The 57,671-nt window shown below is 47.8% G+C and carries 51 protein-coding genes and 1 tRNA gene (2 of these 52 cut by a window edge); 15 read left to right on the forward strand and 37 right to left on the reverse strand.

Annotated features, from left to right (window positions below; genetic code table 11):
- The 9 genes from accC to J3999_RS04810 form a co-directional block, all read left to right on the forward strand.
- A protein-coding gene (gene accC, locus J3999_RS04770; protein WP_173284182.1) for an acetyl-CoA carboxylase biotin carboxylase subunit crosses the window boundary here: on the forward strand, positions 1-365 show its 3' portion. It extends 985 nt beyond the left edge of the window; only the last 365 of its 1,350 coding nucleotides appear in the window; its start codon lies off the left edge, out of view; its stop codon occupies positions 363-365.
- 127 nt (positions 366-492) lie between these two features.
- Positions 493-1,371, forward strand: coding sequence for a 50S ribosomal protein L11 methyltransferase (gene prmA / locus J3999_RS04775; RefSeq protein ID WP_208126817.1), 879 nt, complete (start codon positions 493-495; stop codon positions 1,369-1,371).
- 6 nt (positions 1,372-1,377) lie between these two features.
- A complete protein-coding gene (gene dusB, locus J3999_RS04780) occupies positions 1,378-2,367 on the forward strand; it encodes a tRNA dihydrouridine synthase DusB (RefSeq protein ID WP_305791380.1) in 990 nt (329 codons plus the stop codon).
- 56 nt (positions 2,368-2,423) lie between these two features.
- Positions 2,424-2,681, forward strand: coding sequence for a helix-turn-helix domain-containing protein (locus tag J3999_RS04785; RefSeq protein WP_173284179.1), 258 nt, complete (start codon positions 2,424-2,426; stop codon positions 2,679-2,681).
- Between the two features lie 29 nt (positions 2,682-2,710).
- Positions 2,711-4,273 carry a bifunctional phosphoribosylaminoimidazolecarboxamide formyltransferase/IMP cyclohydrolase gene (gene purH / locus J3999_RS04790; protein WP_208126818.1) on the forward strand — a complete coding sequence of 521 codons (1,563 nt, stop codon included), beginning with the start codon at positions 2,711-2,713 and terminating at the stop codon, positions 4,271-4,273.
- A gap of 317 nt (positions 4,274-4,590) precedes the next feature.
- Positions 4,591-5,880 carry a phosphoribosylamine--glycine ligase gene (gene purD / locus J3999_RS04795; protein ID WP_208126819.1) on the forward strand — a complete coding sequence of 430 codons (1,290 nt, stop codon included), beginning with the start codon at positions 4,591-4,593 and terminating at the stop codon, positions 5,878-5,880.
- 141 nt (positions 5,881-6,021) lie between these two features.
- Entirely contained in the window at positions 6,022-6,309 is a 288-nt protein-coding gene (locus J3999_RS04800; RefSeq protein WP_208126820.1) for a late competence development ComFB family protein, read from the forward strand.
- 443 nt (positions 6,310-6,752) lie between these two features.
- A complete protein-coding gene (locus tag J3999_RS04805) occupies positions 6,753-7,073 on the forward strand; it encodes a c-type cytochrome (RefSeq protein ID WP_173284175.1) in 321 nt (106 codons plus the stop codon).
- Between the two features lie 22 nt (positions 7,074-7,095).
- On the forward strand, positions 7,096-8,394 hold the full coding sequence (locus J3999_RS04810) for an NAD(P)/FAD-dependent oxidoreductase (protein ID WP_208126821.1): 1,299 nt from the start codon (positions 7,096-7,098) through the stop codon (positions 8,392-8,394).
- Between the two features lie 95 nt (positions 8,395-8,489).
- Here J3999_RS04810 and clpB read toward each other — a convergent pair whose 3' ends face one another.
- Positions 8,490-11,057, reverse strand: coding sequence for an ATP-dependent chaperone ClpB (clpB, locus tag J3999_RS04815; protein WP_208126822.1), 2,568 nt, complete (start codon positions 11,055-11,057; stop codon positions 8,490-8,492).
- Between the two features lie 162 nt (positions 11,058-11,219).
- Between clpB and J3999_RS04820 the strand changes: the two genes are divergently transcribed.
- Positions 11,220-12,119 (forward strand): YdcF family protein, encoded by a 900-nt coding sequence (locus J3999_RS04820; protein ID WP_208126823.1) that lies wholly within the window; start codon positions 11,220-11,222, stop codon positions 12,117-12,119.
- 88 nt (positions 12,120-12,207) lie between these two features.
- Here J3999_RS04820 and hemN read toward each other — a convergent pair whose 3' ends face one another.
- Together hemN and rlmKL are read right to left on the reverse strand one after the other, a co-directional pair.
- Entirely contained in the window at positions 12,208-13,590 is a 1,383-nt protein-coding gene (gene hemN / locus J3999_RS04825) for an oxygen-independent coproporphyrinogen III oxidase (protein ID WP_208126824.1), read from the reverse strand.
- A gap of 152 nt (positions 13,591-13,742) precedes the next feature.
- Positions 13,743-15,971: a bifunctional 23S rRNA (guanine(2069)-N(7))-methyltransferase RlmK/23S rRNA (guanine(2445)-N(2))-methyltransferase RlmL gene (rlmKL, locus tag J3999_RS04830; RefSeq protein ID WP_243755315.1), complete on the reverse strand. Its 2,229-nt coding sequence runs from the start codon at positions 15,969-15,971 to the stop codon at positions 13,743-13,745.
- Positions 15,972-16,099: 128 nt separating this feature from the next.
- On the opposite strand from rlmKL, the gene J3999_RS04835 reads away from it, so the two are divergent.
- The gene (locus J3999_RS04835) at positions 16,100-17,359 is read left to right on the forward strand and encodes a lytic murein transglycosylase (RefSeq protein ID WP_208126825.1); all 1,260 of its coding nucleotides are present in this window, start codon (positions 16,100-16,102) and stop codon (positions 17,357-17,359) included.
- Positions 17,360-17,396: 37 nt separating this feature from the next.
- Here J3999_RS04835 and J3999_RS04840 read toward each other — a convergent pair whose 3' ends face one another.
- The 6 genes from J3999_RS04840 to murJ all read right to left on the reverse strand — a co-directional run bounded on the left by J3999_RS04840 (position 17,397) and on the right by murJ (position 26,087).
- Entirely contained in the window at positions 17,397-18,179 is a 783-nt protein-coding gene (locus J3999_RS04840) for a hypothetical protein (protein WP_208126826.1), read from the reverse strand.
- A 229-nt stretch (positions 18,180-18,408) separates the two neighbouring features.
- A complete protein-coding gene (locus J3999_RS04845; protein ID WP_208126827.1) occupies positions 18,409-19,380 on the reverse strand; it encodes a hypothetical protein in 972 nt (323 codons plus the stop codon).
- Positions 19,381-19,928: 548 nt separating this feature from the next.
- Positions 19,929-20,411 (reverse strand): signal peptidase II, encoded by a 483-nt coding sequence (lspA, locus tag J3999_RS04850; protein WP_208126828.1) that lies wholly within the window; start codon positions 20,409-20,411, stop codon positions 19,929-19,931.
- Positions 20,412-20,598: 187 nt separating this feature from the next.
- Positions 20,599-23,454, reverse strand: coding sequence for an isoleucine--tRNA ligase (ileS, locus tag J3999_RS04855; RefSeq protein ID WP_208126829.1), 2,856 nt, complete (start codon positions 23,452-23,454; stop codon positions 20,599-20,601).
- Positions 23,451-24,434 carry a bifunctional riboflavin kinase/FAD synthetase gene (ribF, locus tag J3999_RS04860; protein ID WP_208126830.1) on the reverse strand — a complete coding sequence of 328 codons (984 nt, stop codon included), beginning with the start codon at positions 24,432-24,434 and terminating at the stop codon, positions 23,451-23,453. The genes ileS and ribF overlap by 4 nt, the downstream gene beginning before the upstream one ends.
- A 123-nt stretch (positions 24,435-24,557) precedes the next feature.
- The gene (gene murJ / locus J3999_RS04865) at positions 24,558-26,087 is read right to left on the reverse strand and encodes a murein biosynthesis integral membrane protein MurJ (protein WP_208126831.1); all 1,530 of its coding nucleotides are present in this window, start codon (positions 26,085-26,087) and stop codon (positions 24,558-24,560) included.
- A 187-nt stretch (positions 26,088-26,274) separates the two neighbouring features.
- On the opposite strand from murJ, the gene J3999_RS04870 reads away from it, so the two are divergent.
- Positions 26,275-27,906 (forward strand): acetolactate synthase large subunit, encoded by a 1,632-nt coding sequence (locus J3999_RS04870; protein WP_208126832.1) that lies wholly within the window; start codon positions 26,275-26,277, stop codon positions 27,904-27,906.
- Between the two features lie 88 nt (positions 27,907-27,994).
- Here J3999_RS04870 and rpsT read toward each other — a convergent pair whose 3' ends face one another.
- On the reverse strand, positions 27,995-28,258 hold the full coding sequence (rpsT, locus tag J3999_RS04875) for a 30S ribosomal protein S20 (protein WP_173284163.1): 264 nt from the start codon (positions 28,256-28,258) through the stop codon (positions 27,995-27,997).
- 335 nt (positions 28,259-28,593) lie between these two features.
- Between rpsT and J3999_RS04880 the strand changes: the two genes are divergently transcribed.
- Together J3999_RS04880 and J3999_RS04885 are read left to right on the forward strand one after the other, a co-directional pair.
- Positions 28,594-29,388 carry a motility protein A gene (locus J3999_RS04880; RefSeq protein ID WP_173284162.1) on the forward strand — a complete coding sequence of 265 codons (795 nt, stop codon included), beginning with the start codon at positions 28,594-28,596 and terminating at the stop codon, positions 29,386-29,388.
- 18 nt (positions 29,389-29,406) lie between these two features.
- Complete coding sequence (locus J3999_RS04885; RefSeq protein WP_208126833.1) at positions 29,407-30,108, forward strand: flagellar motor protein MotB; 702 nt, start codon at positions 29,407-29,409, stop codon at positions 30,106-30,108.
- 328 nt (positions 30,109-30,436) lie between these two features.
- Here J3999_RS04885 and rlmH read toward each other — a convergent pair whose 3' ends face one another.
- The 7 genes from rlmH to leuS are packed head-to-tail and all read right to left on the reverse strand — an operon-like array spanning position 30,437 to position 37,498.
- A complete protein-coding gene (gene rlmH / locus J3999_RS04890; protein ID WP_208126834.1) occupies positions 30,437-30,907 on the reverse strand; it encodes a 23S rRNA (pseudouridine(1915)-N(3))-methyltransferase RlmH in 471 nt (156 codons plus the stop codon).
- A 12-nt stretch (positions 30,908-30,919) separates the two neighbouring features.
- On the reverse strand, positions 30,920-31,288 hold the full coding sequence (gene rsfS, locus J3999_RS04895) for a ribosome silencing factor (RefSeq protein WP_371811857.1): 369 nt from the start codon (positions 31,286-31,288) through the stop codon (positions 30,920-30,922).
- A gap of 51 nt (positions 31,289-31,339) precedes the next feature.
- Complete coding sequence (gene nadD / locus J3999_RS04900) at positions 31,340-31,966, reverse strand: nicotinate-nucleotide adenylyltransferase (protein ID WP_208126835.1); 627 nt, start codon at positions 31,964-31,966, stop codon at positions 31,340-31,342.
- A gap of 9 nt (positions 31,967-31,975) precedes the next feature.
- Positions 31,976-33,229 (reverse strand): glutamate-5-semialdehyde dehydrogenase, encoded by a 1,254-nt coding sequence (locus tag J3999_RS04905; RefSeq protein WP_208126836.1) that lies wholly within the window; start codon positions 33,227-33,229, stop codon positions 31,976-31,978.
- A 32-nt stretch (positions 33,230-33,261) separates the two neighbouring features.
- Positions 33,262-34,293: a DNA polymerase III subunit delta gene (gene holA, locus J3999_RS04910; RefSeq protein ID WP_208126837.1), complete on the reverse strand. Its 1,032-nt coding sequence runs from the start codon at positions 34,291-34,293 to the stop codon at positions 33,262-33,264.
- 12 nt (positions 34,294-34,305) lie between these two features.
- Entirely contained in the window at positions 34,306-34,857 is a 552-nt protein-coding gene (locus J3999_RS04915; protein ID WP_208126838.1) for a hypothetical protein, read from the reverse strand.
- A gap of 40 nt (positions 34,858-34,897) precedes the next feature.
- A complete protein-coding gene (gene leuS / locus J3999_RS04920) occupies positions 34,898-37,498 on the reverse strand; it encodes a leucine--tRNA ligase (RefSeq protein WP_208126839.1) in 2,601 nt (866 codons plus the stop codon).
- 230 nt (positions 37,499-37,728) lie between these two features.
- On the opposite strand from leuS, the gene J3999_RS04925 reads away from it, so the two are divergent.
- Positions 37,729-38,118: a hypothetical protein gene (locus J3999_RS04925; RefSeq protein ID WP_208126840.1), complete on the forward strand. Its 390-nt coding sequence runs from the start codon at positions 37,729-37,731 to the stop codon at positions 38,116-38,118.
- 30 nt (positions 38,119-38,148) lie between these two features.
- Here J3999_RS04925 and lnt read toward each other — a convergent pair whose 3' ends face one another.
- The 20 genes from lnt to rpoD form a co-directional block, all read right to left on the reverse strand.
- Entirely contained in the window at positions 38,149-39,663 is a 1,515-nt protein-coding gene (gene lnt / locus J3999_RS04930; RefSeq protein WP_371811858.1) for an apolipoprotein N-acyltransferase, read from the reverse strand.
- A gap of 125 nt (positions 39,664-39,788) precedes the next feature.
- On the reverse strand, positions 39,789-40,649 hold the full coding sequence (locus J3999_RS04935) for an HlyC/CorC family transporter (protein ID WP_208126841.1): 861 nt from the start codon (positions 40,647-40,649) through the stop codon (positions 39,789-39,791).
- A gap of 45 nt (positions 40,650-40,694) precedes the next feature.
- Positions 40,695-41,174, reverse strand: a complete 480-nt coding sequence (gene ybeY, locus J3999_RS04940) for an rRNA maturation RNase YbeY (protein WP_208126842.1) — start codon at positions 41,172-41,174, stop codon at positions 40,695-40,697.
- Between the two features lie 55 nt (positions 41,175-41,229).
- Positions 41,230-42,234 (reverse strand): PhoH family protein, encoded by a 1,005-nt coding sequence (locus J3999_RS04945; protein WP_208126843.1) that lies wholly within the window; start codon positions 42,232-42,234, stop codon positions 41,230-41,232.
- A gap of 118 nt (positions 42,235-42,352) precedes the next feature.
- Positions 42,353-43,780, reverse strand: coding sequence for a tRNA (N6-isopentenyl adenosine(37)-C2)-methylthiotransferase MiaB (gene miaB, locus J3999_RS04950; RefSeq protein ID WP_208126844.1), 1,428 nt, complete (start codon positions 43,778-43,780; stop codon positions 42,353-42,355).
- A gap of 197 nt (positions 43,781-43,977) precedes the next feature.
- On the reverse strand, positions 43,978-44,604 hold the full coding sequence (locus J3999_RS04955) for a prepilin-type N-terminal cleavage/methylation domain-containing protein (protein WP_208126845.1): 627 nt from the start codon (positions 44,602-44,604) through the stop codon (positions 43,978-43,980).
- A gap of 313 nt (positions 44,605-44,917) precedes the next feature.
- Positions 44,918-45,574 carry a prepilin-type N-terminal cleavage/methylation domain-containing protein gene (locus tag J3999_RS04960; protein WP_208126846.1) on the reverse strand — a complete coding sequence of 219 codons (657 nt, stop codon included), beginning with the start codon at positions 45,572-45,574 and terminating at the stop codon, positions 44,918-44,920.
- 226 nt (positions 45,575-45,800) lie between these two features.
- A complete protein-coding gene (locus J3999_RS12030) occupies positions 45,801-46,880 on the reverse strand; it encodes an ATP-binding protein (RefSeq protein WP_208126847.1) in 1,080 nt (359 codons plus the stop codon).
- 36 nt (positions 46,881-46,916) lie between these two features.
- Entirely contained in the window at positions 46,917-47,534 is a 618-nt protein-coding gene (locus J3999_RS04970) for a response regulator (protein ID WP_208126848.1), read from the reverse strand.
- A gap of 73 nt (positions 47,535-47,607) precedes the next feature.
- Positions 47,608-49,206: a type II secretion system protein gene (locus J3999_RS04975; protein ID WP_208126849.1), complete on the reverse strand. Its 1,599-nt coding sequence runs from the start codon at positions 49,204-49,206 to the stop codon at positions 47,608-47,610.
- Positions 49,203-50,045 carry a type II secretion system protein gene (locus J3999_RS04980; RefSeq protein WP_208126850.1) on the reverse strand — a complete coding sequence of 281 codons (843 nt, stop codon included), beginning with the start codon at positions 50,043-50,045 and terminating at the stop codon, positions 49,203-49,205. Before J3999_RS04980 ends, J3999_RS04975 begins: the two co-directional genes overlap by 4 nt.
- Positions 50,042-51,010 carry a hypothetical protein gene (locus tag J3999_RS04985; RefSeq protein ID WP_208126851.1) on the reverse strand — a complete coding sequence of 323 codons (969 nt, stop codon included), beginning with the start codon at positions 51,008-51,010 and terminating at the stop codon, positions 50,042-50,044. The genes J3999_RS04980 and J3999_RS04985 overlap by 4 nt, the downstream gene beginning before the upstream one ends.
- A 167-nt stretch (positions 51,011-51,177) precedes the next feature.
- Positions 51,178-52,059, reverse strand: coding sequence for a type II secretion system protein (locus J3999_RS04990; protein ID WP_208126852.1), 882 nt, complete (start codon positions 52,057-52,059; stop codon positions 51,178-51,180).
- On the reverse strand, positions 52,052-52,810 hold the full coding sequence (locus tag J3999_RS04995) for a hypothetical protein (RefSeq protein ID WP_208126853.1): 759 nt from the start codon (positions 52,808-52,810) through the stop codon (positions 52,052-52,054). Before J3999_RS04995 ends, J3999_RS04990 begins: the two co-directional genes overlap by 8 nt.
- A 589-nt stretch (positions 52,811-53,399) precedes the next feature.
- Positions 53,400-54,398, reverse strand: a complete 999-nt coding sequence (locus J3999_RS05000; RefSeq protein ID WP_208126854.1) for a porin — start codon at positions 54,396-54,398, stop codon at positions 53,400-53,402.
- Positions 54,399-54,648: 250 nt separating this feature from the next.
- Entirely contained in the window at positions 54,649-55,041 is a 393-nt protein-coding gene (gene rpsI, locus J3999_RS05005; protein WP_173284141.1) for a 30S ribosomal protein S9, read from the reverse strand.
- An 11-nt stretch (positions 55,042-55,052) separates the two neighbouring features.
- Complete coding sequence (gene rplM, locus J3999_RS05010; protein WP_173284140.1) at positions 55,053-55,481, reverse strand: 50S ribosomal protein L13; 429 nt, start codon at positions 55,479-55,481, stop codon at positions 55,053-55,055.
- A gap of 289 nt (positions 55,482-55,770) precedes the next feature.
- Positions 55,771-56,124: a hypothetical protein gene (locus tag J3999_RS05015; protein ID WP_208126855.1), complete on the reverse strand. Its 354-nt coding sequence runs from the start codon at positions 56,122-56,124 to the stop codon at positions 55,771-55,773.
- A 185-nt stretch (positions 56,125-56,309) separates the two neighbouring features.
- Positions 56,310-56,386, reverse strand: a tRNA-Ile gene (locus tag J3999_RS05020).
- A gap of 218 nt (positions 56,387-56,604) precedes the next feature.
- Positions 56,605-57,671, reverse strand: the 3' portion of a protein-coding gene (gene rpoD, locus J3999_RS05025; protein ID WP_208126856.1) for an RNA polymerase sigma factor RpoD. 718 nt of this gene lie beyond the right edge of the window; 1,067 of the gene's 1,785 nt are visible here — the last part of the coding sequence; the start codon falls outside the window, past its right edge; its stop codon occupies positions 56,605-56,607.

Raw genomic sequence — 57,671 nt, forward strand, 5'->3', positions numbered from 1 at the left:
AGCTGAACGGCCATGCCATCGAGTGTCGTGTTAATGCGGAAAACCCGGCGAGAAACTTTATGCCTTCTCCGGGTAAAATCGAGCGCTTACACCTTCCGGGCGGTCTTGGAGTACGTTGGGATTCGCACATCTATACCGGCTACACGATTCCTCCGCATTATGATTCCATGATCGGCAAGCTGATCTGTTACGGTACCGACCGCAACACCGCGATTGCCCGTATGGACAGCGCACTGAGTGAAATGGTCATCAAAGGTATCGATACCAATATTCACATGCAGCGTGAAATCATGAACGACGGTGGTTTCCAAGAAGGTGGACAAAATATTCACTACCTGGAAGAACGCCTCGAACACCTAGTGTAACGATCGACGCTAACGCGTCGCGTCAATCCAAACCACTCGCCGAGCGGCAGTTATTTTATGCCGCCACAGCGTGTGGTTTTTTGCGTTTTTGAACGCCAAGAAAAAATGACTTTGGAGAGAGAACAGTATGGCCTGGATTCAGATCAACGTAACGGTTGAAGAAGCGCTTGCCGAGCCTTTATCAGACGCATTCATGGAATGCGAATCAGCTTCGGTAACCTTTGAAGATGCCGAGGATCAACCGATTTTCGAACCTGAAATCGGCACCACCCCAATCTGGCAAAACACCAAGGTCACCGCACTCTTCGATGCAGAAGTCAATGGCAAAGCCATTATCGAACAGGTCAAAAGCATGCTGCCGGCCGTCGCTGAACACCATTTCAGAATCGAAGCTCTGGAGGACAAGGACTGGATCCGCGAATGGATGGATCAGTTCAAACCGATGCTTTTTGGCGAAAGACTGTGGATTGTCCCCAGCTGGTCAGAAAAACCCGACCCGACCGCCGTCAACTTGATGCTGGACCCCGGACTGGCCTTCGGCACCGGGACACATCCGACAACGGCTATGTGCCTGACCTGGCTGGATCAAAATCCGCCCCAGGGCAAAACTGTAATTGATTATGGCTGTGGTTCCGGCGTGCTGGCTCTGGCCGCACAGAAACTCGGGGCCGCTGAAGTCAAAGGCACCGATATCGATCCGCAGGCTATTCAGGCGTCTGAACAAAACGCGCAGCGCAACGACGAGCAGATTCACTTTGCCCTAGTTAAGGATTTTGATTCCGAGCCGGTTGATTTACTGGTCGCCAATATTCTATCCGGGCCGTTAAAAGAGCTGGCGGAAGAATTCCAGCGCCTCGTCAAGAACGGTGGCCAGCTTGTGCTTTCAGGGCTACTGCAGACGCAGGCACAAGAGCTTCAGGAACACTATAAAACCTTCGGGTTCGACCTTGATCAGCTGGAAACTCTGGACGAATGGGCCTGTTTAAGCGGGCGCAAAAACGGATAGACTTCAATGCTGAAAATCGGCCCCTATCAATTTGACAATCCTCTGGTTCTGGCGCCGATGGCCGGTGTTACCGATGCCATTTACCGCCAGCTGTGCCGAGACAACGGCGCGGCTTATACTTTGGCGGAAATGGTCGCGTCCAAAAAAGACCTCTGGGAATCGAAGAAATCATCGACTCGGCACGTCAATCCGGACGATCCGGAACCCCGGGCGGTTCAGCTTATCGGTACAGATCCGCAGGAGCTGGCTGAAGCAGCGGCCTGGCAGGAAAGCCAGGGCGCGCAGATTATCGACCTGAATATGGGATGCCCTGCCAAGAAGGTCTGCAGTGTTGCCGCGGGCTCTGCACTTATGGCTTATCCGGATAAAGTAAGCGAAATCTTCCTTGCCGTCGTTGCGGCGGTCTCGTCTCCGGTCACGGTCAAAATCCGCACCGGCACCGACCAAGAGCACAAGAATGCACTGCAGATTGCGCAGATAGCCGAAGCATGCGGACTCTCAGCAATTACCATTCATGGCCGAACCCGCGCCGATAAATTCCAGGGTCAGGCCGAGTACGACACCATAAAAAAGGTCAAGCAATCGGTCTCGCTGCCCGTGATTGCAAATGGCGATATTTGCACCCCCGAGCAAGCCCGTTTTGTATTAGAATACACCGGTGCTGACGGGATCATGATCGGTCGCGCTTCCCAGGGCTATCCATGGATATTTCGTGAGATAAATCATTATCTTAAAAACGCCCGAAAAGCGGCTCCAGTAGAAGTCATCGAGTTCCATCAGACTATCCGGAGACACCTCGAAGGACTGTACCGGCTTTACGGCCCGGAACACGGCGCACGCATCGCTCGCAAGCATATTGGCTGGTATACGCAACACCTTGGCGACTTATTGGAACCCGCTGCATGCATAGCGCTTCGCCGCCAGTTCAATCAACTAAGTGATGCCGACGCGCAACAGAGCCTGATTGAACAATTTTTCGGACAATTTCTAAAATAAGTCGCTCTTAAAGCGACGATACCAACAACCATAGCAAATTATCTTTAAGACTAAAAATGACGAACATAAAAACGACTAGCCAACTTTCTCTACGCGATCAGGTTACCCGCACCCTAGAGATCTACTTTGATAACCTGCAGGAAGAATCAACCTGCGACCTGTATGAAATGGTCATTCAACAGGTCGAAAAACCGCTAATCGAATTTGTGTTGCAAAAAACCGATTTCAACCAGACACAGTCCGCGCAGATGCTTGGTATCAACCGCAATACCCTGCGCAAGAAAATGCTCAAATACAAATTAATTGAATCTTAATATTGAATCCTAAATTTTGGAGATTAACCATGAAACCAGTTCGTCGTGCTTTAATCAGCGTGTCAGACAAAAACGGCATTTTAGAATTTGCCCAGTCGCTTAACAACATGGGCGTTGCCATTCTTTCAACCGGCGGGACTTACAAAGTATTGTCTGAAGCCGGGCTTCCGGTAACAGAAGTATCTGAATACACCGGCTTCCCTGAAATGATGGACGGTCGCGTAAAAACGCTACACCCGAAAATCCACGGTGGACTACTGGGTCGCCGCGGCACGGACGACGCAATTATGCAAGAGCACGGCATCGACCCGATCGACATGGTCGTGGTTAATCTGTACCCATTCGAAGCAACGGTTGCCAAGGAAAACTGTTCGCTGGAAGACGCGATCGAGAACATCGACATCGGCGGACCAACCATGTTGCGTTCTGCGGCAAAGAACCACAACGACGTAGCCGTTGTAACCGATCCGGCCGACTACTCACGTATTCTTGAAGAGATGCAGGCAAATAACGGTCAGCTATCGCACGCAACCCGTTTCGACCTGGCGATTAAAACCTTTGAACAGACGGCTCGTTACGATGGTGCTATCTCGAACTACTTCGGCAAGATGTTCAACACCGAGGAAGGCGACACCTTCCCGCGTACTTACAACACTCAGTTTGTTAAGAAGCAGTCCATGCGCTATGGCGAAAACCCGCATCAGGCAGCGGCCTTCTATACCGAACGCAACGCCAGCGAAGCGTCTATCTCCACCGCAACGCAGATTCAAGGTAAAGAGCTGTCATTCAACAATATCGCCGATACCGATGCAGCACTTGAACTGGTGAAAACTTTTGAAGAAACGGCCTGTGTAATCGTTAAACACGCGAACCCTTGCGGCGTGTCGATCGGCGCCACGCAATTCGAAGCTTACGACCGCGCCTATAAAACCGACCCGACTTCGGCGTTCGGTGGCATTATCGCCTTCAACACCGAACTGGACGGCGAAACTGCTCAAGCCATTGTTGATCGTCAGTTCGTTGAAGTCATTATCGCGCCAAAGGTGTCCGATGAAGCCAAGGCAGCGGTTGCGGCCAAGCAGAACGTTCGTCTTCTGGAATGCGGTGAATTCACCGATCAGCAAGCGGCTTACGACTATAAACGCGTGACTGGCGGCCTACTGGTTCAAGATCGCGACTTGGGCGCTGTTGCTCAGGAAGACCTGAAAGTGGTCACTAAACGCGCTCCGAGCGACAAAGAGATGCAAGATCTGATGTTCGCCTGGAAAGTAGCGAAATTCGTAAAATCGAATGCGATCGTGTATGTCAAAGACGGTATGACCATCGGTGTTGGCGCCGGGCAAATGAGCCGTGTTTACTCTGCGAAAATTGCCGGCATTAAAGCGTCGGATGAAGGGCTTGAGGTTCCAGGTTCGGTCATGGCATCCGATGCCTTCTTCCCTTTCCGCGACGGTATTGATGCCGCGGCTGCGGCAGGAATTACAGCGGTAATCCACCCAGGCGGGTCTATGCGTGATCAGGAAGTTATCGACGCCGCGGACGAACATGGAATTGCCATGGTGTTCACTGGAATGCGCCACTTCAGACACTAATTTTTCTGGAAGGAAGGGCTTATTTGCTTAAAATCAAGGCACTCCTTCCTTTGTAAATACGAAATATGAATACCCTCCTCACGCTTTGGCGTGAGAGACAGGAGAGAATTAACCTGAATTTTGCATTAACAGCAGCTGTTCGAAGCTCGCAATACGAACAAGTTACAGCTGCGCAAAATTAAGCTTAACCTCTCTTCACAAATGCAACAGGAGTCCCTTCTTCGATTCGTTACTTGGACGCCCAAGAGACGGACATAACAATTACGGAGAAGGGAGCTTACGCATTGTGTGTTATTCAACGAATAGGAATAAATTAAATGAATATTTTAGTAATTGGTAGTGGCGGGCGCGAGCACGCTCTGGCGTGGAAAGCAGCGCAATCGCCATTGGCTGAACAAGTCTTTGTCGCTCCGGGTAATACCGGTACTGCACTAGAAGCGAACCTTGAAAACGTCGACATCAAAGTCGAAGACCTAGACGGACTTGTTAAATTCGCACAAGAAAACGATATCGGCCTGGCGATTGTCGGCCCTGAAGTTCCGCTGGTTTTAGGTGTGGTTGACGCTTTCCAAGCAGCAGGTCTGAAATGTTTCGGCCCAACCAAAGACGCGGCTCAATTGGAAGGATCAAAGGCTTTCTCGAAAGACTTCCTTGCCAAGCACAATATTCCGACAGCGGCTTATCAGGTTTTCACTGAAATCCCTCCAGCGGTTGAATACATCAAAGAAATGGGCGCACCTATTGTTATCAAGGCCGACGGCCTTGCGGCCGGTAAAGGGGTAATCCTTGCCGATACGGTTGATGAGGCAATTGCCGCCGTTGAAGATATGCTTGAAGGCAACAAGTTCGGTGATGCCGGTGCTCGCGTGGTTGTTGAAGAATTCTTAGTCGGTGAAGAAGCCAGCTTTATCGTTATGGCGGACGGTAAGAATGTTCTGCCAATGGCCACTTCGCAAGACCATAAAGCCCGCGACAATGGTGACACAGGTCCAAATACCGGCGGTATGGGTGCCTATACACCCGCCCCAGTAGTCACGCGAGAAATTCATGATCGCGCGATGCAGGAAGTCATTATGCCGACCATTGAAGGCATGGCTAAAGACGGTTTGCCTTATATCGGATTCCTGTATGCCGGCTTGATGATCGATGCTCAAGGTGCACCGAAAGTATTGGAATTCAACTGCCGTTTCGGCGACCCGGAAACGCAACCGATTATGATGCGTCTGCAATCGGATCTGGTTCAGCACTGCCTGGATGCTCTAGATGGCAAACTGGATCAAGCAACCGCTGAATGGGACTCCCGCGCTGCACTTGGTGTTGTTATGGCTGCCGGCGGCTATCCTGACGACTACCCTAAAGGCGATGTTATTACCGGTATCGACGAAGCCAATGCCGCAGATCTAAAAGTCTTCCACGCAGGTACATCAACTAACGAAAATGGCGAAACCGTTACTGCCGGCGGACGAGTTCTGTGCGTGACGGCATTGGGCGAAAATGTTACCGCTGCACAGAAGCGCGCCTATGAAGGCGTGGCGAAAATCAGCTGGGACAAGGCTTATTTCCGTACCGATATCGGTCATCGAGCCGTCAGTCGCGAAGCGGATTAAAAGCATGCCGAATTCAAGACGGCGTTAATAACTTGATATTACTTAAGCGCGTAATCAATTCCCTGATTTCGCGCTTTTTTTATGCGCTTAAAACCGGTAAAGTTGTCTCATCAATCTGCACAATCTTATGGAGCCAAGGGCATGATGGACAGTATTCACAACTACTATGAACGTCTCGTAATCGAAGAAGTCCAAACCCATTATTCCGATCGGCTTGAGGACGAGTTGCTTGCCGATATGGCTTGCATTGCACTCAACTTAATTCCGCCGCGCTACATCCGCTATGACATTGATATGTCGTTCTTCCTAACGCCCAAAGAACGCATCAAAATAGAAGAGAAAGTGCATAAAGCCTGCCGTAAAGCCTATAAGAAGATTCTCGAACTGCCGAAGAAAAGCTCGTCAGAACCGCCACAACCAGTGGTGTAATTTTTCTATAGTGAAAGCACAAATCGTCCGTTTGATGATTTTACTTGCGAGCCCTCACCAGAAACTTTCGTATTTCCAACGCTCACTGCCTTCTCAACCCTCGCAAAACCCTGCTTTTTTAAACACATTACCATTTCATTAAATATATTGTTTTTATTGCCGGATAAACCAGGCCCAAACAAAATCCACTCATACTTCACTAAATTGAATTAATACGACGAGATTTCGGTATTTTTATACCCTATTTTAACAATATTATTCACTCTCAGTTTTAAGGACTCAGTAAACAACCTTAATAATAGAAATTACTTATCATAGCAACACAGAATTTATTAGAAATAAAACACATTCCTTGGAGAATAGCTGTTGGTTAACAGTTAAAGAAATTTACTAAGCTGTTTAACTTATATATAAAAAATAAAACTACTCAATAGAGGTTGTTTATGCAAAAAACACTATCACGTCTGGCGAAAATTATGGCGATAGCTGCGATCGCCCCCCTTTCGTCGGCAGCTCAAGCTGGGGAGATCTCCAACGCAGAACTTTCAGCAACGACATGCTTTCAGTGCCACGGTGCAGAAGGTAAAGCCTCCGGAGGCTCAATTCCTCCTTTGGCTGGCTACCCTGAAAAAGTGATGGTTCAGCAGCTGCTGGACATGAAATCGGGTAAACGCGCCTCAACGGTTATGGGACGTCACGCACTGGGTTACAGTGATGACGAAATTCGCGCCATTGCCAAGTATCTTGGCAGCCTAAAACCCTAACTAAACGAGTGGAGCTTCAAGCATGTTAAAACGTAGATCTTTAATTAAAGCGATGGCGGCCACCGGTTTCGGTGGATCACTAATGGCGACTCTTCCTGGCTGTTCTTTGAATGGTACAAAAGGCTCATCGGATGCGGCACGCGTCGTAGTAATCGGTGGTGGTTTCGGTGGTGCTTCGGTAGCCAAGTATCTCAAGCGATTTGACAGCTCAATTGATGTCACTTTAATTGAGCCTAAAAAAAGCTATATGACCTGTCCTGGTTCAAACTGGTATCTGGCCGGCTTGGTGGACGCTAAAACCATCACTCATTCCTATGAATCGCTACGCGATAAACACGGCGTCAATATTATCCATTCAACCGTATCGATGGTCAGCCCGGCTGCCAAACAGGTTACATTGAATGACGGACGCGTTCTGGATTACGACAAACTGGTGGTATCTCCCGGGATTGAATTTAAATACGATGCGATCGAAGGTTATTCGGAAGATGTCATCGAACAAATTCCACACGCATATAAAGCCGGCCCGCAAACCGAACTTCTATATAAGCAGATTCGTGAAATGCCTCAAGGCGGTACTTTTATCATGTGCCCTCCAGGCAACCCGTTCCGCTGTCCTCCTGGTCCGTACGAACGTGTATCGATGATTGCCGATTACTTCAAGCGAAATAATCCGACTGCAAAAATCATTATTCTTGATGCCAAAGACAAGTTCTCTAAACAGGGACTTTTCCAGGAAGGTTGGAAAGCGCTGTACGGCGACATGATTCAATGGATCAGTGCCTCTTCCGGCGGGAAAGTCTCACATATTGATGCAAAAACCAAAACGGTTTATACCGACTTTGGTCAATATAAAGCTGACGTGTTGAATATCATTCCGCCGCAAAAAGCTGGAAATATCGCATTTGCCGCCGGTTTGACCAACGATTCCGGTTGGTGCCCGGTAGACCAGCAGACCTTCGAATCGACCATTCACCCTGACATTCATGTCGTGGGAGACTCTTCGATTGCCGGTAAGATGCCTAAATCCGGGCACTCTGCGGCAAGCCAAGGTAAGATGTGTGCGGCATCGATTGTCGCTAAATTGAACGGTTACACCGTTCCGACCGCGAAAAACGTTAACACCTGCTACAGTCTGGTTGGTGCCGACTACGGTATTTCGGTTGCGGCTGTGTATCAGCTGGTTGACGGCAGTATCGTTCCGGTCAAAGGTGCCGGAGGCGTCAGTCCGATGGGAGCGGACGCAGGCTTCCGTAAAAACGAAGCCAACTACGCTCACGGCTGGTATAAGAGCATTACCATGGATCTTTGGAACAGCTGATTCCCAGTCGTTCAGATTCAGAGCGTAAAAAAGCCCGGGATTGGTTTCCAACCCCGGGCTTTTTTATATTGGCAATCGCTATAAAACGTGATTGATCAGCTTAAAACAATCTCTCCGTCCCGCACATCCACATGGATAGTTGCCCCTTGAGCAAACTCCCCTTGCAAAATTGCTTGCGCCAACGGGTTTTCCAGACGTTGCTGAATAACGCGTTTAAGTGGGCGTGCACCGAATAACGGATCAAAACCGGCTTCGCCAAGTAGATCCAATGCAGCATCGCTGATTTCAAAACCGATCTCACTTGCGCCAAGTCGGGCTTTAAGGCCCTGCAACTGAATTGAGGTAATCGAACGAATCTGCTCTCGCCCCAGCGGATGAAAGACGACGATATCGTCAATACGGTTAATGAATTCCGGACGGAAATAGCCACCGACCACCTCCATTACATCCGCTTTCATCTCGTCGTAACTCGCTGTTTGCGCCTTCTCCTGAATCAGCTGCGATCCCAGGTTCGAAGTCATGACAATTACGGTATTTTTGAAATCCACCGTACGCCCCTGACCGTCGGTCAAACGTCCGTCATCCAACACCTGAAGCAGGATGTTAAAGACATCCGGGTGCGCTTTCTCCACCTCATCCAACAGAATCACCGAATACGGTTTACGACGCACTGCTTCGGTCAGATAACCGCCCTGCTCATAACCGACATATCCGGGAGGCGCACCGACCAGTCTCGCGACGGAATGTTTCTCCATGAACTCCGACATATCGATACGCACAATCGCATCGGTGGTATCGAAAAGGAAATCCGCCAGAGCTTTGGTCAACTCGGTTTTACCCACCCCTGTCGGCCCCAGGAACAGGAAAGAACCATTTGGACGATTCGGATCGGACAAGCCGGCACGCGAACGGCGAATCGCGTTCGAGACCGCTTTCACCGCCTCACTTTGACCGACAACATGCTGTTCAAGTTCCTCTTCCATACGCAACAGCTTGTCTCGCTCGCCTTCCATCATTCTGGCGACCGGAATTCCGGTCCAGCGAGCGACGACTTCGGCGATTTCCGCATCCGTGACCTGGTTTCGCAACAGCTTATTGCCGCCATCTTCCTGAGCCTGCTGCTCTGCGGCTTCGGCTTCACGGATTTTCGCTTCCAACTCGGGAATTTTGCCGTACTGGATTTCCGACATTTTGGCCAGATCACCGGAACGCTGCGCCACTTCCAATTCGGTACGCGCCGCATCCAACTGCTCTTTCCACTGCTGCGCGCCCTGTAGAGCCGCCTTGTCGCGTTTCCAGACCTCTTCCAGATCGGCATACTCTCTTTCCAGAGTTGCCACTTCTTCATTCAAGCTCTCAAGGCGTTTTTTGGAAGCCTCATCTTTCTCTTTTTTCAGCGCGACCTGTTCGATTTTCAGCTGAATCAAACGACGATCAAGCTTATCCATTACCTCCGGTTTGGAATCGATCTCCATTCGAATACGCGAAGCCGCCTCGTCGATCAGGTCAATCGCCTTATCCGGCAGCTGGCGATCGGTAATATAACGTTGCGACAATTTAGCCGCGGCAACAATCGCCGGATCGGTAATAGCGACACCGTGGTGAATTTCATAACGCTCTTTCAGGCCGCGCAGAATCGCAATGGTATCTTCTTCGGTCGGCTCATCCACCAGCACCTTCTGGAAACGTCTTTCCAGAGCGGCGTCCTTTTCGATGTTTTCGCGATATTCGTCCAGAGTCGTCGCTCCGATACAGTGCAGTTCACCGCGAGCCAGTGCCGGTTTAAGCATATTCCCGGCGTCCATCGAGCCTTCAGTCTTACCGGCTCCGACCATGGTATGAATTTCGTCGATAAACAGGATTACGCTGCCTTCCTGTTTTTCAAGATCTTTAAGCAGCGATTTGAGGCGTTCTTCAAACTCGCCGCGGTACTTTGCGCCCGCCAGTAGACCGGCCAGATCCAGAGACAGCAGACGCTTGTTTTTCAAACCTTCAGGAACTTCGCCGTTAACGATTCGCTGCGCCAAACCTTCGACAATCGCGGTTTTACCGACTCCTGGTTCACCGATCAGCACCGGATTGTTTTTTGTACGGCGCTGCAACACCTGAACCGCTCGGCGGATTTCATCATCACGCCCGATTACCGGATCCAGTTTTCCTGCCTCGGCTCGCGCCGTTAAATCCAAGGTGTATTTTTCCAACGCCTGACGGTTTTCTTCTGAATGCTGGTCTTGCACGCTTTCTCCTCCACGGACTTTATCAATCGCTTGTTCCAGTTTGTTTTTATCGGCACCGGCTTTTTTAAACAGTTCGGCCGCCTCGTCCTGCACTTCCAGCAAAGCGGTAAAAAACAGTTCGCTGGCAATGAAACGGTCACCGCGTTTTTGTGCTTGCTTATCCATTAAGGTTAGAATGGAAGCCGCTTTCGGTGATAGCTGCAGATTCGCGTTACCGCTGACGGTCGGCAGTTTGCCGATTTTGTCGCTGACATTCGATCTCAGTAATGATAGATCGACCTGTGCCAACTCAAGAAGCCCGGACTGCTCATCCAGCAGTACCGACAGAATGTGTACAGGTTCGATATAGGCATGATCCTTACCTACCGCCAAGGATTGGGCCTGCATCAAAACCGACTGAAATTGAGAAGTAAATTTATCTTGCATGATCACTCCCTTAAAACTCTATTTGGCTATTGATATAGGGATGAAAATTGGCCTTTCAAGCAACTTAAATCAATTTCCGTGATTTTTATAGAGAAATCTGTCTTGATAACAGGTTTAATTGAGTCTGAATAATTTTAGGGAAGCGCGAAGAGAAAGAGTGTTATGGATAATCTGTTTTTTATGTTTTCCAAGATCGCCTGGGCGTTTCTCAGTCCGAGTAATCTACTGATTCTGATACTGACACTCGGCGTCTTTTTTCTGGCGATTAACCGCATTGCAACAGCCAAAAAACTGTTGATTCCTACCGCCCTGTTCTTTTTCTCACTGATGGTTTACCCGATCAGCGATTATTTGATTGAACCGCTTGAAAACCGCTTCCATAAACCCGAAACACTGCCGGATAATATCGACGGCATTATCGTCCTCGGAGGCGGCGAGGATCTTAAGCGATCGGACAGCTGGCAAGTTGCCGAGCTCGGACAGGGAGCCGACCGCTTTATCGCCGCTTCGGAATTGAGTATTCTGTACCCGGACGCGCCGATTTTCTTCAGTGGCGGCAGCAGTTCTATCCGCGATAAAAAAACGCAAACCGTCTCCAGACTGGCACCGAAAATTTTTCAGCAAATGGGTGTGGATCTCAAGCGCATCCGTTTCGATGAGAAAGCGCGCAATACCTATGAAAATTTTAAAAATCTAAAACCGATGCTGCCGAAAGAAAACGGCAATTATCTGCTGATAACCTCGGCGTTCCATATACCAAGATCCGTCGGCATCGCACGCAAACAGCAGATCTCCGTAATCCCTTACCCGGTCGACTACCGTTCGAACTCCGCGGAAAACCGCTATTTCGACATCGATTTCTATGACCGTCTTAAAGCGTTGGAACCGGCCTGGAAAGAGTGGATCGGCTTAACCGCTTACTATTTCACCGATAAAACCAGCTCCTGGTTTCCCAAGCCGCTGGCACATGACTTAACCTTGGATATTCATCCGCAAAACCCGGAACAATTCAGGGAATTCGCCCGCGAGACAGACAAAAGCGCCGACAAGCCGCTATCCTGAATACAGCCTGATGCCGTTTAAGCGCTCTAAAATAAAACTCCCGCCAGTAGCGGGAGCAAAATCGAGCGATGCCGAAAAGTGCAAACGATCAAATCACCTTTGAGAAGCGGTTCTGCATATCCGGTTTCAAATAGGCATCAAACACCATACAGATATTGCGAATCAGCAGACGTCCTTTGGTGGTAACGTAGAGATCGTCCGTGGTCATTTCAATCAGACCGTCTTCGATCATCGGCTGCAGGTTTTTCAACTCTTTGGCAAAATACTCGTCAAAACGAATATTCCACTGTTTATTCAGCACGGCAAAATTGAGATGAAAATGTGAAATCAGACGGGTAATCACATCGCGGCGCAATTCGTCATCTTCGCTCAATTGAACGCCTCTAAAGACTGCCAGATGACCTTCATCGATCGCCTGATAATATTCCTGCAGACTCTTGCGATTCTGTGCATAGGTGTTATTGATCAAAGAGATCGAAGTCGCGCCCATTCCGACCAGATCGCAATCGGCGTGCGTCGAATACCCCTGAAAATTTCGGTATAGCGTCTCGTCGCGCTGCGCAACAGCCAACTCGTCATCCGGCTTGGCGAAGTGATCCATTCCGATATAGATGTAACCAGCCTCCAGAAGGCGCTCGCTGGCGGCATGCAGAATTGCCAGTTTCTCGTCCGCAGAAGGCATGGCTTCAGGATCCATCTTTTTCTGCGTCGGGAAAAGGCTCGGCATATGCGCATAGTTGAAGATCGAAAAGCGATCCGGCTCCGCTTCCAGAACGCGATCCAAGGTATGAATGAAGCTTTTGGCATTCTGATGCGGCAAACCATAGATCAAATCCACATTGACCGACAGGAACCCGGCTTCGCGCGCGCCTTCCAGTACAGCAAACGTCTCCTCCTGAGTCTGAATCCGGTTAACCGCTTTCTGCACCTTCTCGTCGAAATCCTGAACCCCGAGGCTCATGCGGTTGAATCCCAGATCACGCAGCAATTTGACCGACTCTTTGTCCGCCTCGCGCGGATCGATTTCGATTGAATACTCTCCCGAATCATCGTCGAACAGATTGAAATGCTGACGGGTTTTCTGCATCAGCTGCGCCATTTCATCATTATTCAGAAAAGTCGGCGTGCCGCCGCCCCAGTGCAATTGCTCGACCTTGCGCGAAGAATCGAAGAGTTCCGCCTGCATTTCAATCTCTTTGAACAGGCGTTCAAGATAAGGCGTGGTTTTCGAACGGTCGCGAGTCCAGACTTTGTTACAGGCACAGAAAAAGCAGACCGTATCGCAGAAAGGAATATGGAAATACAGCGACAAGCCGCGACCGGAGTGATTGCTGCGCTCGGCGGCTTGACGATAATCCTCGAGCGTAAAGCTCTCGTCGAACTGTAACGCCGTCGGATAGGAGGTATATCGGGGTCCGGTCTGGTTATAGCGTTTAATCAAATCGCTATCAAACTGAATACTCTGCTGCATTATCCGCTCCTTTGAATTTTCAATGACCGACAAGCATAAGCGAAAGCTGAAATAAACAAGTTATTCTCGCTCAAGAGCGCCTGCCACTTAACTTTGAAAGTCTCGACCCTATTGCGAATTTTGCGCAGTTTTACCCGGTTTTAGTGCAAATTTCAGTCGTTCTTTTTCGACCGGATCAACCAAACCTGGTGAATCTTACTGTTACGCTTGAAGTCCTGAGGCATCGTCTCCTGAGTGACATCTTGCACGGCAAACTGCATCTGCACCAGTTCATCAAGCTTAAATTTGCGCAAATTATTCGAAAACACCATCACACCGTCGGTTTTTAGCAACGCCATCGCCTGGCGAATCAGCCAGCCGTGATCGCGTTGAATATCAAGAATTCCTTCCATCTTTTTAGAAGATGAAAACGACGGCGGATCCATAAAAATCACATCGAATTTCTGCATGGATTGATCTTTAGCTTTTTCCTGCAGCCAAGCAACCACGTCGGCTCTCTCAAGCTGGTGCTTACGGTCATCAATCTGATTGGCCCAGAAATTGTGCTGCGCCCAGTACAGATAGGTTTTCGACATATCAACACTTAAACTGGATTTCGCTCCGGCCACCGCTGCTTCCGCGGTCGCGGTCGCGGTATAGCAAAACAGATTCAAAAGGCTCTTGCCTTGTGCCAGCGAAGCCACCTTGGCGCGCACATCGCGATGGTCCAGAAACACACCAGTATCAAGATAATCGGTAAAATTCACTCTCAACTTGGTGCCATTTTCGGCAATCGTGAAATATTCCTGATTCTCTTCCATCTTCTCATACTGGCTCGTGCCTTTCTGACGCTCACGCACCTTGAAGATAATTTTTGCCGCATCAATCTCGAACACTTCCGGCAGAACCGCCATTACCTCGTTCAGGCGCTTTTTGGCCCTACCGCGGTCTACCGACTTAGGCGGCGCATATTCATTGACCACCAGCCACTCGCCGGCCTCCTGAGTATGATAATAATCAATGGCTACGGCATATTCCGGCATATCGGCATCATACACGCGGTAAGCGTGCACTTTATTCTTCGTCGCCCATTTACGCAGTGTTTTCAGGTTTTTGCGCAAGCGATTAGCCACCATCTGCGCACCTTCGGACTGCGCCAGATCCGGGAAAAACTGTTGAACCTGTTCGGCCAGATTAATCCCGCCTTTCAAAGCCGGTGCCCGGTGTGCTGATGCTTCGATATCAAAACGCAACAGCTTACAACTCAATGGACCGTTGGCGAATTCATGCGAGCGTTTAGCCTTTATCCCCAGATACATACCCAGTTCCGGATTACAGGTCAAAATCGCCGCATGCCAACCCTCAAATTGGTTTTTCAGATAGTTACCCAGTTCCAGGTACGTCTGTTTGACCTCTTCGAGTTCACCCAATCGCTCTCCATAAGGCGGGTTGCAAACTACCAGTCCGGCCTGCCAGTCCCCCCAGCGACTGCCCTGCTCGACGGTCATCTGTTTGATTTCAATACTGTCGGCATAGCCGGCCGCTTCAATCGCCTCCTGCGCGATCTTCAGAGATTTATGCGACGCATCCGAACCATAGATATCCGGCAAATGACGCAAACCTTCCGACTCACGCTGCTCGGCTTCGGCGATCAGCTGGTTCCATAGTTTTCGATTATGCTGTTTCCAGAAATTCAATTGCATCCGTTCGGCCTTCTCCAGCCCGGGAGCCAGATCGGAAGCCATCATCGCTGCTTCAATCAAAAAAGTACCCGAACCGCACATAGGGTCATACAGGCAGCCGCCCTGCTTGGCGATTTCAGGCCAACCGGCGCGCATCAGAATCGCCGCCGCCACGTTTTCTTTCAGCGGCGCAGTCACTTGCTGACCTTCACGATAACCGCGCTGATGCAGGCTGTAACCGATAAGATCGAGACTTAAAGTCAGCTTGTTTCGGTTCAGGTGCCCGTGAATCCTCAACTCAGGATTAATGGTATCCACCTTAGGCCGCGAATTAGCTCGCTCGCGGAAATGATCGACGATTCCGTCCTTGATTTTGAGCGCGCCGTAATGGCTGTGATCAATCCCCATTCCCTTACCGGAAAATGAGACTGCAAAAGAACCGAAAGCATCCATATGCTGACTCCAGTCGAGCTTGGCGACCTCGGTCGTCAACTCTTCCTGATTACTCAAAGTCGTTTCCAGAAGCGTCAAAAAGATTCGGTTTGCCAGGCGCGACCATAAACAACAGCGATACAGCACTTCTTCGTTTGCCTGAAATGCAACGCCACGCGGCTGAGCCTTGACCTCGCTGGCGCCGAGAGCGATTAATTCCTCTCTGCAAAGTTCACTTAAACCACCGGCTGTGGTAGCAAAACAAGAGTGCATGGTCTGGCTATTCATGACTTTTCCTTCAATCTTTAATTGCTGCTCATTTTATCCGCTTTTGGCTGTTACTTTGGCTTTGTTTCAGTAGAATAGGGAAAACTTATCCATTCAAATATATAGAGATAACTTTTAGAGGGGCTTCGATGTTTAAACCAAACCGACTTTGCTTAAAGTCAGGCGCCCGCGGGCTTGCTCTGACCGTTCTGAGCGGTGCACTTTTCTGGAACCAGGCCTCTGCCGAAGAGATCGTTTTCAGTCCTCAGGACCAGGAGCAGTTTCAGGAGTGGATACAAACGTTTAAACAGCAAGCCCTGTCGCAGGGAATTTCTCGCCAGACCCTGGATTCGGCATTTTCCAATCTGACACTAAGCGATAAGATCCTGCAATCGGATCGAAAACAACCGGAATTCACCCGTACCTTTTTTGAATATCTGCAGAGAGCGGTTTCACCTACCCGAATCGAGAACGGAAAATCGAATTACCGGCAGCAATCGGAGCTCTTAAAGCAAGTCGAAGCGAAATACGGTGTTCCCGGCGTTTATCTGACCGCCTTCTGGGGAATGGAAACCAATTATGGCGCTTACACCGGGTATGACCCGATCATCCAATCACTGGCCACCCTTGCATTTGATCCGCGACGCAGCCGTTTTTTCTCTAAAGAACTTATCGCCGCACTGAAAATTCTCGATCAGGGACACGTAACGCTTGAAGAAATGAAAGGTTCATGGGCAGGTGCTATGGGCCAGGTTCAATTCATGCCGAGCAACTATCTGAAATACGCGGTTGACGGTGACGGCGACGGTAAAATCAATCTATGGAAAAGCATTCCTGACGCCCTGTATTCGGCAGGCAATTTCCTCAATCAGCTTGGTTGGCAGGCTCAGCAGGAATGGGGCGAAGAGGTGAAACTGCCGGAAGGCTTTGACTACGCTTTGGCCGACGGAAAAACACGCCGCCCTATTCAAGACTGGCAGGCAATGGGCGTACGTACGATCAATGGTGAGGATTTAAGTACCAAGATTGATTCTGCGATACTGGTTCTTCCCGGTGATTACCGAGGCCCGGCCTTTCTAGCCTATGACAACTATAAAGTGATCAAACGCTGGAACAACTCGACCAATTACGCAATCGGCGTTGGCTATCTGGCCGATCAGATCCGCAACAAGCCGAAACTAAGTAAAAGTCGTCCGGAAGATGATAAGGGGCTGAGTTATGAAGAAATTACCGAAATTCAAAACCTGTTAAATCAACTGGGCTTCAATGTTGGTAAAGCGGACGGCATTGCCGGCTCGAATACTCGCAGTGCTTTACGAGATTTCCAAAAATCGATCGAAGTGCCAGCTGATGGCTACCCTTCTTTAAGAATGCTGAAATACCTGCGACACGCCATTAACAACGCCTGATCTTACGCATTGCTTCCTCCTGCATACGGCAAGGATGCTAAATGGATTCGTATGGTGAGAAATCGTCTTCTTCGTTAAGTGCCGCACTCAATTCCAAATTCGCCATAGATGGCAGATTTGAAACGTCTTCTGAGAAATAACCACTGAGGTCAACCGCCTGAACCAACTGCTGTACCAGCGCTTCAATCTGGCCTCCAATGGTTCCGTCCTCCAAAGAAGCATAATCAAGAAAGTATTGCAGATCCCTATGGATGACATCGTTATTCGTCTGCGTTTCAGAAAGCGATACATTATCCGATACAGGAACCGACTCCCCCGTCAAAGCCTCTTCAAGTGAAAGTAATTCTGCCGTTTTCGAAGGAGATAAACGTTCAGCCAATAAATCCTCAGCCAAGGCATGCTCATCCTGCGAGCTTAAGAACAGACTATGATCGTCAAGCAAAGCACTATCAACAAAATTTTCCGAAGCCATTGACTGATTCAGCAACTCTGTCAGACTACCCAAAACCTGATTCAAACCGTTATCAGGATTAGCCAGAGCCAATTCAACCACCGACTGGATAAAGCTGCTGCTACTGGAAACTGCTTCTGTCTGCGCATCCACATTGAGGTTAACGACATCGGCGTCCAGTAAGAGTTTTTGATTTTCGAAAAGCGTGATTACTCTGTCGTCAGACAAGTGTACGGTACAAGCAGCATCGTTTCCGGTCAGGACAAACTCATTGAACTGCACCGAATCGCCCGCTTTCGCCGTATGCAAAGCACTGCCGGAGGCGATCTGTACGACACCCTCTGCCGACTCGATTTTAGCCACTTCCATTTTTCGTCCTCCGCTCTCGCTACTTTGCACCCATAGAGTAAACATCGTTTACAAAAATATATTACTTAAAACTAAAAAGTTTGCATACTGTCCTTAAGGACAATACGAAAAAAAGCAAAAATAGCAGAATCACTCAAAAAAAGAAGAGTAAAGGAATTAGGGCATTAACTTGAAGGTAATAAAAAAGCACCCATTGGGTGCTTTTTACCACTTCGAGAAAAACGAGGGCTTAGAAAGAAAGCAGACCGCCAAGATCCAGCGAAGAATCCGACCCTAGAGACAGAAGATTCATTACGCTTCCGGTCAAAGACGCATCACCACTACCGTCAGCAGAAGCGCTGCCGCTTGCGGAACCGCCGAAATCCAGTCCACCAAGCAGACCGTCTAGCAGATCATTACCCCCAAGATCCAACAATCCAGCGATGTCCAGAACACCACCCATGTCACCGCCTGTCAGACCGCCAAGAGCTCCGGAAATCATTCCATCTTCGCCAAGTAGCGCATTCGTTACGTTATAAGCAGGGAAAACATGATGCAGAATGCCGGCGGCCGCCACCATGTTTTCACCACCTGCGTTAGGGAAAATATCCGGAATCACCATATCGACGACATCGCCAACCAGCGGTAGACCTTTAGCAAAACCGACAACGACATCCAATGAATCCGGATCCGCTAGATCACCCGTACTTTCCGAGGCAAAAAGCGTTCCCGCCGGGATGTTGCCGCCGATAGCATTTCCGCCAAGAGAAATATCGTGAAGAAGTCCGGTCACCATACCGACCTGATCACCAAGCGGACCTTCGTGCAAGGTCGTGATGATTCCAGTTACAGGCCCTTCAAGTGCCGGAATCGCTTTCAAATGTCCCACCACGGCACCAAGCGCATCACCACCCAGTTCACCCTCTGTTGTATTAGGGGCAAGAACCGGCAGCAAAGCGGAAAATGCAGGAAGGGTTTTAAGTAGCGCGACAGTATTATCAATCAGAACAGGACCCGGAGCGATTTGATGCAGAGTGGAAATCAATGTATCACCCGCAGGAAGTGCTTTCACAGCACCGATAATATCCATGATGTTTGTCGTATCGTCCGAAGGAGTCGCCTGGTCATAACCGGTAACTGCCTTGGTGTTCAAAATGTTCACTAGCGAAAAAATCGCGTCAGATGAGTCTGTTTTACCAGCATTCAATAAATCAAGTGCCATCTTATCTATACTCCGAATATTTTATATAATGATCGGTCAATGTTTTTATTCCTGCAGGCACTTAGAATTTTATATTTTGGCCTGCTCATTAAATTGACAGCACCAATCTTACCCAAGCCAGTAAACAATCTCTACACCCAAAAACCTCAATAATTCATTTTTTTACTGTAAAAATTATTTAAAAAAAATATATCTTTAATTTTCAACAAGTTACATAAAAAACAGGCTTTATCATATTTTTTTATCTTCAAATAGAAGTAATATTTTTCAGTTTTTACTAATACTTTTCTATAAGACATATAAAGCCACAATAAGACGATTATTTTTAAATTAATTCAGTGCATTAATGCGCAAATAAAACTAAGACGCTACAAACAGTGCACTTAATACACAATACAATTATCTTATAGCCAGAATTATGAATTGACATCTGACAGAATGAGAAGAGACGCACAGACAGGTATTCCGTGCGTTTTTTTGGCCACCTAGACCTCTGAACAGAAGCTTTGCCTAGAGAAAATAAAGATCAAACACTGCCAAGCCGTTTGCTACGAACGATTTTCTTTTTTTAAGAACAGTTCACTCAAAACCAATGCGATGGCGCCAAGCGTAATAGCAATATCGGCAACATTAAAGGTTGCATAATGCCAGGTGCCTATATAAAAATCGATAAAATCCGTCACCTTACCTTGCATCACTCTGTCGATAAGATTACCGACTGCACCGCCCAGAACGAGGTTGATACTGACGGTTTCCAAAGAGACTTTTGCCGGTAATTTATACAACCACCACAGTAAGAAACTGCTCATCGCTACCGCTAATCCTACGAAGAACCATCTCTGCCAGCCGCCCATATCCGCTAGAAAACTGAATGCTGCACCATGGTTGTATGCCAACGTCCAATTCAAATACGGCAAAACCGCAATCGGCTCGCCAAAACTCAAATAGGAAACGGCCAGATATTTCGTGAGATGATCAAACAGGATTACCAGCACGGCAATCCACAAGGTTTTTAAAGCAGTGGCACTCATTATTGCTCGCCTTTAAAAGTCATAAAAAAACCACGAAGACTTCTCTCGTGGCTCTAGAAAGTTAATTTCTGCTCAGGTCGCCATCTGCGTTATGCCATTTCAAGGCAGAAAATGTGAGCTTATCAATATAAGCAACCATTCTCTAACACTGAAATGGCTTACCAGATTAGTGAAATAAGTCTATAAATTAAGCGAAGTGACGGACTTCGCCCTCACCCTCGACATTATCCACACAACGTTGACACAGATCCTCATGACCCTCAATCGAGCCGACCTCTTCACGATGGTGCCAGCAACGGGCACACTTGGCATGTTCGGTGGCCTTCGCTTCAATCCATAGACCATTTACTTCGGATTCGATCGCCGTTGCAGTTTTTTCTGCTGCAGGCAACACTTTCGCTTCCGATGTAATCAAAACAAAACGCAACTCTTCATCAAGCTTGTTCAATTCCGCATACAGCGTTTCATCGGCAAACAAAGTCACTTCCGCAGTCAACGAGCCTTTAATGACCTTGTCGTTACGCAACTGTTCAAGCTGTTTAGAAACCGCTGAGCGCACATCCATAATTTGCGTCCAGTAATCCGAATTCATATCCGTGGTTTCATCCAGCATCGTCAAACCTTCGTACCAGGTCGCGACAAAAACCGTTTTTTCTCGTTCGCCCGGAATCTCTTGCCAGATTTCTTCAGCGGTAAAACTCAGAATCGGCGCGATCCAGCGCGTCATAGCCTCAACGATATGATACAAAGCGGTCTGTGCCGAACGACGTGGCAAACCATCCGCCTTACAAGTGTATTGACGGTCTTTGATGACATCCAAATAGAAAGCCCCCAGTTCAATTGAACAGAAATGGGTCACTTTCTGATAGATATTCAGGAAGTTGTACTCATCGTAGGACTCGACAATCTCTTTCTGCAACTGAGCAGCATGACCGACAGCCCATTTATCAAGAGGCAACAGATCCTCGTAGGCAACCATATCTTCAGCCGGATTAAAGCCGTTGATATTGGCCAATAGGAAACGCGCGGTATTACGGATACGGCGATATGCGTCTGCAGTACGGCTGATGATCTCGTCGGAAACCGTCATTTCATAACGGTAATCGGCAGCTGAAATCCATAAACGCAGGATATCCGCACCCAATTTATTAGCGATCTGCTGCGGCGCAACGACATTCCCTTTGGACTTAGACATCTTTTTACCGTCTTTATCTACAGTGAAACCATGCGTCAGCACCTGCTTGTATGGGGCTTCGCCGTCAGTCGCCAAGGCCGTCAAAAGGGATGACTGGAACCAGCCACGATGCTGATCGGAACCTTCCAGATACAAATCAGCAGGCGTTTGCAGTTCTGCGCGCTCCTTAAGCACCGTCTGATGCGAAATTCCGGAGTCAAACCAGACATCCAGAATATCAGTGACTTTTTCATAATTGTCCGCTTCATCACCTAACACTTCCGCCGGATCAAGGTCATACCAGGCGTCGATCGATTTTTCTTCGACCATAGACGCAACCTGCTGCATGATCTGGACCGTTTGCGGATGCATCTCACCAGTCACTTTGTGTACAAAAATCGTAATCGGCACACCCCAGAAGCGCTGACGGGAAATACACCAGTCAGGACGCCCTTCAATCATGCCTTCGATACGGTTTTGACCCCACTCAGGAACCCATTTGACCTGCGGAATCGCTTTCAATGCAGCATCACGCAGTCCCACTTCTTCCATAGAGATAAACCATTGCGGCGTGGCTCGGAAAATCAGCGGCGTTTTAGTACGCCAGCAATGAGGATAGCTGTGCTCGATCACTTCAATATGCACCAGCGCCTGATGTTCTTTCAGCACTTCGATGACATGATCGTCGACATTCAATACATTCTCACCTTCGAACAATGGCGTTCCAGCGACGTAATTCCCCGCACCATCAACCGGGCAATCCACTTCCAGATCGTACTTCTGACCGACCGCAAAGTCTTCAACACCATGCCCCGGCGCGGTATGTACACAGCCGGTACCGGCCTCGGTGGTAACATGATCGCCAAGGATCAGAGGCACGATTCGCTCATAGAAAGGATGCTGCAGACGGATCAGGTCAAACTGTTCCCCTTTACCGTAAGCAATCACTTTATATTTATCAAACTCCCAGCGAGCCATGGCGTCTTTGATCATCGCCTCGGCAAGGAACAGACGTTCCGGCCCGTTCTCGCCTTCCACCTGAACCACGGCATATTCCAGTTCCGGGTTGATCGATACCGCCTGGTTGGCAGGAAGAGTCCAAGGTGTCGTCGTCCAGATAACAACTGAAAGAGGCCCTTCTCCGGTATGGTCTTCAACGTGATGACAACGCTTAAAGAACGCTTCTTCATCAACCACTTTAAAACGCACATCGATCGACTTGGAGTGTTTATTCTCATACTCCACTTCCGCTTCAGCCAGTGCCGAGCGACCGCCTACTGACCAGTAAACCGGTTTGGTTCCCTTAACCAGGTGACCGTTTTCGATGATTTTCGCCAGCGCACGGATTTCGTCCGCTTCGAATTTGAAATCTTTGGTCAGATAAGGGTTCTTCCAGTCGGCCATAACCCCCAGACGCTGAAAATCAGCCATCTGCCCATCAACCTGCTTCTGAGCATATTCTCGGCACGCTTGACGGAAATCGGTCGCATTGATCTTAACGCCAACCTTGCCCTTCTTCTTCTCGACATTCAGTTCGATCGGCAGACCGTGACAGTCCCACCCTGGAACGTAAGGCGCATCAAAACCGCTAAGACCTTTGGATTTGACAATCATATCCTTCAGAACTTTATTCACTGCATGGCCGATATGAATATCCCCATTTGCATACGGAGGACCATCATGCAAAATAAATTTCGGGCGTCCGGCCATATGCTCTCGAACCGTTTCATAAAGCCCGTCATCTAACCAGGTTTCAACCTGTTTAGGCTCGCGGTTCGGCAGATTTCCGCGCATAGGGAATCCTGTCTCCGGCAAATTCAAAGTCGGTTTATAGTCAGTGGTTTGACTGTTCTGGTTATCTTTGCTCATGCGTTACTCTCTAAAACGTCAATCTGTTGCGCGTTCAAATAATATTCTTCAAAAAACTGTCTCGCCTGCGCGGCATCTTTCTCTATCTGCACGCGAAGCTGTTCAATGCCATCGAATTTCATTTCCGGACGGATAAAATGGCGTAATTTAACAATAATATGTCGACCGTATAAGTCCTGCTGCCAATCAAACAGATGCACTTCAATCGACGGTCTGATTCCATCCACTGTCGGTCGCAACCCGATATTGGCTACGCCCGGCCAGGATCTGTCGGCAATGCCATCGACTTCCACGGCAAACACCCCTTGAACCGGCATCTGCATTCGTTTCGGATTCAGATTCAAAGTCGGAAAACCAATGGTTCTCCCCAGCTTCTGGCCGTGAATCACCCGACCGCTAAAACCGAAAGGTGCCCCCATCAAACGCTCGACACGGGCCAGATCCGGTTTTTCAAGTTCTGTACGGATGCGCGTACTACTGACGCGCTCATTATCGATACAGTAAGTCGGCATATCCGTAACCGTGAAACCGAATGTTTTACCCGTTTCCTGCAAAAAGGCAAAATTGCCTCGACGTTCCTTGCCGAAGCGGAAGTCGTCACCAACGACCAGATGCTTGACCGCAAACGCATCGACCAGAATCTGTTCAACGAACGCTTCTGCCGTCATATTGGCGAACTGCTCGTTGAAATGAACACAAAGTACATAATCGATATGGGTCGAATTGAAGGCTTGCAGCTTCTCGCGCAGATTCATCAAACGAACCGGAGCCTTATCCGGAGCAAAATATTCAATCGGCAGCGGTTCGAAAACCATAACTACGCTGGGCAGCCGAAGCTGCCGGGCTTTTTTCGAGACTTCCTGCAAAACCCGACTATGGCCTAAATGAATACCATCGAAGTTCCCAATCGTTAAAACACAACCTTCGGAAAATTGCGCTCTAAAACGAGTCAAATTGTGCAGTCCGCGAATCAGTTGCATTTCTGTTTTACTGGGCCGTCATTTAAAAATTGAGCCGTAAATTATAGCTTATAGAGGCCCTTAAAGTCAGTTACTGATTCACGATATAACGAAATTTTATTAGTAAATCAATTCGTTAAAAACCTATCGTTTCAGAAGCCGCTTCGGATTAAGTCCTACCGCCACTAAAATCACAATATAAATCACGATCGACCCGAAGACCAACAGCGCCAGCCAGCCAAGACGCTGCCAGACATCGAAAGCCAGCCACTCGGAAATATCCGGATTGACCGCGACAAGAAATCCGATCAAAGCGATATTCGCGACCAAAATTTGCAAACTCAGCTTTACCCAGCCCGCCATAGGCGAAAAAACACTCTGCTTTCTCAAGTACCAGTACAGCAGCCCCGCATTCACAAAAGCGGATATCGAAGTCGCGGCCGCCAGACCGACATGGGCAAAAGGCCCGATCAACAGCAGGTTAAGCACCGTATTCGTTACCAAAGCGATAACGGCGACCCTGACCGGCGTTTTCATATCCTTGCGCGAATAAAAGGCCGGCGCAAGAATCTTAACCAGAATAAAGCCGAGCAGCCCGAAAGAGTACGCCATCAAACTCATACCCGACATGGATACATCTTTTTCGGTAAAGGCACCGTAGTAGAACAGGCTGACGATCAGAGGCTCCGCCAGCAAAAGCAACCCCAGCATAGCCGGGACGCCGATCAGGAAGACCAGTCGCAAAGCGGAATCCAAGTCCTCCTGAAATCCTTGCCAATTTTCGTTCGCCGCTTTTTTAGACAACCCCGGCAAGACGACCGTCGCCAAAGCCACGCCGAAAACGCCAAGAGGAAACTCCATCAAACGGTCGGAATAATACAGCCAGGAGACCGATCCTGTGACCAGAAAAGAAGCCAGAATTGTATCGACCAACAGATTGATCTGCGCCACGGAAACACCGAACAGAGCCGGCAACATCAAGCGTTTTACTTCACCGACTCCGGGATCCGACTCCCGACTCGGCGATGGCAAAAGCCCGAGTCTATACAGAAACGGCAGGTGAAACAGCAGTTGTACCACCCCGGCAACCAAGACCCCCCAGGCAAGCGCCATAACTGGAATATCCAGTAAAGGCGACACCCAAACGGCAAAAGCAATCAGAACCAGGTTCAGAAAAACCGGCGTAAAGGCCGGAACGGCAAACTGATTATAGGTATTCATAATCGCCGAGGAGAACGCGACCAGAGAAATCAGCAACAGATAGGGAAAGGTGATCGCCAACATATCCGAGGCGAGTGCAAATTTTTGCGGATCATCCAGGAAACCCGGCGCAAACACCATCATCCAAAGCGAAGAGCCGAAAACCCCGAAAGCGGTCAGTAGCAGCAAAATACCACCGAGCCGGAAGCTGATTGCATTAACCAGATGTTTAACCGCCTGCTTACCGCGTTTTTCCTTGGCCTCCGCAAGAACCGGGACAAATGCCTGCGAAAAAGCCCCTTCCGCAAACAGGCGACGAAAAAAATTCGGAATCTTAAAGGCGACAAAAAAAGCGTCCGCGCCCATTGAGGCACCAAAATAGCGGGCGATCACCACATCCCGAATAAAACCCAGGATGCGTGAAATCATGGTCATACCGCCAACCGTTGCAGTCGCTTTTAAAATCTGTTTCAAGTCCCGTTCCTACATTCAATGCGCAAAATTTACAGGCATTTTAGCAGAGCTTGCCCTCAGTAAAAGCCAGTGCCGACCTTCAATTGACCTTATTCGCCGGAAAAATTGCACAAATTTATTTTTATACTGAATTATGCGAATATAGAACTTGATTCCCAAACTAATGTCTGCGACAAAGGACTCCCTCATGAAAGCGGCTGAATTGTTTGTCAGGTGTCTCGAAAACGAAGAGGTTGAATATATTTTCGGCATTCCCGGAGAAGAAAATCTCGACCTGATGGACGCCTTGTTGGATAGCGACATTCAGTTCATTTTGACCCGCCATGAACAAGGCGCGGCCTTTATGGCGGATGTTTACGGACGTTTGACCGGAAAGGCCGGCGTCTGCCTCTCTACGCTGGGGCCCGGTGCGACCAATCTGGTTACCGGCGTCGCCGATGCCAATATGGATCGCGCGCCGGTCGTCGCAATCGCCGGTCAGGCCAGCACCAACCGGCTGCATAAAGAGAGCCACCAGGTTCTCGACCTGGTCAATCTGTTTGAACCGATCACCAAATACAGCACGCAAATTCTGACACCGGAGATTATTCCGGAAGTCGTGCGTAAAGCATTCAAAGTTGCAGAAGCGGAAAAGCCCGGCTGCAGCTTTATCGACTTTCCGGAAAATATTGCCGAAAAACGTCTCAATAAAAAACCGCTTAGACGACAAAGTCCTCTTCCTTCTTTTGCGCATTCCGAAAAAATCCGCCAGGCGGCGGAACTGATCAGTCAGGCGCGTTATCCGGTTATTATCGCCGGCAACGGCGTTATCCGCTCCAAAGCGAGCCATGCACTGATCGAGTTTTCCAGCAAATTGAATATCCCCGTCGCCACCACTTTTATGGCCAAAGGTGCTTTACCCTGCCGCAGCCCGCTTTCATTAGGCACAATCGGACTACAGGCGCACGATTACATTTCCTGTGGAATTGACCAAGCCGATCTGATCATCTGTGTCGGCTATGACATCGTCGAATATCATCCGCAACTCTGGAATCAGGAAAGCAACTGCAAAATCATTCATATCGACAGCAAACCGGCCGAGGTCGATGAATTCTACATTGTCGAAGCTGGCTTGATCGGCGATATCGGACACGCCCTGCAAGGAATCGCGGCACTGAGTGACCGTCACCCCGAAAGCCCCTATTTACCGGTCAAAAAAGAAATTGAAAAGCACTTCCACGAGTTCGATCTGGACGAAAGTTTCCCGATCAAACCGCAGAAGATCCTGCATGAATTGCGCCAGGCGTTGGACGCCGAAGACATTGTAATTTCTGATGTCGGCGCCCATAAGATGTGGGTTGCACGCATGTACCAGACTCAGGCGCCCAATACCTGCATTATCTCCAATGGATTTGCCTCGATGGGGATTGCTCTACCCGGGGCCATTGCCGCCAAACTGGCCAAACCCGAACAGATTGCGGTCGCTGTCACGGGCGATGCGGGTTTTTTGATGAATATTCAGGAAATCGAAACCGCCGTACGCTTGCAGATCCCGATTATTGTTCTGATCTGGAACGACGCCAGCTACGGCCTGATCAAGTGGAAACAGATGAATCAGTTCGGACGTGAAAGCCATATCGCCTTCGGTAATCCTGACTTTATAAAGCTGGCCGAAGCTTTCGGAGCAAAAGGGTATCGCATCGATTCGGCAGAATCCTTAAAACCCACCCTGCAGCAGGCGATCCAAGACAATACCGTTGTGTTAATCGATTGTCCGGTGGATTATTCGGAAAACCTGAAACTCACCGAAGAGCTCGGAAAAATGATCTGTCCGGTTTAGCGAACGTAACGAAAGCTAACGGTAAAAAGCGGATATAAAAAAACCGGGCAATGCCCGGTTCTTTTGTAACGCAATTAAAGCAGGCTAATTAAGCCATCGCTTTAATACGAGCGTTGATACGGCTCTTAGAACGTGCTGCTTTGTTCTTGTGGATGATGCCTTTACGCGCCATACCATCAAGTTTAGACTGAGCTGCACGGAAAAGTTCGTTTGCTTTCGCCTGATCACCAGAATCGATTGCTGCTAGAACTTTTTTAACTGCAGTACGCATTTCAGAACGCATTGCAACGTTATGTTGACGGTTTTTTTCCGCTTGACGAGCGCGTTTAGCCGCTTGTGCTGAGTTTGCCATTGTAAAACTCCAATTGTTTTTACGTGTTAACGATCCGTAGACCTATCATTAACAATTAACACAACATCCTGCTCCGGAATCCGGAATGTGGATGACTACTTGTGACTGTGCGATACTGAACGAGTCAGTGACGCATTAAATTGAGATTGCGTATTATCCAGCTTTAACAAGTAAAGTCAATCACTTGCAGGCCATCTCGCAGCAAAGTGTCGTCTTCGTACAGATAACCTGACATTATTCCACTTAAAAGCTGTGGAAAATCATCTTAAAATGCCTGATTATCTGTTTTAATGCTTGTATATCAACCGACAGTTGTTTAAAGGATTTAACAACTTATGAATATTTCGATAAGCGCATTGTTCGGCTTTATCCTCGGGTTAGGGCTGTTCATTGCCGCCATTATTTTCAATACCGATAATTACCTGATGTTCTTCAGCCTGTCGAGCCTGTTAATGGTTATCGGCGGAACCATTGCCGCAGCAATGATCTCTTACGACGGTCGCTATGTCATGCTGGCTTTTAAAGAGATTATGTTCACCATGGTCAGTACCAAAGTGAACCCGATCAAACTGTATGAAGATGTCGGAGACCTGATCGACTGGTCGAAAATTATTCGCAAACAGGGCTTGGTCATGCTGGAGAAAGTGATTGATATGCCGGAAGACGGCCAAAGCTTTCTTAATCAGTCGTTTGTCTTCTTGCTTTCCGGATACAAGGGCGGCCACCTGTACAACCTACTGCAGCACTCTCGCGAATCGATTTACGACAGTAATATGCGCCCCGCCAAGGTATTGCAAACCATGGCGGCAACCGCCCCAGCCTTCGGTATGGTCGGAACCCTGGTCGGCTTGATTATTATGCTCAACAGCATGGAAGGCGACCCGTCCAAAATCGGTGGTGGTCTGGCGGTAGCCCTTTTAACCACTCTGTATGGCGTACTGATTGCTCAATTGATTCTCAAACCGGCCGCACGCAAACTTGAACACAAACAGGATCTTGAAGCACAGCGCAACCAGATCCTCAGTGAAGGCATTGTGCTGCTCTCCGAAGGCGCTTCACCGTCACTGATTGAGGACACCATGAACTCCTATCTGCATCCGAAATACCAGTTCCGTCGAGCCGAGCGATAGCCTATGGAGCAGCAACCTATGGATCAAGAAGAACCGCAGCACTATACGCCCCCGGCCAAGCCGAAAAAATGCAGCAGCGAAGAGACTGACGATTGGATGGTCACCTATGCCGATGCAATGACCTTGGTAATGGGTTTCTTCGTACTGATCCTTTCAATGTCGATGATCAACCAGAGCAAATTCGAGGAGGTATCGGCGGCGATTGACGAGGGGTTATTGAAGAAAGAGAAAAAACAGAGCATCTCCCCCTTAAACGAATTAAACAAGAACCTTTCCCAAACTCTTCTGGAGCATCAGGTTCTGCCGCAAGAAGCGATTGAGCAGGGAGATAACTATTTAAAAATCGACTTGCCGGGCAACATTCTGTTTGCAACCGGTTCCGCTGAATTAGGTAGCGGATCAAGCAGACTGATCGCCGATATTGCCAACGACATTAATGCATTCAGCCTGCCTGAGTTCAATATCGAAATTGAGGGGCATACCGACGACATCCCGATCAGCACAGTGCGCTTCCCGTCGAACTGGGAACTCTCATCAAGCCGTGCGATCAGCGTTCTGCAGGTTTTTCTCGCTCAAGGCGTTGATGGCAACCGTCTGAAAGCGATCGGTTACGCCGAAACCCGTCCCAAAGTTCCCAACACCGATGCTCAAGGCAATTCGATTAGAGAGAACCAAAAACTCAATCGCCGTGTAGAAATCAAAATCGCCAGGAATATTTAGAATATTAACCGCGAAAACACGAAGTTCACGAAAGGTTAGAAGATTTTAGTTTGAAAAAACGATGAAGGAAATTGCTCAGTTCTTAAAACCCAACTAAAAAATGAGATTTTTGGTTCAAGATCAAGGCAGGTTTTAGCGACGTGAAGAAAAGAATAACCTTAGAAACGAATAACCTTGAAATTAAAAATACCTTTGTAAAAGCTAAAAACTAACCGCACAAAAAAACGAGATTTTTTGTCCAAGGTCGCGGCAAGCTTTAACGAAGTTTACTATAAATAAATGAGCTAAAGCACAACAAAGAGATTGGACAAAAAAGACGTTTTACCAACTATTCCCTATGGTAGGGGTGGTTTTGAATGACCGACCAAGCTCGATAGATCTGTTCGGCAACCAGAATCCGCACCATCGGATGCGGCAGGGTCAGTTTGGACAGACCCCATTTCCATTGTGCCTGATCAATCAGGCTTTTTTCCAGGCCGTCCGGCCCACCGACAATCAGTGCGATATCCTGACCGCTGCCTAGCCAGTCTTCCATCTTATCCGCCAAGCCTTTCGTGGTAACCTGTTGACCGTGCTCGTCGAGCACTATCAAACGCGCCCCTTTCGGCACAGCTTCCAGAATACGTTTGGCTTCCTCGGCTTTCATCTTATCGACCGAATTGCTTTTACCCCGGTTGGCCATCGGCAGCTCGATCAGTTTCAAGGCGCAGGCTTTAGGCAGACGCTTCGCGTACTCCTGATAGCCATCCTGAACCCATTTGGGCATCTTCTGCCCAACGGTAATAAAATGAATAACCATAGCTGAGGAAACTTATTCCGCCGCGTCTTTTGTATCTAAACGCGTCGCCTGAGATTTAATATCCCAAAGTTTCTCTAGAGCATAGTGAGCGCGAGCGCTTTCTGTCATCACATGCACGATAATATTCCCCAAATCTACCAGCACCCAGTCCGGTTGAGGCCCACCTTCAACGCCCAAAGGCGGCTCGCCGGCTTCCTTGAAGGCCTGCTCAACATGCGAACCCAAAGCGCGAACATGGGTAGTAGAGGTACCGGTACAGACGACCATAACATCGGCAAAAGAACTGACACCTTCGATATCAATCACTTGAATGTCGCGCCCTTTGCTGTCGTCCAAAGTTTTGACCACTAGATCCGTTGCTTGCTGTGTATCCATTGCCATTGGCTTATTTATCTCCTGAGTCATTCGACTGAATTAAATTTATGCGTACCCTTACTGGTAAAGCGCATGCTTCTTGATGTATTGCACCACCCTGAAAGGCGTCAGGTAATCCGCTTCAAAACCCTTTCTCAGCCCTTCCCGTATCCGGGTCGAACTGATATCCAACTGAGTAATCGCCAGCTCCATAATCTGTCCGGAAAGCTGGCTGAATTGTTTAACTTCTCGCTCTCTGAATTCTCTGGCTTCTTCGCCCTGTAAATGCAGATCCTCTCCGGGACGATGCATCACAACGATATTTGCCAACTGCAGAATTCTCTGCCATTGATGCCAGGAACAGAATTTCGCGTAGGCATCAGTCCCCATCATCAGCACCAAACCGGTCTCTTCCTCGGCGAAAAGCGCCTTCAGCTCCGCAAGCGTATCAACCATATAAGACGGCCCGCCGCGTTCAATCTCGATTTTATCGAGGACAAACTCTGGCTGCGCCTCAATCGCCAGTTCAATCATTGCGCAGCGCTGTGCGGCGGAAACCGTCGGCTCTCCACGATGTACCGGCTGATAACAGGGAATGAAGCGTACCTGCTCCAGGCCGAGCAACTGCTTGACTTCAAGAGCAGCTCTCAAGTGCCCGTAGTGAATCGGGTCAAAAGTACCGCCGTTAATGCCGATCAGACGCAAAATGCCACCTTACTTACGAATGGTTCCATCGCCCAATACGATATATTTCAGCGAAGTCAGTCCTTCCAGACCGACCGGTCCGCGGGCATGGAATTTATCGGTACTGATACCGATCTCCGCTCCCAAACCATACTCGAATCCATCCGCAAAACGGGTCGACGCATTCACCATCACCGAACTGGAATCCACTTCGGCCAGAAAGCGGCGTGAGGTGGAAAAGTTCTCGGTAATGATCGATTCAGTGTGCCCGGAGCTGTATTGCGCAATATGATCCATCGCCACATCGACGTCTTCGACCACCCGGATCGACAGAATAGGCGCCAGATATTCAGTCGCCCAGTCTTCATCGGTTGCCGGATTGGCCTCAATAATCGCACACGTCTTAGCACAACCGCGCAACTCGACCCCTTTTTCGGCATACAGCCTGGCCAGTTCAGGCAATACTTTCTTCCCCTGAGACTCGGCAACCAGCAAGGTTTCCATGGCATTACAGACCCCGTAGCGATGGGTTTTGGCATTCAATGCAACATCAATCGCTTTGGTGAAATCCGCATCATCATCAATATAGACATGGCAGATGCCGTCCAGATGTTTGATCACAGGTACACGCGCACCTTGGCTGATACGTTCAATCAGTCCTTTTCCGCCTCGTGGAATAATGACATCCACATATTCAGGCATGGCGATAAGGTGACCGACCGCTTCGCGATCGGTTGTCTCCACGACCTGCACCGCCGTTGCCGGAAGATCCGCAGCTTCAAGCCCTTTGGCAATACATTGTGCCAATGCCTGATTGGAAAATTTAGCTTCGGAACCACCACGCAGGATCGCCGCATTTCCCGACTTTAAACATAAGGCAGCCGCATCCACGGTGACATTCGGGCGCGATTCATAAATAATTCCGACCACACCCAACGGCACACGCATCTTTCCGACCTGAATACCGGAAGGACGGAACGACATATCACTGATTTCACCGACGGGATCCTGCAAAGCGGCAATCTGACGCAGCCCTTCCGCCATGCCGGCAATCACCTTGTCGTTCAGTGCCAGACGGTCCAGCATCGCCGCATCCAGCCCATTTGCCTCACCTGCCTGCAGATCTTTGGCGTTTTCCGCCTTCAGCATCTCAGCGCTGTCTTCAAGCTGCTCGGCAATCGCCAAAAGCGCACGATTTTTCTTTTCGGTATTGGCACGCAATAAAACACGCGAAGCGGCGCGTGCGGCCTGCCCCAGTTCGGTCATATATTGCTCAATATTCATTTCTAGTCCTATCCGTTTGTTTTTCTTCTTCGCTACGAAGCCATTTTAATCACTAAATCGTTTAACGCCGACCAGATCTCCTGCTCGCCGGACACGGCCTGCTGGCCTTTGATTTTCAAATCGATCTGCAGAGCCTGAGCCAGATACGACTGCCAGGCATGGTAGTCCTGACGTTGCAGCGCTTGCCGATATTGCGTCTGATTCACCTGCCATACCTGACACTGCTTGAACGCCTGAGCCAGAGGAACCTGCTTGCTGAGAAACTGCAGTTCAGACAACAGCCGTAACTCGCGGCTCAGAAGCCAAAGTACGATCGGCGCCTCAATGCCTTCCTGCTGCAGTCGCTGCAAAATCTGCATACTGGCATGTCGCTGGCCTTTCAATATCGCAGTGCCGAGAGCAAACAGCTGATAATGTGCCTGATCAACAACATTCTGTAGAATTACCTCGCCGTTCACCTGATTCGTCTCGCCACTCGGGTAACGCAGCGAAAGTTTAATCAACTCCTGATCGGCCGCGAGCAAATTCCCTTCGGTACGTTCGGCAAGAAGGCTGGCTGCTTCCTGATCCAGTTGCAACCCGAGGAAACTGGCTCGCTGCATAATCCATTTCGGCAGCGCTTCGACCGGCACGGTTTTGGTTTGCACCACCATGCCGGCCGCTTCAATTGCTTGAACCCATTTACTTTTCAGCTGTCGGGAATCGAGTTTTTCGCAAAACAGCAAAACGACCATTTCAGGATTTTCCTGCTGCCACTGACAGAATTGCTGAATAAAAGCGCCGCCTTCTTTGCCCGGCGAACCTTTGGGCATATTGACCAAAAGGTACTGGCGGTCGGCAAACAGAGAACCGGCTTGTGTTTCCATTTGCAGCGCCTGCCAGTCAAAGCCGGCATCCACTTCAAAACTTTCGCCTTTAATAAAACCTTCGTTTTTCAAACGCTGACGAATCGCATCCCCGCAGTCACGAAGATACAGCGGTTCCTCTCCGTAAAACAGATAGATCGGCTTGATCGCGAATTGCGGTGTTTGAACCTGATTTAAAAAAGCGCTGGCGAGAATCAAAAAGCTTTTCCGTTATTTCGGTTGCAGGTATTGCAGACGGCGTACAATCTGTTCGGCAATCTCACGCGCCATCAGCTTTTCCAGCTCATAACGTTCCTGATTTGCCGCCATCACACCTTGCGGATCGATCTGTCGATCACGGTAGGCAAAAGCCTTATCCGTCAATAAAACCTTGCCGCTCGCATCACGTATCTGATACGGCTGAGACCAGCGAATAAATTCCGCAGTAGACTCTCCGATCGCCGACACCGAAGTACGCTTGGCGCTTTTTCGCGTTGAACCGAGAATCAACCCGATCTCACGATTAATCGCCTGGGCATTTTGTGTCGAAATGAGTTTCTGCACCGTTTCCACTTCGACCGAAGGCGGCATGAGATTTTTCAACTCGCGTTTAATCGCACTGTCGGTATCCGGCTCGGCCTGCAAAAGAATCGTTTTAAGTTCGGCATTGGCAAACTGTACCTCGCCCCCCGAACCACGCAGCTGAAAACTGCATGCACCGAGCTGCACAACCAAGAGCGCTGCACCTATAACCAGCAACCAATTTTTCAGCATTTTTTGCATCGACATTCCTCTGTTCTGCCTATTAATCAGGTCGCGTCAATCAGCCTTTGACTACCAGATTGACCAGACGCCCCGGAACATAGATCTCTTTGACCAGTTCCTTACCGTCAATAAACTTCTGGACCGACTCATCGTTTTTTGCAGTTGCCAGAATCGTCTCTTTATCGGCGTCGGCAGCGACTTCAATCTTACCGCGCAGTTTACCGTTAACCTGCACCATCAATTCGATTTCCGACTTAACCAAAGCCGATTCATCGACTTTCGGCCAGTCAACATCAACGACCAGACCTTCTTTGCCCAGCGCTTCCCATAGAGTCTGCGCCATATGCGGAGTCATCGGAGACAACATTAATACCAGAATTTCCATCGCTTCCTGCATCAGACCTTTGTCAGCATCGCTCTGTACATTGAATTTACCGATGTCATTCAACAGTTCCATACAGGCTGCAATCGCCGTATTGAACGTCTGACGGCGTCCCATATCATCACTGACTTTCTGTAGCGTTTCATGCAACTTCAGACGCAATGCCTTGGCGTCTTTGCTTAAAGCTTCTGAAGAAGACGGTGCCGCAACGACACCGCCTTCCAGATGACTGTTAACCTGACGCCAGACACGGTTCAGGAAGCGCGAACAACCTTCAACGCCTTTGTCAGACCATTCCAGACTCTGCTCCGGCGGAGCGGCGAACATAATGTATAAACGCAGGGTATCGGCACCGTATTGATCGATCAAAGTCTGCGGGTCGATCCCGTTATTCTTCGACTTCGACATTTTGATCACACCGCCGTACTGAACTACGGAGCCGTCCGATTTCAGTTTCCCGCTAACCACGTTGCCTTTCTCATCGGTGATCGCTTCAACGTCCAGCGGAGAATGCCAGGTCTGTTTTCCGGACTCGTCCTGAGAATACCAACTGCTGGCCAGAACCATCCCCTGAGTCAACAGGTTCTTAAATGGCTCGTCGCTCTTCACCAGTCCCTGATCGCGCATCAGCTTATGGAAGAAGCGCGCATATAACAGATGCAGAATCGCGTGTTCGATCCCGCCGATATACTGATCGACCGGCAACCAGTGATCGGCACGCTCATCCAGCATCGCAGTACCGCAATCTTTCGAGGTGTAGCGAGCGTAATACCATGAAGATTCGAAGAAAGTATCGAAGGTATCGGTTTCACGCTTGGCACGTCCACCGCACTGAGGGCAGCTGCAATTTTTGAATTCGTCCAGCTTAGCCAGCGGCGACCCGGCACCATCCGGAACCAGATCTTCTGGCAATTTAACCGGTAACTGATCTTCCGGAACCGGCAAAGCACCACAAGCCGGGCAGTAAATCACCGGAATTGGACAGCCCCAGTAACGCTGACGGGAAACCCCCCAGTCGCGCAGACGGTAATTGGTCTGTTTTTCGCCAAGGCCTTTTTCACCAAGCACTTTCGCCATGGCTTCGAGCGCCTCTTCCGATTTCAGGCCGTCAAACTCAGCAGAATTGAACAGCACGCCTTTTTCGGTATAAGCCGATTCGGAAACATCGACCGATTCTTCACCGTGCGGAAGAATAACCGGATTAATCGGCAATTCGTATTTCTTGGCGAACTCATAGTCGCGCTGATCGTGTGCCGGAACGGCCATAACCGCACCGGTACCGTAGCCCATCAACACAAAATTGGCAGCCCACACCGGAACAATCTCACCGGTAATCGGATGACGCACACGGACACCGGTATCGACCCCTTTCTTCTCCATGGTTTCCATATCCGCTTCGGAAGTGGAAATGTGCGAACACTCTTCCATAAAGTGCGCCAGTGGCTCGTTATGAATCGAAGCCTTATGCGCCAAAGGATGATCAGCGGCAACAGCAACATAGCTGACACCCATCAGCGTATCCGGACGTGTGGTATAAACATCCAGCGTCTGATTCGGCTTGCCTTCGATCGGGAAAGAGATCTGCAGACCGGTCGATTTACCGATCCAGTTTTTCTGCATGGTTTTAACCTGTTCCGGCCAACCTTCAAGCTGATCAATATCCTGCAGAAGTTCTTCTGCATAATCGGTAATGCGCAGGAACCACTGAGCAATCTCTTTGCGCTCAACAGGCGCACCGGAGCGCCAGCCCTTTCCATCAATAACCTGTTCGTTCGCCAGTACGCACTGATCGACCGGATCCCAGTTAACGACCGAAAGTTTGCGGTACACAAGCCCTTTTTCCATCAGTTTGGTAAACAGCCACTGCTCCCAACGGTAATATTCCGGGTGACAGGTCGCAATTTCTCGACTCCAGTCGTAGCCCAACCCCAGAGATTTCAGCTGGTTACGCATGTAATCGATATTGGAATAGGTCCATTCGGCAGGCGCGGCTTTATTCTGCATAGCGGCATTTTCAGCCGGCAGACCGAACGCATCCCAGCCCATAGGCTGCAGGACATTTTTACCCTGCATACGCTGAAAACGGGAAATTACATCACCGATGGTGTAATTACGCACATGCCCCATATGCAGCTTTCCGCTCGGATAAGGGAACATAGACAGACAGTAGAACTTCTCTTTACTGTCGTCTTCTTTGGCGACAAACGTCTGATTATCGTCCCAGATTTTCTGAATTTCCGCTTCAAGTTTTTGAGGTTGGTATTGCATGTCTGCCATGATGATTTCTTTCGGTCCTTTACTCGATTCTTTGCGGCTCAAGCTCACTTTTACTGCGAGCTTTCAACCAGGCAATTTGAACTGTTGCTATCGAAAAATAAATAAGTTCAGTATTATATTAGGGCGTGCAAGCCTTTGCACGTTAGTTTTGCAAATGCCCGGCGAAACCGGTCGAAGTGAGTCCGCTGCATAGACAATACGCCAGAAGAAGAGCCAATCAGGAGATAATAATGAGCAGCAATAAAATGTTGAAAGCCTACCGCACCCTTTTGAATCACGCCAAAGAGAAAGCCACCCTGGCCGAATACAAGACCTGGCAGGTTCTGGGGCACGCGATCGAGCAAGCTGAGCAGGCCGACCACGACCTGGCAGATCTGACAGCCAAAGAATTCCAACAAGTTCAAAAAGATGTTAACGAAGACATCAATATTCTGGCCGAATACCTTAATGATGTGGAAAAAGGCGTTGACGAATTTCTGGACATGGATCTGCCGGTACTGGAAAAAATCCTTATCGACAAGGCACTAAGCCTTTCCGATCCAACTCAGATCACGGTTTTGCGCCTGCGCATTGCCGCGGCAATGGACGAAGAACACCCGGCTTTCAACCCGCCACATTAAAAGCCATTGCAAATAAGCTACTAATAAGCCTCACCCCTTACGCTTAAACAGGCGGCCTGAGAGACTGAAAAGCAGGATCAGCCCGACCAGCAAGACAATCGGCAAGCGCTGCCACTGTGCGTAAGGAGTCAATCCTTGATAGGGTTGAACTTCCGTTCTTAAAACCCCTTCCTGATAGGGTTCAATTTCTGCCTTAATCCGTCCATCCACACCAACGACAGCGGTATAGCCGGTATTGGTGGCGCGAGCAATTTCTCTTCCCAGCTCCAACGCACGCATCTGCACATCCTGCAACTGCTGAGCCGGTTCCAGCGTATGTGCGAACCAGGCGTCGTTCGACACGGTTACCAGATACTCGGCCTGCGGCAACTGTCTGGCCAACTCTTCGCCAAACGCCATTTCGAAACAGATACTCAATCCCGCTTTATGACCGCCAAGTTCGATCGGCTGCTGATCGGCAGAACCGGCACTGAAAGTAGCATAAGGAATTTCAAAAAGGCCGCTTAAAAAGCGGAAAGCTCTATCGAAAGGAAAGTATTCACTGAAAGGCACCAGATGATGCTTATAGTAGCGGTCTTCGACCTTGCCGACATTAATCAGCGCATTGTAGTAATCTTCACTGTCCCGCCCTCCAGCAATTACACCGACCAGAATATCTTTCTGCAACAGTTTCGCATCGGCAATAAAGCTTCTCAAAGCGCCTTTATGCACAATGTCAAAGTACGCCGGCACTGCCGTCTCCGGCCAGACAATGACATCGGCATCCAGGTTCATTTTGGTCATCCCGATATAACGCTCAAGGGTAGGAAAGAACTCATCGGACAGCCACTTCCTTTCCTGCGGAACATTGCCTTGCAATAGAGCAATATCAATTGGCTTTCCACTCGGCTGAACCCATTCGACTTTTTGCAACATACCACCGGAAGTCCAAAGAACTGCCAGAACCAGACTACTGAGAATCCAGGTTCTCTTGGTAAACAGCAGCACCAGTGCACCGGCACTTAATGCCAGCGCCCAGCTAAGACCCCAGACACCTAATATCGGCGCATAGCCATCCAGCCAGGTATGCAGATGGGAGACCCCGGCCAACAGAAACGGATAGCCGCCGAACAACATACCTCTAAGCAATTCAAACAGCACCCACAAGGCCGGAAAAAGCCCTAGAAGAGTCAATGCCGGACGCGACTTGAACTTGACCGACATCCAACCGGCCGCAGAGATAAACATTGCCAGATAAAGAATCCAGCCAAAGGTCAATAAAACCGCCAACGGAAGCAATACTTCGGCAAAAAGGTAAATACTGGAGAAAAGCCAGCTGACGCCTACGCCGAACAAACCCAACCCGTACCATAATCCGAGTTTCGCGCCATCATACGGCGTCGCCGCTTTCATCCACAGGGCGAACAGACCGGCCAAAGAGCCGAGCATCACAGGAGAATACCCAAAAGGCGCAAACGCCATAACCGCCAAACCGCCTAAAACCAGAACAGCCAGATGCTCTCGTCCCGGGCGCATAAACCCGATTACCCGCTTTAAGAATTTCACCCGTTTTTCCTTAATTCCATTTATTCACAGCAACTTAGGCTAAAACCTAAGTGCCATTGAGATACCGCCAAAAAAAACGGCTAAGTTACTCACTTAGCCGTTCTTCCTGACACCTTAGCGCGCTTTTATATCGCTTGCTCGACCGCCTGCTCTGCCCCATCCTCTTTCAGCGGACGGACTTCGAACAGTTCGGCTCGACGTTCGCTGGCCTTGGTGACGCGAATCACCAGCTTATCGACAACAAATTCTTCATCAACAGCCGGAACATGTCCGAACTGAACGGCCATATACCCCCCCAGAGTTTCCGACAGATCTTCATCGATATCAAGATTGAAGAAACCGTTAAACTCGTCCAGTGGCGTAATCGCATTCACCGAATAGATTTCACCGGCACGCTTCTGGATATTATCGTTCTCTTCCTCATCGTGCTCGTCTTCAATGTCACCGACAATCTGCTCGATAACATCTTCAATCGTCACCAGACCGGCCAGTTCGCCATATTCGTCAACCACCAGAGCCATATGGTTACGGCTCTCTTTAAAGTCCCGCAGAAGCACATTCAAACGCTTGCTTTCCGGAACAAAGACCGGCTCGCGATAGATCGCCTGCAAATCTTCCTTACTTTGCAACTGCCCTTTAACCACGGCACGAAAAACGTCCTTGGCCAAGAGAATTCCGACAATCTTTGTGTCTTCGATAACCGGATAACGCGAATGCGAACTCTCCAGCATCTCCTCCAGAATCTCGTCCAGAGGCTCGGTTGCATCGATCAATTCAATCTGCGGGCGCGGAACCATAATGTCGCGCACACGCGCTTCCGAGACCTGCAGCACTCCTTGGATCATCAACAGAGCGTCGGCATCAATAATCCCTTCATTGTGAGCTTCTCTAAGAGACTCAACCAAATCTTCTCGACTCTCCGGTTCGTCCGAAAATACCTTCCCAAGACGCTCTAACCACGAAGAGCCGCTACTACTGTCACTCATTTACTAATTTTCACCTTTAGTGATTTTAATTCTTTAACTGCCCGATCAGGAGTTATCCTGCTCGTAAGGATCTGCATAACCAAGGCGCTGCATGATCTCTTTTTCCAGAGACTCCATCTCTTCGGCGTCTCGTTCTTCTATATGGTCATACCCCTGCAAATGCAAGGTGCCGTGAACAATCATATGCGCCCAGTGTGCTTCAAGCGGTTTACCCTGTTCCCGTGCTTCTTTCTCGACGACCTCGGCACAGATCACCAGATCACCTAAATAAGGCAGCTCTTCGCCCAATTCCAAAAGCCCTGGAGGCTGCTCAAAAGGGAAAGACAAAACATTGGTCGACTTATCCTTGCCGCGGTAATCGCGATTTAAATCCTGACTTTCCTGAGGATCGACAATACGGACAACCATTTCAACTTCCTGATAGGCGAGATCGTCCTGCAAGGAGATACCCACCCACTTTTTACACTGTTCCAGAGTCGGTATACTCTGCGGCTCTATAGCCCACTGAAGATCAATATCCAACATCGCTGCCCCCAAACTGCTCACCACCAAAAAACTCGATTCAAACAGACAAACAGTGCTACTTAGCTACACCGGTTTGCTCTTTGGCCGCTTCCTTGCGGCGCGCCTCTTTACGATCGTATCGATCGTAAGCATGCACAATTTTCTGTACCAGACGATGACGTACGACATCCTGAGCCTGATAAAAGGTGAAGCCGATTCCTTCAACCCCTTCCAATACCTCTATGACATGCCGTAAACCGGATTTCTGATGACGCGGCAGATCACATTGCGTGATATCGCCGGTAATCACCGCCGTCGAACCGAAACCGATTCGCGTCAAAAACATTTTCATCTGTTCCGTCGTGGTGTTCTGCGCTTCGTCGAGGATGATAAATGATTCGTTTAGAGTTCGCCCGCGCATAAACGCCAAAGGCGCCACCTCAATCACATTCTTTTCCAGCAGGCGCTCGACCGTTTCAAATCCCATCATTTCGAACAAGGCATCAAACAGCGGGCGCAGATACGGATCGACTTTCTGACTTAAATCACCCGGCAAAAACCCGAGTTTTTCACCGGCTTCGACCGCCGGACGAGTCAATACGATTCGGCGCACTTTTTCATTTTCCAGCGCTTCGACCGCGCAGGCAACCGCCAGATAGGTCTTACCGGTTCCCGCAGGGCCGATTCCGAAATTAACATCATGCTGCTGAATCGATTCGATATAGTCGGCCTGATTTTTATTACGCGTCTTGATCGTTTTGCGACGGGTTTTGACCAGCACCTGTTCTGCATCCAGCGTCTGAGCCTGATCATGACCGTGCTCATGCAAAACCAGATGCACCTTCTCCGGCAACAATGTCTCGTCGGCAGTCATGGCAAAAAGCTCGCGAACGACCTCTTCCGCTTTATGCACACGATCCGCCAAACCGGTTATCGAAACCAGAAAACCGTGCAGATTGATCTCCACCCCCAAACGCAATTCAACCTGACCGAAATGCTCGTTGTGCCAGCCACAGAGATTCTGTAGCCGCTCGTTATCTTCTGGTTCTAAACGAAACTGAATGGTATGCAGTGCTGACAAAGATTCGCCTCTTGTTTTAGCGCCAACGAAGATGCCGCTTGCGGAAAAGAAAGAGCGCCCGAAACGGGCGCCTTATTATGTTTATTTAATACAGTTTTCAATGAATTTACAAGGCAATTTATAAAGCATGATATTGCGGAGCGGAAAATTTATCCGCCTCCGGCGTCGCTACTATCTCGCCTTTCAGGGAATTGGTATAAGCCTCGACGATTTTAACATCGATAAACTGACCGATCAGATCCGGAGAACCTTCCACATTCACGACACGATTGTTCTCGGTTCGACCGGCAATTTCGGTAAAAGAATTTCGCGACAGACGTTCGACCAAAATTCGCTGTACAGTACCGACCATTGATTCGGAAATCGCCTGAGTCTGCTTGTTTAACTGCTCCTGCAAATGATATAAGCGACGTTTTTTCTTATCCATCGGTTCTTCATCCGGATAGGCTGCTGCAGGCGTTCCCGGACGTGCCGAGTAGATAAAACTGAAGGAGCGGTCGTAATTCATTTCCTCGACCAGTTTTAACGTCTCTTTAAAGTCATCACAAGTCTCTCCAGGGAAACCGACAATAAAATCACCCGACAGGCTCAAATTGGGACGAAGCGCACGGATTTTACGAATAGTCGACTTATATTCGATCGCCATATGGTTACGTTTCATCATCGCCAAAACCCGATCCGAACCGGACTGAATCGGCAAGTGCAAATGCGAAACCAACTCCGGCACCTCGGCATAACAATCAATAAGCGATTGCGACATTTCATTCGGATGCGAGGTGGTATAGCGGATACGGTCAATGCCTTCAACTGCGCGCACGGCATGAATCAACACGGCCAAATCGGCAATCTCGCCATCCGGCATTTCACCACGATAAGCATTAACGTTTTGCCCCAGAAGATTGATTTCACGCACCCCTTGCTCGGCCAGCGAACGAATTTCATGCATAACATCTTCAAACGGACGACTGACCTCTTCTCCGCGCGTATAAGGCACAACACAGAAGGTACAGTATTTGGAACACCCTTCCATCACCGACACCATAGCCGAGACCCCGTTTACTTCCGGTTCAGGCAGGTTGTCGAATTTCTCGATCTCCGGAAAGGAAATATCAATAACCGCTTTTTTCTTTTTAATAGACTCGTCATCACGCATGGCCAGCGCCTGGTCGATCATCGCCGGAAGACGATGCAATGTCTGCGGCCCGAAAATGACATCCACACTTGGTGCACGCTGGCGGATTACCTCGCCCTCTTGAGAGGCGACACAACCGCCTACTCCTATAATGCGATTCGGCTTTTTCGCCTTCCATTTCGACCAGCGCCCTAGTTCCGAAAAAACCTTTTCTTGGGCTTTTTCTCGCACCGAGCAGGTATTCATCAACACCACATCAGCGTCTTCCGGATCTTCAACCAGCTCCAAACCATAGGTTTTTTCCAACAGACTCGCCATTTTGTCAGAATCATATTCATTCATCTGACAGCCGTAAGTAATCACATAAAGGCCGCCATCAAAAGGCCCTTTATTGGCAGAAGAAGATTGTGACATGAAAAAATCTCGCGTTAAAGCACCCGCAAAACCGAAACGCATACCGGCCACAGCTAGGTCACTGAAATTACTATAAAATTTAAGGGCGCATATTCTAACACAGAGTACGAACAGAAAGAAAAGGAATAGACTTAAGAGAATTTAAACAGAAATACAGCTTTGACCTGTAGTGTATCTTGGAAAACAAGGCCTATCATTCAGATTTGCAGACAGGCCGTAGCTCCACCATCGGGAGGAAGGTTGCTATCAATACGCACAACACCCTTATCAGCAATGCCGTCGTCCAATTTGATATCCATACCATTGACAATATTCGGCGCCTCGGAAAAGTTTGCGCTATAAGAGATACAAACATAATTTTTGCCTGGCTCGAGATTGGCAAACGCGGTCGCTGAAGAAGTGATCAGGTTTGAGTAACCGGCCGTAAAACTTCCGCCATCGTCCATCAGTGGAACAGGATTCGGTGTTTTCAGAAACCCCTGATCGAAGAGTTCCCCAAAGAAAAAATTATCGCCTGGCGAATTTGGATTCAAATGGTTTGAAACTTTATAAAGGATCTTTTTGCCGTCCAGATGACTATTGGTCGGCGCAGCGGATCTCGCAGAGCCGGGATAAAACCCCACGCGGTCTTTGTAAGCATAAATCGAGGCTTGCAGCGCTTTCAGGGCGTCCGTATCCGCACTGATTTTCGCAGAGTGGGTCATCTCCTGACCTTTCAGAATGCCACTCAACAGCAACCCGATAATCAGCAGTACTATAGCAACTTCCACCAACGTGAAACCGGCTTGCGTATCACTATAGCTTTTGAAATCTGCGGATTTCATAGCCCACTCCTTACCGAGTCGAATTTAAACCTCATTTGCAAAAGGCCTAGCAAACTGCCCATACCAACGAAAACCCAATAAAATCACAGGATTACCGACACAGAGTAACCTTTTTATAAGGAGGCTTGCACAGAAAAAGAAGCAAAGTTGATCGACAATAAAATCTGATCCGTCAAAACAAACGGCCGATTTAAGCCATTCAGGAGCCACACAACAAAAAAGAGGTAGGCAGAATTTACATTCAAGGTTTTACAGACATTAAAAAACCCGCCTAAGCGGGTTTTTACAAAAGCTTAATATTTCTATCTAAACTTTAGATTTCAAGACAGATGTTAGCACCACCAGCTGGATCAGAAGCATAACGCACGATACCAGTTGTATCTACACCATCATCGAATTTAACATCCATACCTACCGCAATCGCTTCAGCATTATCAGTAGAGGTTGTATATGAAATACAAACATAGTTTTTATTCGCTTCAACGGTTGGATAAGTAGCGTAATGGTTTGTAATCGCAGCTGCTGCAGAACCATCTTCTGCGTAACCAACTGTAAACGCACCACCGTCATCTACTTCAGGAGAAATATTTGGTGATTTCAAAAATCCTTCATTATTCAAGTCAGCAAAAACATTTTCAGTACCTGATGTTGAAACGCTAGCCGCTGTATACCCTGTTGTAGCAGTAGTCAAAATATTTCCAATTTCAATGCCATTTAGAGCAGGGTTCGTTGGAGCCGTTGCTCTTTCAGTACCAGGATAAAAACCAGCACGATCTCTATAAGCATAGATTGACGCTTGCAATGACTTCATTGAGTCTGTATCCGTTTTAATTTTTGCCGCATTGATCATTTCCTGCCCTTTAAGTACACCACCTAAAAGCAGACCGATAATGACCAGTACGATTGCGATTTCAACCAGCGTGAAACCTTTTTGCGCATGGCGCTGAGCTTTCATGTTTTTCACATCCATCTCTCTGTTCCTTTTTATTTATAAACTTTAAAAGTTTGGGTTTAAGCTTTATTAAAAGTTAAAACAATTCAATCTTTAAAGCGTTAAGACCTTAGGACTAATTAAACACACTCGTTCTCTAGAAAACAAGCCTATTCGAACGCATATTCTTTAAAAATTAATTTCAATTAAGGGCGCCCCTACTTTTTTTAAAAAACATTGACCCAAAAGAGTATACAGAAGCTACCTATTCAAAGGTCTTAGGCATCAGAAGATTAAAGCCAAAGTGCTGGCTGCTTTGCTGAAAACGAATTTCACCATCAATTTTTTTCAGTAATTCTCGGGCCAGAAAAAGCCCCAATCCCAGACCACTTTCACTGGTCGTCCAAAAGGGTTCAAACATTCTTTCCGGCTGCAAAACCACTCCGGGAATTTTGCGACTATGGATTTGAATCTCTACTTTATTCGGTTGAGGATTTGCGCTCAGATAAATCGTCAATTCACTATCGACATTATGATCACGAAAATTACCGAGAACGTTTTTCAACACCTCGATCAGCAGGTCACGATTCAATATAACTTCCGCTTCACCGAGCACCTTACAGTTCAGTGAATACATCTGCACCACTTCTTGCACGGCCTCTTTAAGAGAAAAGGCCATTATCTCGTCATGGCTAAACGAAGGGTTTTTCATGCTTTGAATGGTTTTTTGTGCCCTATCTGCCATAACCGGCAGTGTTTTTTTCAACCTGTCGGCCAATCGAATCTTATCTTCATCCTTATCGATTTTGGTTACCTGAGAGCTGAGCAAGTCAATGAACTGGGCAATATTTTTGATTTCATGCTGAACAAACAGTTGATAACGCTCCAACCGTTTCTGCGTGGAAGATACCTGATCTTCTTTGAGAATGACGTCCCTCTCAAGAATACTGAAAAAAGTTTCCAAGACAAGATTTGCTAGAGAACCGCTACGGGCAGTCTGACGGCTAAGCTGTAAGACAATATCCAAAGACATATCGCCGTGATGAATCTGATGAAAAAGTTGTACCGACTTCTTAGTCGGAACACCGCCCAGCTGGATAGTCTTTTCTTCACCAAACCAATACACCTTGGCAACAACCTGATAAACCCCTATCCGGTGAAGCACCGACCAGGCTCGGCGAAAAAAAAGTAGCGTATCGAGATCAACTTCTTGATTGAACTGATGCAGCTCGGTTAAGGATTGACTTAATAAACGGGTACGACGGATATAGTAGAACCCTATAGCCGTCGTAACAAGAATGATCAGTGCCAGAACAAGGGCACTGGAAAGTTCAAAAATGGACACTTAAATATTCTGAATAGCAATATTTACAGACCGGGACTATTCGTATTCCGGACGTTCAATATTGTATTTTTTAATCAAATAATAGACATTTTCACGCTTCAAGCCAAGACGACGAGCGGACTCATGTACATTAAAATTGGTATCCGCAAGGATTTGACGCAGCATTTTTTCTTCCGCTTGATTACGCACCGGCTTCACTCCCTCACCCATAGGTGCGTTAATCTGCATTTTCTGAATCCCTTCATCTGCTCTAAGCTTCTGATTCTGTTCGTAAAAAAGCACCGCTCGCTTTACCGCCAAAACCAATGCGGATTCGGAGATGGGCTTTTCAAGGAAATCGAACGCCCCTTCCTTAAGCACTTCATATGAAGTCGCCTTAGCGTCCTGACCGGTCAAAACAATTACCAGAGTCATCGGATGATAAATCCCGATCCAATTCAAAACATCGACACCTTCTTTGGTGGTATGTTCATTCGGCGGCATCCCCATATCAAGAACAACAATAGGGTATTCATAATCTTCAAACGCCGCTTTCGCAGTTTGCTGGGATTCCGCTTCATCGACGTCATAACCTTCGGCCTCAAGCGCAAAAGCCACCATCCCGCGCAACGCCGGATCATCATCAACCAAAAGAACTTTTAATGGTTCACTCACCCTATTTCACTCCAATTCACACACTCTTTACTGGGTAAATAGTTTACCGCCTTATCAGACTCATGCAAGATTTTTAATCTTTTATTTGAATTGCACTGAAATTACGGAAAACACCGATATCATCGGATGCGTCTTCATTAATTAAAGCTTCAAACTCAGCAACGGTCATTCCTTCAACTTCCAAAGTGTTATTACCTGACTCACCGTCAACAAGTGCATTGGCTCCGAAGGTAAGATTATCCGCTGTTGCAGTAAAGCGCATAGTGTCATTACCATCACCCATAACAATTTCACCATCCATCGTATTACCATGGAATGTCAGAGTATCGTTATCACTTTCTTTGTTATCTTTACCGCCAGAGGAAACCAAAGCGCCATCTGAAATAGCCCCGTAAATATCGATGGTATCGTTACCATCCCCGGCATCAAACAGGCCGCTGACGCCTCCTTCGATCAGAGCGATATCCGAACCGATACCCATGGTCACTACGCCGATAATCGAACCTTCAACCGTCAAGCGGTCATCACCTTCATTCAAGTCCGCATTACCACCTTCAACAACGCTACCTTCAAGGTAAAGTCGGTCATCACCGTCTTTCAGGTTAACAACCGCAGACAGGTCGCCCGCTTCAATCGGATCACCGTTTGCATCCAGAAGAACATTACCTTCCTCATCCTGTTTGGCACCAATATAGAATGAGTTATCTTCTCCGGTTCCCACGTTCAAGTCATTGGCATTATCAACATTTCGCAGATAAATAACCTCATAACCGCCATAATCAGGCCCCTCGTTTTCCAAGGTAAAACCGCTTAAGCGGTCAAGTACCTGCTGCTTGATCTCGTAGGCGGAAATGGTAGCGATCTGATCATCATACTCGTCATCATCGAAATATTGTTTTAACAGGAACATGTCGCCATTACAGTTCTCAAAATCCTTTGCACTCCAATTCAGACCATTACAACTTGAAAGCGAAATACCCCCTGACCCGTTTTCATTAAATGCAACAATAACCGCCGGAATATCCTCTACCTCAATTTCGTCCGCCGTAGGCGCTATACAGTCCTGAGCCGACTTTTTACAGACCGTATAGTTTTTACCTGCTGTACCATCCACCTTGTCAGTTGGTCGAGTATCCAAACCAAAAAACGGCAACGTAATACTGATTCTTGCTGTTGATGGCTTATTATCATTCGCATCAGTGGTAATCAACTGATTGGCGAAGTAGCTCGGTTCATATTTCCCATACATTTCTTCCTTCACGGAACCTTCGATAGAAACCATCTCCGTATACTGAGTCACGTCTCGCGTCACACCGTACGCAAAAACATTGCCATAATCGTCACTGGCATCAGCACGAGCACGACCGATATCATCATATGGCACCCAACCCTCAGCTCCTGCGCAAGTTCCGTCAGCGTTACGGTTTTCCCGTCCATCCGGGTTGGCGTCCGTATCCGGACACGGCATATAGAAATTGACCATGACATAATCGAGCATGGCGCGCTTAGTCAATTTCAGGTTATTCATAGTATGATTTTGCTTGGCATTATCGAGATAAGCACCCAAAGTCGTAATCCCTGCACCAAATACCAGACCGACAATTAATAAAACAATGGCGATTTCAACTAAAGTGAAACCAGAATATTTTCGATAAGATGTGGGAATATTCATTTGAATCTCCTTGAAGCAATCACTGCTTTTTTAGCCTGGTCCAGGGTAATGGGAATAACGTAATCTCTGTCCAAGCCGATCGTTGTCTTGACGAATGTCGTGTTAGTACCGTCACAATTTTCCTGCTCATTCGCAGACAGCGAACCAGGACATTGCTTATTTGCCGCATTGTAATAATAAGCCTCGTCTCCATTCGCTCCCCAAGAAATCGCTACAGCAACTACGTTGGAATCCTCAATATCCCCGTTTTCGGCCGTCACCGTCAAGGCATCATTAGCAGGAGGCGTATAGATTGAGAAATATGGAGGATAATCCCCATTCACAGTCGCTGCATCCCACGAACCTCCATTACAAAGCGCAGAATCTGGTGTCGCGTCACATACAACTTCATTTGTGCTGGTACATATCTTAAGATCCGTAGAATCAATCGCACCGGAAACGCCAAACACACTGGCAGCATGACAAACTTGATTGGTATAACCCGCTGGATTAGCCGCAGAAGAGATAATTCTGTAAAAATACAAATTCCCCCACGCATCCCACTCTTTGATACCTAATTCATTATAAGGCAAACCACCCTCTGCACTGCTACAGACCAGGCCATTAAATTCCTCATAACCGTCATCATCTGTATCCGGACATGGAAGTCGTGAATTTACTGCAAGAAATGTTTCCAAAGCATCCTGAACTTTCTGGCTTTCATAAATCTGCTGCACGCGATGATCGGTATCAAAAACCAGCTTAAAAACAGTGTTAAAAGACATGATCAATATCCCTAACACTACCAGCGCGATCGCCATTTCAAGCAGCGAAAATCCTTTAATTAAACGCTTATTCATGGGCATATCGAACTCCATTCATACCAACCTTTCGGAGATTCTTCCCAATAGAACCAACTCGGCTCTAACTTCCAGATATCCACATTTTTTGTTCCATCATATCCGGTATAAACCGGATCCGTATTACCGTCACCATCATTATCGATATAGTTATCGTAATCATTGGTGTATTTGGCGTTTTCTCGGCAAATACGGCGCGCAAACAGCTGAAGCCAGTCCTGCTCATAACTGATCGCAACGAGTTTATCCGTTCTCGGGTCATCGGTATCCATTACCTTATTCAGTCCCGATACCGGATCTGCCGGATAGCGGAAATCGGTACCATCAACATAAAAGTCACTTGCGACCCCATCACTACCTAAATCAATCACAACAGCAATAAACCCATCTGCACCGTTCAAGGACAAAGCGCCAACTCCAGCGCCACCATTATCAGCATCAACAGCATCTTCGATTTTAATCGGTGTCAAAGGCGCATAAAGCCCGTCTTCATCAATTGTTGCGGTTGCCAAATTATCCGTAAAATCCCGACTCGGTAAAACATATCGTTTATCGACGTAATACAGATAACGCCCCTCCTCAGCAAAAGCAAAAAACGGCTTCAGTGGACTGGCTGGATTGGCTGGATCATAAGCCAAACGCGGTAAAACCCCGCTCAACATCATATCGGCACCACCTGTACTGCATTGAACCCAATCAGCGATTCCATCGGCGCCAGTACCGTCGACGTTATCAGGACAAGGGAAATACCCCGGCCCCAAAGGCGGCTTAACGACCCCGCTAATATCAACATCGTAATAAAGTTCCGGTGTTAGCAATGCAAACTGCAAGAGACGCTGTTTAGCAACTCTTATATCAATAAAATCCTTCTCAATCGCCTTGTTTTTGAAGTTCCCGATAATAGTGCCTTGCTTTGAGGACAGCCACAAACCTGCAATAATGGCTATAACCACAACAAACAGCATAACCGCAATTCCCGACTGCCTTCTTGCGACAGGCTTCTTGGAATTTGGGAGGGAGAATAGAGACATACTTGATCCGTTCAGGCTTAATTTCCTTACATCAAGTATAGTCTATTAAGATAAAAAGCTAAATATTCGAAAACTTGTCATGCTTTAAGTTTTCGACTTTTTTACTCGAAGGCGTGCCGTTTTATCAACGCCATCTTTGCCTGATTAACGGTTATCCACTTCAGGTAATCCTTATCCTTTCCAGACGGAAAATAAATAAAATCCCTGTCGCCATCACAGTTTTCCAATTCTTGAGCCGTAGCATCAGTACAACTTGCATCATTAACCAAGTCCCCATTCGCGCCCCATGAAATCACAACAGCAACAACCCCCTCTTCCACTTTTACGCCACTAGGGTCATAGACATTCAGATTGAACGCACCGGTTCGTGTACCGTATGGCGGAGTATTAAGGTGAAAATAAGGCGCCTGGTAGGATGGATTAATATGAATGAAAGGCTCCGGCCTTGGGTCGACTGCATTAGTGCAAGCCACATCACAGACATCATTACAATTTGAAGTGCCGGAAATATCCGCGCAATAGAAATTACTCGACGATGGGCAAAACCACAGATCTTCAATTCCTCGGTCGCCTTGACTGCCAAAAACACTCGCCGGTTGACACACCTGATTAATATATACGGCGCTTTGCGCTCTTTGATGCACTCGGTAGTAATAAGGATTACCCCAAGCATCCGTATTTGGGCTATTCAAATCCAGAAAAGGCAACCCACCCTCTCGAGCACGACAAACATACGCGCCAGACACCAGCTGCCGATCCTCCTTACCGTCGCCGTCTATATCCGGACAAGGTAAAAACAAATTAACGCGGAGGTAAGCATCAATATTCTCTGCAAGTGCACGCTGATTTTGCGCCTCTTTACGCGGTGCAGTCGCATCAGAATCAAATTTAAAAGCCTTAGTAATATATACCGTCAAAAAAGACAGTATCAATAGCGCAACACTCAACTCAACTAAAGAAAAACCAGTTATTCGTTTACTCATTACACTGCTGCCTCCAGTCAGATCCTACGGCATTGGTCAGCGGCTCATAAGCATTCATCCAGTGTGACAACAAAGGATCGACCTCCGTATATTTTGGATTTGAACCATTGATTCGAGCCAGTTGACGACAGCTGCGAATCTGCATCAGTCTTTTCCATTCATCAAAGGTTACGCCAACAATCCGGTCATCTGTTTCACTGTAAGCAAGCCCGCTAGACTGGCTTACAAAATAGTGATCGCCATCGGCATTCTCTGACAGCAAACCATCCGTTCCAGCATCAATAATCAGAAATACATAACCCTCCACCCCATTCAACTGCAATCGCGGCATTTCTCCGACTTCGAATGCCTGCGGATTCAGTGGAGCAAAACGCATCACTCCGTTATTCACATAATTTGGATTTTGAAAACTGAAGCGCTCGTCAAGCACATAATAAAAACGCTGCGCAGGGGCAAAGTAAAACTCCCTGCTACTGATTTTCTGCGGTACATACCCCATGCAATACCCCGCTCCATTACAATTTGGACCACCTGAATTATTGAGCGGATCTGGTACAAAACCGGTTTGCTCGGGATAAGCCGAATACGGCAAATATGGATTTCCGCAGGTTGTCTCACCACCTAATAGAAAGCCATCGCCATCAAGATCCGGACAAGGAAAATAGCCAATAGCAGGAATATTGGATGCATCCAGTAACTGAGAAGCACTATTGGTTTGATAAATTTCCGGGTGCAAAACAGCAAAACTCATTAGACGCTGCTTAACGAGCTCAAGCTGATGCAACTGCGATTGCAATTGCTGGGAACGAAAATAGCCACTTAAGCTGGAAAATCGACTACCAACCCACAGTGACGCGATTAATGTGAGAATGGTGAGAAACAATAGAACGCTATAACCCTGCTGTCTGTCCGAGTAACACAAGACCACCACCTCTAATATGTAAAACAAATACATATTTATTTATAACATGGTACAAAACAACCATCAAGTATTTATATACACTACTAATAAAACTTTACAATCCATTTAAAGGACTTAAACGCCACAACAATAGAAACAGGGAAATAAATAAAAACTAATATTTATGAGCGGAACGATACTCCAAATACAGCGCTACAACGAAAGCAATTGTTTGCAGGATCTAATTCGTCACATAAGATTTTGAAGACAATCGAAACCGGAGAAACATCCGTATAAAACAGGCAGACGGGACAAAAGGGAGAAGTCGGAGATAATTTAACCCCATAAGATAAAAACAAAAAAAACCCGCATAGCGAACTACACGGGTTTTCATCAAGCTAATTTAAACTGGTTTAGACAAACTACACCAGCATTTAAATTAGAACTTGTGCAGAAGACCAACTACAGTTGAAGTTACGTCATCAGTAGATTGCTGCATATCTTTATCAGAGTTCATGTACTCGATGTAAGCTTTAGTTTTCTTACCTAGAGCGTAGTCAAGACCGATTGCGTAAGCAGAACCATCGTCAGCACCAGCTGCATCAAAGTCAGTTGTAGAGTACTTCAACTTAGGCATAAGTTTACCCATTTTGTAACCAACTTGCGCTTGGATGTTAGAACCGTCAGCACCAGTGTCTTGGAAGTCTTGGTATGCTAGGTTAGCGATTAGACCGCCAGCAGCGTACTGAGCAGAGATACGCATTTCAGTTGCATCATCACCACCAGTGATGTCTTCACCGAAGTTGTTGTATGCAGCAGCTAGGTATAGACCGTCTTTCTGTGAACCGTACATAACTGCAACAGAGTAAGCATCAGTTAGGTCAGTATCGTCAGCACTACCAGTAGTAGCAGCAACAGTATCTTCAGGAGATACACCAGCAGCTACAAGAGAGATACCAGCGAAAGAAGGAGAAACGTAAGCTAGAACGTTAGCTGCGCGAACTTCACCACCTTTACCTGCAACACCTAGACCACCAGTGATTGCTGATTTACCCATATCCGCAACACCATCGTTGAAAAGGTCTTTCGCTTGAGACATTTTGTATGGAGTGTCGTGACGACCAAGAAGAACTGTACCGAAACCACCGGCAACACCAACTACAGCGTTACGAGCGCCTAGAGATTCAGAAGCTAGAGCTTCTTTACCACCAGCTACATCAATCTGCCACTCTAGGTGGTAAACTGCTTTAAGGCCGTTACCTAGATCTTCAGAACCTTTAACACCAACGCGAGAAGCGTAAGAGTTTACAGTAGTACCTTTATCAGTGGTGTTTTCGATACCAGCGTTTAGTTGACCGAAAAGAGTTGGAGCGTCAGCCATAGCTACAGGAGCTGCAACTGCAGAAGCGATTGCTAGAGCAATAACATTCTTTTTCATTTTTTAATTCCTTAAATTAGTTTTGTTAAGGCACACACTTTGTGTTGCTTGGATGCAACTATAGGCAGATCAAAAATCAGCTGCAAGTTTTTTTTGTCTTTTTACAACAAAGTTCCCTTATGTTGTATTTTTGCAACACAATCGGCCTTTAAAACTTGATCCAGCGCAAAAAACAAAAATCGCAGCGATAAAAAAACCCGCACAAGGCGGGTTTTTGAAACAAAACGATTGGTGTTGTAAAAATACCAAATTAACGTTTTGAGAACTGTGGACGACGACGTGCTTTACGTAGACCAACTTTCTTACGCTCAACCTGACGTGCATCACGAGTCAATAGACCACGTGCACGCAATGCAGAACGGTTTTCTTCGCTATATGCAACCAGTGCACGTGCAAGACCGTGACGTACCGCACCTGCTTGACCAGTTGTACCACCACCTACAACAGTGATGTAAGCATCAAACTGCTCAAGGCTTTCAGTCGCTTCAAGAGGCTGGTTGATAACCATTAGGTCTGTTTCACGAGCGAAATACTCATTGATATCACGACCGTTTACTACCATCTTACCTGAACCTGTTTTTAGGAAGACACGAGCTACCGAGTTCTTACGACGACCTGTTCCGTAGTATTGTTCTGTTGCCATCTTTCTACCCCTTAAATATCAAGCGCTTTAGGTTGTTGAGCCGCATGTGGGTGTTCAGTACCCGCATACACTTTTAGCTTTTTGAACATTGCACGACCTAGAGGACCGCGAGGCAACATTCCTTTAACCGCAAACTCGATCGGACGGTTTGGCGCCTTATCCATCAACTTCTCGAAGTTGGTAGATTTAAGGTTACCCACATAACCAGTTACGTGGTGATACATTTTGTTTTTACGCTTGTTACCGGTTACAGCAACTTTTTCCGCGTTTACAACAACAATGTAGTCGCCGCAATCAGCATGAGGAGTGTACTCAGGCTTATGCTTACCACGAAGACGAGCAGCGATTTCAGCTGCAAGACGACCTAAAGTTTTACCTTCAGCGTCAACAACATACCAGTCACGTTTGATTTCAGCTGGTTTTGCAACAAATGTTTTCATAATTTGTTCCTAATAAATAAATGTAATCCAAATCCAAAGGACTCAAACCTGCGGTTTCAATCCACTTACTGTTTAACGGGCAATAAGGGGGAAGGATTAATTAAGCACGCGATTATACAAACTCACAAAGCAGACCGCAATGCTTTTCTTGAATAATTTGAGTTTCAAGTAATTGAATTTGCTATGCAAAAGGAAGAAACAGAAAGATTGAAAAATAAAGGGACGGAAATCGGCAAAAACACGACATTTAATATCTCGTGACCGCTTTATTTTCGTTTAGTGGCACACCTCAAGCGGAAGGCAAAGCCATTTTAGATTCGAACACATCCGGCTGTACATTAAAAAGCGCTTCTATCGCAATCGCCATCAGCTTGTCAAAAGAGGTATTAGAAACTTTAACCGCAAGCTCTTTAGTCAGGATTTTGCCCGCTCTTTCGCCATCCGGCTTACCAGTACAGTCGGCAACAAAATAATAACGGCCGCCATTCCACTCAAATTCGGCATCTTCAATTGTCACATCGCCGGGGAGCTTAAACCATTGACCGTCGCAGGCACTTTTAGATATAAATGCAGCCCCACCCGCTATGCTATAACTATTATGCGACAGACAGACCAAACCTAGCTTTATATAGAAAATCGACACGCCACCCCTCCCAACAGCCGGCAAACCCAAGTAAAAAATTTTACAGAGCCTGTACTTTTTAGCAGGTTTAAGCAAAAACAACAAGTAAAAAAAATCAATTAACGCAATAGTTTTAGCCTATTTAGCCAGAAAAAGCATCAAACAGCGAACAATGCCGAAAATAATAGAAACAAGACAAAAGAAGATGGTGGGCCCTCACGGACTTGAACCGTGGACCTGCCGATTATGAGTCGGATGCTCTAACCAACTGAGCTAAGGGCCCGAAAAAGACATATACCTGACAAGGCATACTATAGATTGCGCGCTATTATAGCGACTATCCCATTTCAAAGGAACTTTTAATACCGATTTAAAATCCGGAACATGAAAAACACTCACTACATCCAACGAACAAATAGCACATAACCGCTTGGATACAAACAAAAAAACCCGCAAGACGACAGCCTTACGGGTTTTTCAGTCCTGATCAAATTGGCAAATTTAATCCAAGAAACTCTTCAAACGTTCGGCACGGCTCGGATGACGAAGCTTGCGCAACGCTTTTGCCTCAATCTGACGGATACGCTCACGGGTAACATCAAACTGCTTACCAACCTCTTCCAAGGTGTGATCCGTATTCATACTAAGTCCGAAACGCATACGCAGAACCTTAGCTTCACGAGGCGTCAAAGTATTCAACATCTCACGCACAGTCTCGCTCATACCCTCGGCATCGGCGGCATCCTGAGGCGCAAGAATATTAGAATCCTCGATAAAATCACCCAGCGACGAATCTTCATCATCACCGATCGGCGTTTCCATAGAGATCGGCTCTTTAGCAATCTTCATAACCTTGCGGATCTTGTCTTCCGGCATCTCCATCTCGATTGCCAATTCTTCAGGTGTCGGCTCACGCCCCATTTTCTGAAGTAACTGACGCTGAATACGATTCAACTTATTAATCGTCTCAATCATATGCACCGGAATACGGATGGTACGCGCCTGATCGGCAATCGAACGGGTAATCGCCTGACGAATCCACCAGGTCGCATAAGTCGAGAATTTGTAACCACGGCGATATTCGAATTTATCCACCGCTTTCATCAGACCGATATTCCCTTCCTGAATCAGATCCAGGAACTGCAAACCGCGGTTGGTGTACTTTTTGGCAATCGAAATAACCAGACGCAAGTTCGCCTCGATCATCTCGCGCTTCGCTTTGCGCGTATTGCTTTCCGCTTTACTCAGATCTTTGTAGACTTCCTTGTAAAGAGCGATCGGCATGCGCTCTGCTTTTTCGATCATCGCCAAACGCTTTTGCGCACGCTTGACATCATTACGAGCTTCTTCCAGCTTGGAAGCCAGATCCGGACATTTCTCTTTAAGACGGTCAACTAACGCATAATCTGTTTCCTGACCCACGAATTCTTCAAGGAAAAGTGCTCGCGGAACGCGAATACGACGCTGCACCAGATCCACAACCACGCGTTCCTGCTCGCGGATAGACTTGATGCGGTTTTTAATGTCGCGAATCAAGGCATTTGAGAAAAGCGGAGAAATTTTAACGC

Origin of the sequence: Thiomicrorhabdus sp. 6S3-12 (genome assembly GCF_017571475.1) — a bacterium.
Lineage (GTDB): Bacteria > Pseudomonadota > Gammaproteobacteria > Thiomicrospirales > Thiomicrospiraceae > Thiomicrorhabdus.

Excerpts from the sequence above, each read along its gene's own strand:
- ybeY (WP_208126842.1), bottom strand. The coding sequence starts at position 41,174 with ATGTTGGATATTGATCTTCAGTGGGCTATAGAGCCGCAGAGTATACCG.
- miaB (WP_208126844.1), bottom strand. The coding sequence starts at position 43,780 with ATGTCACAATCTTCTTCTGCCAATAAAGGGCCTTTTGATGGCGGCCTT.
- hemN (WP_208126824.1), bottom strand. The coding sequence starts at position 13,590 with ATGCAGCAGAGTATTCAGTTTGATAGCGATTTGATTAAACGCTATAAC.
- rpsI (WP_173284141.1), bottom strand. The coding sequence starts at position 55,041 with ATGGCAACAGAACAATACTACGGAACAGGTCGTCGTAAGAACTCGGTA.
- J3999_RS04840 (WP_208126826.1), bottom strand. The coding sequence starts at position 18,179 with ATGGAAGTGGCTAAAATCGAGTCGGCAGAGGGTGTCGTACAGATCGCC.
- J3999_RS04905 (WP_208126836.1), bottom strand. The coding sequence starts at position 33,229 with ATGAATATTGAGCAATATATGACCGAACTGGGGCAGGCCGCACGCGCC.
- J3999_RS04835 (WP_208126825.1), top strand. The coding sequence starts at position 16,100 with ATGTTTAAACCAAACCGACTTTGCTTAAAGTCAGGCGCCCGCGGGCTT.
- J3999_RS04975 (WP_208126849.1), bottom strand. The coding sequence starts at position 49,206 with ATGAATATTCCCACATCTTATCGAAAATATTCTGGTTTCACTTTAGTT.
- J3999_RS04935 (WP_208126841.1), bottom strand. The coding sequence starts at position 40,649 with ATGAGTGACAGTAGTAGCGGCTCTTCGTGGTTAGAGCGTCTTGGGAAG.
- ribF (WP_208126830.1), bottom strand. The coding sequence starts at position 24,434 with ATGCAACTGATTCGCGGACTGCACAATTTGACTCGTTTTAGAGCGCAA.
- lspA (WP_208126828.1), bottom strand. The coding sequence starts at position 20,411 with ATGAGTGCCACTGCTTTAAAAACCTTGTGGATTGCCGTGCTGGTAATC.
- J3999_RS05000 (WP_208126854.1), bottom strand. The coding sequence starts at position 54,398 with ATGAAAAAGAATGTTATTGCTCTAGCAATCGCTTCTGCAGTTGCAGCT.
- rplM (WP_173284140.1), bottom strand. The coding sequence starts at position 55,481 with ATGAAAACATTTGTTGCAAAACCAGCTGAAATCAAACGTGACTGGTAT.
- J3999_RS04980 (WP_208126850.1), bottom strand. The coding sequence starts at position 50,045 with ATGAATAAGCGTTTAATTAAAGGATTTTCGCTGCTTGAAATGGCGATC.
- J3999_RS04785 (WP_173284179.1), top strand. The coding sequence starts at position 2,424 with ATGACGAACATAAAAACGACTAGCCAACTTTCTCTACGCGATCAGGTT.
- J3999_RS04960 (WP_208126846.1), bottom strand. The coding sequence starts at position 45,574 with ATGGATGTGAAAAACATGAAAGCTCAGCGCCATGCGCAAAAAGGTTTC.
- J3999_RS04915 (WP_208126838.1), bottom strand. The coding sequence starts at position 34,857 with ATGCAAAAAATGCTGAAAAATTGGTTGCTGGTTATAGGTGCAGCGCTC.
- J3999_RS04800 (WP_208126820.1), top strand. The coding sequence starts at position 6,022 with ATGATGGACAGTATTCACAACTACTATGAACGTCTCGTAATCGAAGAA.
- J3999_RS04925 (WP_208126840.1), top strand. The coding sequence starts at position 37,729 with ATGAGCAGCAATAAAATGTTGAAAGCCTACCGCACCCTTTTGAATCAC.
- J3999_RS04870 (WP_208126832.1), top strand. The coding sequence starts at position 26,275 with ATGAAAGCGGCTGAATTGTTTGTCAGGTGTCTCGAAAACGAAGAGGTT.
- J3999_RS04985 (WP_208126851.1), bottom strand. The coding sequence starts at position 51,010 with ATGCTGTTTGTTGTGGTTATAGCCATTATTGCAGGTTTGTGGCTGTCC.
- J3999_RS04820 (WP_208126823.1), top strand. The coding sequence starts at position 11,220 with ATGGATAATCTGTTTTTTATGTTTTCCAAGATCGCCTGGGCGTTTCTC.
- leuS (WP_208126839.1), bottom strand. The coding sequence starts at position 37,498 with ATGGCAGACATGCAATACCAACCTCAAAAACTTGAAGCGGAAATTCAG.
- ileS (WP_208126829.1), bottom strand. The coding sequence starts at position 23,454 with ATGAGCAAAGATAACCAGAACAGTCAAACCACTGACTATAAACCGACT.
- J3999_RS04955 (WP_208126845.1), bottom strand. The coding sequence starts at position 44,604 with ATGAAATCCGCAGATTTCAAAAGCTATAGTGATACGCAAGCCGGTTTC.
- rlmKL (WP_243755315.1), bottom strand. The coding sequence starts at position 15,971 with ATGAATAGCCAGACCATGCACTCTTGTTTTGCTACCACAGCCGGTGGT.
- J3999_RS04845 (WP_208126827.1), bottom strand. The coding sequence starts at position 19,380 with ATGGCACTTGATTTATTGAATGCTGGTAAAACAGACTCATCTGACGCG.
- rlmH (WP_208126834.1), bottom strand. The coding sequence starts at position 30,907 with ATGGTTATTCATTTTATTACCGTTGGGCAGAAGATGCCCAAATGGGTT.
- J3999_RS04805 (WP_173284175.1), top strand. The coding sequence starts at position 6,753 with ATGCAAAAAACACTATCACGTCTGGCGAAAATTATGGCGATAGCTGCG.
- J3999_RS04885 (WP_208126833.1), top strand. The coding sequence starts at position 29,407 with ATGGATCAAGAAGAACCGCAGCACTATACGCCCCCGGCCAAGCCGAAA.
- J3999_RS04995 (WP_208126853.1), bottom strand. The coding sequence starts at position 52,810 with ATGAGTTTTGCTGTTTTGCACCCGGAAATTTATCAAACCAATAGTGCT.
- purD (WP_208126819.1), top strand. The coding sequence starts at position 4,591 with ATGAATATTTTAGTAATTGGTAGTGGCGGGCGCGAGCACGCTCTGGCG.
- prmA (WP_208126817.1), top strand. The coding sequence starts at position 493 with ATGGCCTGGATTCAGATCAACGTAACGGTTGAAGAAGCGCTTGCCGAG.
- clpB (WP_208126822.1), bottom strand. The coding sequence starts at position 11,057 with ATGCAAGATAAATTTACTTCTCAATTTCAGTCGGTTTTGATGCAGGCC.
- purH (WP_208126818.1), top strand. The coding sequence starts at position 2,711 with ATGAAACCAGTTCGTCGTGCTTTAATCAGCGTGTCAGACAAAAACGGC.
- rsfS (WP_371811857.1), bottom strand. The coding sequence starts at position 31,288 with ATGGCAATGGATACACAGCAAGCAACGGATCTAGTGGTCAAAACTTTG.
- J3999_RS04990 (WP_208126852.1), bottom strand. The coding sequence starts at position 52,059 with ATGAGTAAACGAATAACTGGTTTTTCTTTAGTTGAGTTGAGTGTTGCG.
- dusB (WP_305791380.1), top strand. The coding sequence starts at position 1,378 with ATGCTGAAAATCGGCCCCTATCAATTTGACAATCCTCTGGTTCTGGCG.
- J3999_RS04810 (WP_208126821.1), top strand. The coding sequence starts at position 7,096 with ATGTTAAAACGTAGATCTTTAATTAAAGCGATGGCGGCCACCGGTTTC.
- J3999_RS04880 (WP_173284162.1), top strand. The coding sequence starts at position 28,594 with ATGAATATTTCGATAAGCGCATTGTTCGGCTTTATCCTCGGGTTAGGG.
- rpsT (WP_173284163.1), bottom strand. The coding sequence starts at position 28,258 with ATGGCAAACTCAGCACAAGCGGCTAAACGCGCTCGTCAAGCGGAAAAA.